The sequence below is a fragment of the Methanocorpusculum petauri genome, assembly GCF_026891975.1.
GTDB classification, from domain to species: domain Archaea; phylum Halobacteriota; class Methanomicrobia; order Methanomicrobiales; family Methanocorpusculaceae; genus Methanocorpusculum; species Methanocorpusculum petauri.
This window is the reverse complement of record NZ_JAPTGB010000019.1, coordinates 1-42,852: the sequence shown is the minus strand read 5'-3', so window position 1 is coordinate 42,852 and position 42,852 is coordinate 1. Positions and strand designations below refer to the sequence as shown.

Here is a 42,852-nt window from a genome sequence, read left to right as displayed (position 1 = left end):
TTTGTCTTGTTTTCTTATTGTGACGATTATCTGGCGAGCGTAAGCTGTCGGTTCGGTAATGATTTTTTCATGTGGTTCTCCAGAAAGTACGGTAAGGAGTCAAACGATCCGATCACGAATACGCGTGTGGTAGTTTGTGTGCCGGTTCATCCAATATGATTGTGAGATTTTTCCTGAAAAATTCTCCAGAATGGATGATCATTCCTGTACTTCTGTGTGGGTCTTTATCATAATTGTTAAAAAACATCATAAGTCTTGGTTACTGACATGACATTTTCTTTACGAGCAGGTAGAATATGGGTGATATGTGTGATGCGGTGGGTTCTTTTTTATGTGTAATTTTTTTGATCTTTTGGATTAGTAGGATTCAATGTTTTTGTGGATGGTAGGATTCAATCTCTGCAAACTTAGATTGTATTACTTTATGTGTGGAATCATTTTATTTTTTGTAATCTGATTTGATGGTCTTCGTTGATTGATGAAATTTATCGAAGGAATAATTCGAAAGAATTCGGCGTATTTTTGGATGAGATTTGGTAGGATATTTAATGTGAGATTTTTTGGATGGGGGTTTACTGGATTTTTTATTTGATATTTTTCAGAGATCTGTAATTTTCCTAAATTTTGTGTGTGGTGGATTGAATCCTCATTTAGGAGGAATTACACTTGAAAAACATGAAAATAATGGCAGTTCTCGCCGTTCTGCTCGCAGCAGCGCTCTTTATCGGAGCAGCATCTGCAGCATACACATCAGTGGTGAATGAGGATGTCGTCGTAATTGGCGACACAATCTCTCTTACCGGTGTGTCAGGTGCAGGTACACTGTACCCGGTCGACACTGCGAACAAAATTATTGCGGGAACGAATCTCACCGTAGCAGCAGATAATTCTGTAGATCTTACGAAGGCAGATGCTGGCACGTATATCTACAGTGCCACCACCCAATCCATTGGAGATTCACTGACACCCGCAGCTGCTACCCCCAGAATCTACACAGTATCTGTTCAGGTAGCAACAGACGCAGTATCACAGATCCTGAATGGATCGGCAACAGATGTTCCATTTATAGTTACAATCTCCAACGCAACTACTACCGTTGCCGTTAAGGGATTAGAACTTGAATTCTCTGATGGTCAGACTGTGCCAGTATCAGTTACCAATGTTGCAAGTGCAGGTAAAATTTCGGCATTAGGTTCAATTACTCCGACAGCAACGGGAACAATTACTGTTTCTGCAGTAGCAAGTGGAAGTGGCAAAACCGTAGCCACCACGACACTGACAAGTGTCGATGCACGCACGATTAAAACTGGTGAAACAGCATTCGTATATGAGTATATCTTTACCGTCACTGGTGACTCAACTCTGACTCTGTCAACCCAGAACTCCGGAGTCGTCAACACCATCACCGGTAAGAACGGTATCTTTAACCTCCTTGAATCCGCAGTTGGCGGACACTATGGTGAGTATAACTCTACCACCGGTATCAAAGTCAACATCTGGTATCCGGAACTCTCCCTGCTTGCATACCTTGGAGACTCCACTGACTCTGTCGACGGCAAAACCGTTGGTAAGTTAGACGATGTCTCCTTCTACGTGGAAGCACCGAAAGTTGCAACCTCACTCAATCCGAACGCAGAAATTACCATCTGGTTCACGACCCCGGTCTCAGGTAAGACCAGTGTCTATGGTACCACTGATTTCGCCGCAGGAACAGGGCAGAATACTATCCTTACTGATGCAAAACAGCTGATTGGTACTGCAAATGCAACCGCTGACGCAGCTGCAGGAACCTACACTGCATATGCAGAGTTCCAGACCCCGAAGGCCTTCAAGGACTACGCAAAGAAGTCCAACACGATCTCCTTCACCGTTCAGAGCTCTTCACTCACCATCACGGCAGCAAAGGACTCCGTCGTCCGCAGCAACCCGTTCACGGTCACAATCAGTGGTGACGCCAAGACACAGTACAAGGTCTACATCACTAACCCCGAAGATGACTCCAAGAAGAACCCGACGCTCCAGCCAGGACAGTCCGGCTTCAAGAGCAGTATCACCAACGGTGGCATCTTTGAAACCGATGCAAGCGGAAAGAGAACCATCCAGTTCAACACCGCAGCAGAGACCGAAGACAAGACCTTTACCATCAGAGTTGAAAGAGATAGCGACGACTCTGACTGGGACGAAGTCAAAGTCAAAGTCGAAAAAGGTGCAGTAACTATCTCCGCAGAGGGTGACGGTTCCTACTACATCGGTGCAGAAATCAAACTTACCGGAACCAACACTGACAGCAGCAACATCTATCTCTTCATCACCGGTCCGAACCTGAAGACCAACGGTGAGCAGGTAAAACAGCTGCCCGAGCACATTGATGCATTTGTTTCCCGCACCGCAGATGTTGCCGTTAAGACTGACAACACCTGGGAATACAAGTGGAACACCGCAAACTGTGGTCTTGACACTGGTGCATACACCATCTACGCAACCAGCCAGCTTACCAACGGTAAAGCATCTGACGCATATGTCGTAGGAACAAATGTGCAGGCAGTCAAACTCTCCGACTCCGAGTATGCAACCATCTCTGTCAACCTGAAGCAGCCGTTCCTGTCCGCAATCCCGTCTGGAACTGTCGTTGCAAAGGGTGACAAGATCTACATCCGCGGAACCGCAGAAGGCGAGCCGAACACGCTCCAGCTCTACATCTTTGGTCCGAACAAGTATCAGAGAGAGTCCATTACCGTTGAAGACGATGGAACCTACGAAAAGAAACTTGAGATTGGATCCGAGTGGTCTTCCAACCAGTACTTCGTTGTCATCGAACACCCGATGTATAACGGCCAGATCGATGTAAAGCAGGTCTACTACACTAAGGATAATGTTGTAGCCGAGACGAAGGAAGAGTCGTCCTATACAACCCTTGAGATTGAGAACTTCGGTAACAAGACTACTACTGGTCTGCAGGCATCCTTCATCGTAGAAGGTACCAACAAACTCCAGGGTTCTAATGCAGCAGATGCACTCACCAAGATGATTGACTCTGCCAACATTGATGATATCTACACGAAGCTGACGTTCACCGTCGCTGAGCCGTGGATCAACATCAAGAACCCGGGAGACCAGGCAACTGGATCCAAGTTCACCATCACCGGTACGACCAACCTTGCCGTTGACGACCAGATCCTTGTTGAAGTAGTGTCTTCTTCCTTCAATGCAATTGACAAGACCTCTACCTCCACCACCTCCGGTGTCTCTCAGACCACGAAGGTTGTTGCAGGCGAAGGTACAGAAAACACCTGGTCTGTCGACGTTGACACGACCAACTGGAAGCTTGACGAGTACACCATCAAGGTATCCGGTATCGAAGTCGATGTCTCTACGACCACGAACTTCAACCTCGTTGAGAAGCTTCCGGACACTCCGAAGCCGACCGAGACCGGTGCAACCGTTGTTCCGACCACTGCAACCGCAACTGCAACCGCAACCCCGTCAACTCCGGGCTTCGGTGCATTCATTGCACTCGCAGGACTTGGTGCAGTAGCACTCCTCGTACTCCGCAGAAACTAACTGCGTGCAACAAAAAGAGATGAGTAACGATCAGGAGAAATCCTGAGACAAAACAACTCTCTCTTTTCAGAAAAAAATATCACAAGCTCTTTTCAAAAAATTTCAAACACAAACACACACGCAAGAAAAAAACCATTCCGCACAAAAAAGAAAAAATTATTTCGCCAGCAAATGATTTGCCACCTTAATAAATAAACACTCCCCCGTCCCCAGCTCATAAAACGTATCCGCCTTCTTATCGATCTTCGCATCTGCACGCCAGAACTTACACTCTTTACCCATACATCTCTCCTGAGTCAAAGGACAAATCACTCCCACGAAATCACCTTTTCTGAAAATATTGAACCACAAAAATAAATCACTTTCGTTTCACAAAACAAAAAAGAAAAAAATTAGAAACTGATCATTGATGCCGTGATCATCGTCCCGACACCATCATCCGTGAACAACTCCAGAAGCAGATTATGCTCCGCATTCCCGTTCACCACATGTGCACCCTCAACACCATGACGAACTGCATTCACACTCGCCTCAAGCTTCGGGATCATCCCGCCCGAGATCGTCCCGTCCGCCATCAGTGCATCCACATTCTTCAGCGTCAGCCGGTGGAACACCTGCGTCCGCTCCTTATCCATCACACCATCCACATCCGTCAGAGAGATCAACTTAAACGCCTTCAGCGCCACCGCAATCTCTCCCGCCATCGTATCCGCATTAATATTCAGATCATTTCCCTTCCGATCAATTGCCAGCGGCGACACCACCGGAATATATCCCGCATCCAGAAGTGTCTCCAGAAGTTTCGAATTGATCTCGCGAATCTCCCCGACAAACCCGAGATCAACCTCCTCCTCGCGATCACCGATCATCACCTTCTTCAGCGGCATCTTCTCCGCAATCACAAGACCACCGTCATTACCGGAAACACCCACGCCATGAGCCCCGTTCTTCGCAATCAGACTCACAATCGCACTGCTGATCTTACCTGCAAGAACCATCTGGGCAATCTCCAGCGTCTCCGCATCCGTCACCCGCAGGCCACCGATAAACTTCGGCTCCTTCCCAAGGGCCTGCATCTTCTGCGTAATTTCCGGGCCGCCGCCGTGCACAAGCACAACACGCATCCCCACGTAGTGCAAAAGCACCGCATCCTCGATCACCGTATTCATAATCTTCGGATCAACCATCGCATGGCCGCCGAGCTTAATCACAATCGTCCTGCCGTGGAACTTCCGGATATACGGAAGCGCCTCCATTAACACATTTTCGCGATTCATGTTGTATACTTCCCGTTAATCTCCACATATTTTTCCGTCAGATCACAGCCCCACGCAACTGCCTCCTTCTTACCGGACTCAAGCGTTATGGTAAACACCACATGTTTACCCACCATCGCGGCCTTCGCCTTTTCGAGATCTGCCGCGATCTCTCCCTTTCGCACGAGCGGTGTCTCGCTCTCTCCCTCACCAATCGAAAGCGACAGCTCATCAATAGCGAACTCAACACCTGAATATCCGGCTGCACAGACAACTCTGCCCCAGTTCGGATCTTCACCGTACACCGCACTCTTCACCAGCGGTGACGTGATTACTGCCTTGGCAATTTTTTCCGCATCCTTCTCACGGCGTGCCCCTTTCACCCGGACCTCAAGCATTTTCGTTGCCCCTTCACCGTCTGCGGCAATCTGTTTCGCAAGAGAAATGCAGCACTCTTCAAGTGCTGCCGCAAACTCCTTCTTTGGCACGTGACCGGCTTCGCCCGTCGCCGTACAAAAGAGGGAATCGTTCGTACTCTCGTCACCGTCCACAACCACGCGGTTCAGACTCCGCTGCACCGCGGTCTTCAATGTGTCATGCAGACGCTCGGCTGAAACCTCTGCATCGGTGTACACGAAAGAAAGCATAGTGCCCATGTTCGGCGCAATCATGCCGGACCCTTTGCAGATACCGGCAACGGTGAATCCCTCTCTCTGCACCAGGGCATGTTTTTGTACTGTATCAGTCGTCATGATGGCGGCAGCCGCCGCCATCTCCGCCTCACCGGAGTGGGCAAGCTTTCCCGCAACATCGCCGCTCTGGCGGCGGATGAGATCAAGATCAAGGTATCTTCCGATAACGCCGGTACTCGCAACACCCGTTTCCCTCTCGGGAATGTCGAGTGCCTCTGCACCAATTGACGCCATTGTTTTTGCATCCTCGTATCCGCGTTTGCCGGTGTAGGCATTGGCGCATCCGCTGTTCACGATGATGCCGGCAAGCTTCCCGCGTCTGGTACGCTCCGCCATGAGGTTTACAACCGGTGCCCGGACTTTGTTGCTGGTAAAAACAGCTGCTCCGGTTCCGGATGCTTTGATAAGTGCAAGGCCGTATTTTCCTTCTTTTACGCCCCATGCGGTGACGCCTTCAACAGCACAGATACTCTGCATATGAATTCCTGTCTATTATATTTGTTCTGTGTATCTTGAATGTTCTTACGGGAACATTCCAGGCATGCGAAGTCCATCCGTCTCACTAAATCCGCACATGATGTTCATGTTCTGGATTGCCTGACCTGCGGCACCTTTGACGAGGTTGTCGATTGCGGAGACGGCAACAAGCCGTGTGCCGTCGGCTTCGAGTTCGAAGTTGATGTCGCAGAAGTTGGAACCGCGAACACCGCCGAGTTTTGCGGTCTGGAGACGAATGAAGGGTTCATCCTTGTAGAAGGTCTCATACCGTTTTTTCACTTCCTCCAGATTCACCGGTTCGTTGAAGAGGATGTGGGCGGTGGTAATAATTCCCCGGATTGCCGGAAGCAGATGGGGGGTGAAATAAATCTTCGCGGAGGATCCGAGGAATGCTGCTTCCTGTTTCATTTCGGGAAGGTGGCGGTGTGCGGTGATTTTGTACGGGGCGATGTTTTCATCGACGTTGGGGTAATGGGTTGTCTCGGAGACGGAGTCGCCGGCACCGGAGACACCGCTCTTTGAGTCGTAGATGATTGTCGTGGCGAGGTCAGCTACCGGAGCTGCTGCGAGGGTTGCACCGGTCGGGAAACACCCGGGGTTTGCGACGAAGTCCGCACCACGGACTTCGTCACGGTGAAGCTCGGGGATCCCGTACGGGGCTTTGAAGTATGCGGTGTGTTTGACGCCGTAGGTTTTTTCGTAGATGTCCTGCGGAAGCCGGTAGTCGGCGGAAAGGTCAACGGTTCTGATACCGCGTTCACGAAGCTGAAGTGCATACTGCATTGCTGCGGTGTGCGGGACGGCAAGGAAGGCGACGTCTGCATCGATGTCGTTGACGTCAGGATTGGTGTAGTCAAGGTCGATGAGATTTTTTAAGTGTATGTGGTCTTTGGTTACGGGTGTTCCGGCAAGTTTGCGGGAGGTGGCACAGACGATGTTTGCTTGTGAGTGGGTAAGAAGCAGTCTGATGAGGTCTCCTCCGGCATAACCGGATGCGCCGACAATCGCGATATCCATAACTACAGTATGGGTTGTGGAAGAGATTAAATTCTGTTATGAGATGAAAAAAAGTGAGTTATTCGGGTTCCCAGCCGGAGTCATAGATACTTTCAGGTTCTTCCTGTGATTTGGTCTCGGTTTTTGGTTCAGCGGCAGTGGGTTGTTCGGGTTTTTTGGGGTCAAGGAGTTTTTCTGCGAGGATTTCAAATTCGTTTTTTCGCTCCAGCTGGGTGATGAGCTCCTGCGGAAGTGCAGCGATTCCATAACGGGCACCGGCGAATGCTCCACAGAGGAGGGTGAGGGTGTCGGCGTTGCCGCCGCAGGCTGATGCGTAAGCGAGCAGTTCTTCGGGAATGTCGTAGCGTTTACAGAGGAATATTGCGAGGGGGAGGGTATGGTAAACTGAGGAGGAGTTGCCGATTGCTGCAAGGGCATCGTCGATCGGCATGCCGGTTCCTTCGATGCGGATGGCGTTGTTGAGCCGGGCAGCCAGATCTTGGTCCATGTTCTGTGCGGCGGTGAGGAGGGCCTGATATGCGGCGGCGGTGTTTTCGGTTTCGATGAGGGTATTGAGGAGGAGAGCGAAGCCGAGGGTTGCGGCGTAGACTCCGGGGTGGGTGTGGGTAATGCTGCAGGCTTCGAGGAGTTTGGGTGCCATTTCTTTGCGATCTTTGTAGGCGAGGGCGAAGGGAACGGCAAGGGAGATGCATCCGGCGCTGTCGGAGTATACGCCGGAGCCGATGAGGTCGTCGGTTGTTTTCATACGTTTGCATGCGGCGTAGGTGGTTCCGTCAGGGTAGCGGAATTTGTTGAGGTTGTAGGTGCGGAGGAGTTCTTTTGCGTAGGTTTCGGGGTCCCAGCTTGCTTCGGCAAGGAGACGGGAGGCAATGAGTATGAGCTGGGAGTCGTCGGTGTACTGGCCCGGGAGCAGGTCATGGTTGGGGTGGCCTTTGTATGCACGTTTGAATCCGAGGGTGACTCCGATGAACCGGCTTACGGTGGTTTCACCGGGCATGCCAAGGGCATCGCCGAGTACTGCGCCGAGGAGGCATCCCTTGTATTTATTCAGCATATACTATGTTATGGGAGGGAAGTGGGTTAATTGTTATGGTGATGTTGGTTGGGTGAGGTGTTGTGTATGATGTTTGATTTTTCCGGGTTTTGGTTTGGTAGGATTCAATGTTTGTTTGCGGGGAAGGATTCAATTTCTGATATTTTGATATGTTGTACTTTGTTTGCGGAATTCTATTTGATTTTGTTATTCTCCGGAGTCTGATTCGTTGATTGATGAAGTGTTTTCGAAGGAATATTTGGTATATTTTTTGAATGGATTTGGTAGGAAGTTTAATGTGAATTTTTTTGGAGAGGGGATTTCGGGATTTTTTGGTTGGCTATCTTCTCTGTTTTGCGAATATTTGTAATTTTGATCCTGTGGGATTGAATCCTTATTTAGGAGGAATTACACTTGAAAAACACAAAGATTATGGCCGTATTGGCTGTTCTCCTCGTCGCAGCACTCTTTATCGGTGCAGCATCTGCAGCAGAGAGAGCTGTTGCTACTGGTGAGACAGCCTATATCGGTGAAAATATCACCATTACTGGTGCCGCAGGGCCATGGATTGCTCTGGCAGGATCTGGTAGTACTAGTCCAGTTGCTACGAATGTAACTGGTGGAAGTTATATCTCACTTACAAGTATAAGTGTAGCTACATATGATGTCCTGAAATCGGATGATGGCAGTGCTTGGAATAAGGACAGCACTCTGACCGTCACCGTTGCAGATCTGCCCACCGTATCCATCACACCGGCAGAGATCTACGTTAACACTGAGCTCTCAGCAACCCTCAACGCAGTTCTTCCGAATGGTGTATCTGAAGTTAGCGTGTCGTATAATGGTGTAGAGACTACTCTCACTACCACCACCGCAACCGTAATTGGCAAAGCAGTGGCCGGTCAGACAGATATCACACTTACGAAAGTAAACGGCATTGCCTCCTTTGCAACTGCACCAGATGTAGCTACAATCACCGTATCGTCAACATCAGATGCTGACATTGACAACTTTACCGCAGCCCCGGACGCAACAGAAATCGCAACGGGTTCTTCGGTAACAATTGACATCAACGCAACCAAGCAACTCACGACCCCCGTCTGGCTTTCGTGGGGTGACGGAACCACTGAGCAGCTTGACTTCGCGAGCAGCGTCAATGTGTCCATGTCCCACACCTATGCTCTTGCAGACACCTACCCGGTTATTGTCATGAACGGTCCAACTCCGGGTCAGTCTACTCGTCTGAAGACCGTCTCAACGATCACCGTTACAGGAACTGCTGGCGAAATCGTTGTTGACATGCCGATTACAGCAGCCCAGGGCTCTACTGTAGAGATTACTTTCACTTCAATGGGTGTTGTTCAGCCGGCAAACGTCACGGTCAAATTTGGTGATGGACAGACTAAGACTGCATCCTTCAGCTCAATTCAGGGTGGATTCGAAGCAGTTGTAGAGAACATCTACGCCACAGTAGGTACCTACACCGTCAGCTACACAATTAACGGAGTAGAAACCGAAGCTGGTGAAATCACCATCACTCCGGCCGAGTACAGATACATCCAGGGCACTGGCCAAGATGTCTTCGTCTATGAACACATTGATGTTAACACCGTCGTATCAGGTGCCAGCAAACTTACCAAATACTCCGATGGAGCAATTCCATCCGCAGTAAACGTCATTGCAGGTACCGCAGGTAAATTCTACCTCACTGAAGAAGTTGTCAACGGACAGTATGGTAAATACGTCATTGATGGAAATTACGATGCATCTGGATTCGTGTACGTCTGGTATCCGGAACTCTCCCTTCAGGCAGAACTGACTACTGGTGCCAACGGTGCAACCTCCGGTGACTCCATTGATGGCAAAAATGTCAACAAAGACACTGTTGTCTCCTTCCTGATCAACGCACCGAAAGTCGGTCCGGCATTCTACAATAATGCAGCACAGACAGGTGCCACAGCCAAGATTGTCTTCACAACTCCGGCATCAGGTAAGACCACAACCTTCGGTACTGGCACCTATGCACTGCCATTCGGTACCGTGACCCTTACCTCTGCCCAGACCATGGCTGGTTACACTCAGGCGGGAGAAGACGCAACTGCCGGAACCTGGACTGCTCAGGCAGAATACACGTCCCCGCAGGCATTCTCTGACTACGCAAAGAAATCCAACACGATCTCTTTCACGCTCCAGAGCAGCACCCTGACTATTACCGCATCAAAAGACTCTGTCGTTCGCAGCAACCCGTTCACGGTCACTATCGGCGGCAAGTCCCAGACCGAGTATGCAGTCTACATCGAATCCCCGGCAACCAATGAGGTCAACCCGACCCTGCAGCCTGCCCAGAGTGGATTCCAGAGCTCATACAACGCACCCGCTCCCGAAAAATACTACAGTATCGTCAACGGAGAAATCTACTACGCCGGCTACTCCGACGCAATCGGTGGAGTCTTCAAAACTGATGCAAGCGGTAAGAGAACCATCCAGTTCAACACCGCAGCAAACACCGAAGACAAAACCTACACCATCAAAGTCTCCGGCCTGACCACCAACGACGCCGGGGCCATCATCTTCGACAGCGGTGACTACGACAAAGTCAAGGTCAAAGTTGAAAAAGGTGCAGTAACCATCTCCGCATCCGGTGACGGAAGCTACTACCTCGGTGACGAAATCAAACTGAGCGGAACCAACAGCGACAGCAAACTTGTGTTCCTGTTCATTACTGGTAAAAACCTCGGCTCTGCCGATGGCAACGTCCTCAAATCACTGCCGACACTGAAACAGGCAGCACTTGCAACCAACCCGGTCGTCGTCAATACCGACAACACCTGGGAATACAAATGGGACACCAGCAGAATCTCCGTTGACCCTGGAGCATACACCATCTACGCAACCAGCAGACTCACCAACGGAAAAGCATCCACTCCATTCAACGTTGATGGAAAAGAAAGCGAAATGTACGGATCCAAGATTGAAGGAGAAGATGGACTCTGGGCAGTCAAACTCTCTGACTCCGAGTATGCAACCATCTCCGTCAACCTGAAGAAACCGTTCCTCTCTGCAGTCCCGTCCGGAACTGTTGTCGCAAAAGGTGACAGCTTCTATGTCCGCGGAACCGCAGAAGGCAACCCGAACAGCCTTAAGATTTACATCTTCGGCAACAACTTCTTCGAAGATTACTCCGTAAGTGTCGAAGACGACGGTAACTACGAAAAGAAGATCGATATCCCCGAAGGCATGTCCTCCGGTCAGTACTTCGTCGTCATCCAGCACCCCATGATGAATGCAATGTTTGATGCAGATCTCGCACAGGACGAGGATGGATACGAGTACTTCTACATCCCGAATGTAAAGCTCGCTGCAACCAGCAGCCAGTCCTCCTTCTACGTAACTGGATCTGACAGACTTCCGGGAGACCAGGCAGCCGATGCACTCACCAAGATGATCGACTCCCCGAACATTGATGATATCTACACCAAGCTGACTTTCAATGTCGCTGATGCATGGATCAGAATCGCCAACCCGGGAGACAAAGCAGCAGGTTCCAAGTTCACCATCTCTGGTACAACCAACCTTGCAATCGATGATCAGGTCCTCGTAGAAGTTTCATCCTCCTCCTTTGAGGCAACTGAAAAGACACAGGACCTCGGTAACAGCGGTGTGACTCAGACCACGAAGGTTGTTGCTGGTGAATCCGGTGACAACGTCTGGAGCATCGAAGTTGACACGACCAACTGGAAGCTTGATGAATACTCCATCAAGGCACAGGGTATCGAAGTCGATGCAACCACCACGACCAACTTTAACCTTCTCGAGAAGCTTCCGGACACCCCGAAGCCGACCGAGACTGGTACTCAGGCAACCACCACTGCAACCGCAACTGCAACGACTACTCCGACCCAGACTCCGGGCTTCGGCGCATTCGTGGCACTCGCAGGACTTGGTGCAGTAGCACTCCTCGTACTCCGCAGAAACTAACTGCGTGCAACAAAAAGAGATGAGTAACGATCAGGAGAAATCCTGAGAAACACCACTCTCTCTTTTCCCAGGAAAAAAATCCCGGCTCTTTTCCAAACACATTCTCACGCAGCACAACGAACACGTGAACGTTCGCACCACTATCTATCCGATCAATAGTCACGACACAATGAAATCGTGTGCCGTCTGAACCGGTTATGTTCTATGGGATCACAAGACAAAGACCCGCACTCCCACAGAAGAAAAAAAACGGAAAGAATTACACACCCCATCTCACGACAAAAACATCGCAAGAAGCGGCAGCGTAACCACACTCACCAGCGTCGTAATAAACACACCCTGGGCCGCAATATCCGGATGCACCCGATGTTCTGACGCAAGCATCACCGTATTCGTCGCCGCCGGCATACCCGCCGTCACCACCACCACTCCCAGAATCAGTGGATTTTCAATAAACGGCGAAAAGATCACATACACCAGAGCAGGCAGAATCAGCAACCGGATACCCGCAACAAAATACTGCCGCACATTCCCGAAGATCTTCGACAGATCCAGCTGTGCAAGGAACCCTCCCGTCACCACCAACGACAACGGCGTCGTCACACTATCCAAAAGCGCCAAAGACCCGTTAATCGGATCAGGAATCGTCGTTGACGTCAGAAACAGCGCAAGGCCAACAAACGTTGAAAAAAACGCCGCATTCAACAACAGCTTCGGCTGAAAAACCGGACGCCCCTCGCCGCCTCCGTGAGCAGTCAGCAGCCAGATGCCCAGCGAATACGCCAGAATCGTAAACGGAATATTAAAGATCGCCGCATAAAAAATCGCATCAGGGCCGAAGATCATCTTCAGCACCGGGAACCCCATAAACATCGAGTTCGAAAACACCAGCATAAACCGGAACACCCCGTACTCCTCATGCCTCGCACGCAACAAAACCGGTGCAAACCACGCAACGACCAGCGAAACTGCATAATACCCAAGCGCCGCCACAAGCAGCAACTCACCATTTTGCAAAAGCTCCGACGTAAACGGAATCTGCATCGAATAAATGATCATTGCCGGAATACAGATATGCAGCAAAAACTTCGAAAGCGACACAACCGACGTCTCATTAAAAATTCCAACACGTCTACAGAAAAATCCCACCCCGATAAGGAGGAACAGAATTAAAATCTGGTTTAAGGCGATAAAATAATCCACAGCCCAAGACCTCCTTACTATCGTGTACATATAAAACCGAACCGATAGTTAAACTATCGGACCCGACCATAATATGGTATGGACGAAATCGTCGAACAAGGATTTGACCGCCTCCAGACACTCATCAGCGAAACCAAACAAAAACAGGATGATGCATCCCGCGAATTCTGTAGCCGGAACGCAGCACTTCTCTCGCGGATGATTGACGCAGTAGCCCCCATCGCCCAAGAGATCGGATCAGAGTTCCTCCTCAAAGCAAAACAGGACACCAAAGGCGAACTCTACGACCAGAAATACTACGAAGAAAAAATGATCATCCTCGGAAAAACCGACGCCCCGCTGGAGTACCGGCCCGACGATCCCAAGAAAAAAGTCACCCAGCAGTTCTCTGTCCTCTCCGAAAAAGGCGCATTATACGAACTCATGTTCTCCAACGACGGATTCGTTGTCGACACCTACGCATCCCCGCTTACCCCGGAGGACGCCCTTGAGTTCTACGGCTACGACATCATCTACATGCTCTACTCCGCAATGAGAGACTATTATCTCGCAGAAGAAGAAGTACTCGCAGCTCTCGATCTTGCGCTCGGATACATCCAGAAAAAGACCCGGAACTAACTTTTTTTACTATAAAAAAATCACAAAAACAGTGGGCCCGATGAGATTCGAACTCATGACCTCCCGGTTATCAGCCGGGCGCACCACCTAGCTATGCTACGGGCCCCTTTCGAGTGTTACCCTAATACATATGCTCTATCCATATAAATAAATTGTGAATTGCTAAGGGGAACAGGCTTAACTCTTTATCCTGCCAAACGTATGGAATAATATATTGTGGCAGGATACAGAATGGCAGAAGAGAGGAACAAACAATATCTCCTGGGAAATGATGCAATCGCCCACGGATGTCTGGAAGCCGGAGTAGACTTTGTATCCGGCTATCCGGGAACCCCCTCGTCCGAGGTCGTTGACACACTTCGCCGGGTCAAAGACCCCTGGTACTATCTTGAATGGTCAGTCAACGAAAAAGTTGCATTCGAAAACGCAATCGGTGCAAGCTGGTGTGGACTGCGCTCAATTGTAACGATGAAGCATGTCGGCCTCAACGTCGCAGCAGACCCGCTGATGACTTCCTCTTACACTGGAGTGAAAGGAGGATTTGTCATCCTCTCCGCAGACGATCCCTTCGCTCACAGCTCGCAGAACGAACAGGATTCGCGGATGTATGCAAAGTTTGCCCAGATCCCCTGTCTTGACCCAAAAGATGTCCAGCAGGCTCACGACATGATGGCCGGTGCCTGGAATCTTTCGGAGAAGTTCTCTCTTCCGGTACTGTTCCGGCCAACAACCCGTATCTGCCACTCAAAGAGCGATGTGGCGCTCGGCGAGAGGTCACCCTCACCAAGAAAAGGAGAATTTATCCGCGATCCGAAACAGTACGTGGTCATTCCTGCCCACACCCGTCCGCTTCATGCAGTTCTCACGAAGAAACAGCCGGAGATTTCGGCGTATCTGGTTGAAGCCGGATACAACTCTGCAGAAATCCGGGGAACACGGGCCGTGATCGCCGGAGGAATTTCCGTTTCCTATGTAGAAGAAATTCTGCCGGAGGATGTTTCCCTGATCCGTATCGGTGCGTATCCGATCGATCAAAAATGGCTTGCGGATGTTGTGGCAAAGCACACGGAGGTTCTGGTTGTTGAGGAACTGATGCCGGTGATCGAGGAAGCGGTTCGTCAGGCAGCAACTACGACAATTGTTCATGGAAAACTTGACGGATACCTGCCGCACGAGGGGGAGTTCTCCTCGGCTCTTGTTGCAAAGGCACTGGTGAAAGCCGGATTCCTCACGGCAAATCCCTTCCCGGTTGAACCGGTCCCGGAGGCTGTTGCGGTAAGACCACCGATCCTCTGTCCGGGATGTCTTCACCGTTCCGTGTTTTATGCGATGAAGAAGGTGTTCCGCGATGGAGTGTTCCCGAGTGACATTGGTTGTTACACACTGGGTCTGCAGATGGGCGCGGTTGATACAACGATCTGTATGGGCGCATCGGTTACAGTTGGTTCGGGCATTGCCCATGCCTGTCCGGGGACAGATGTTGTCTCAACGATCGGTGACTCGACGTTCCTGCACACAGGGGTAAACGGGCTGATCAATGCGGTGTATAATAATGCGAACCAGACGATTATCATTCTGGACAACCGCATTACGGCGATGACCGGCCATCAGCCGAACCCGAACACGGGCGTGACGGCAACCGGTGTGGAGTCTCCAAAGATTTCTCTGGAAGAACTTGCGCGTGCCTGCGGGGTTTCATTTGTGGAGTCGGTGGACCCATATGATCTGACGGATCTTCTGGAGACGCTGAAGGCTGCAAAGGAGAAGCCGGGTGTGAAAGTGATTATTGCAAAGCAGCCGTGCGTGATTATGAACAAGCGCAACGGCGTGAAGCGAAGCCGGTATGTGGTGGATGCAGACACTTGTGTAAAGTGCGGAGCATGCATCCGGTACGGGTGTCCGGCTCTGGAGATCCGTGAGGATGGTACGTCGGTGACTACGGCGCTGTGTACGGGATGCGGTGTCTGTGCTGATATCTGTCCTGCGGGTGCGATTCATCGCGGAGGTGCGAGGCAATGAAGAAGAGTTATGATGTGCTGATTGTTGGTATTGGTGGTCAGGGTACGATTCTTGCCTCGAATGTGCTGGGTGATGCGTGTGTGATTGAAGGGCGTCATGTCCGCGGTGCGGAAACGCACGGGATGTCGCAGCGCGGCGGGTCGGTGGAGACGCACATACGTATTGACGGGAAATTCGGGTCTTTGATTGCGCCCGGTTCTGCAGATCTTCTGATTGCGTTTGATGTGCTTGAGGCGCTCCGGTATCGGCATTTCCTGAAGGAGGAGGGGGTGATGGTGGTGAATCGTGAGATGGTTGTACCAACGTCGGTATTTTCGGCAAAACTTCCGGTGCCGCGGATGGAGGATGTTGTGGCCGAGCTGAAGTCCGGTAAGGCAACGGTGATTCTTGTGGATGCAACGGAGATTGCGACAAAGGCGGGCAGTCCTCTTGCGGCAAATATTGTGCTGCTTGGTGCTGCGTCTCACCAGCTTCCGTTGTCGGTGTCGTCTCTTGCTGAGGCGGTGCGGCGGAATGTTCCGCAGAAGACGGTTGCACTGAATGAGCAGGCATTTGCAATGGGCCGTGAGGTCCGTTTCTGATCTTTTTTTGATTTCTTTTTTTGATTTTTTGGTTTGGTAGGATTCAATGTCTGTGTGTCCGGTAGGATTCAATTTCTGATTTTTTGATATGTTGTACTTTGTTTGCGGAATTCGATTTGATTTTGTTATTCTCCGGAGTGTGATTCGTTGATTGATGAAGTGTTTTCGAAGGAATATTTGGTATATTTTTTGAATGGATTTGGTAGGAAGTTTAATGTGAATTTTTTTGGAGAGGGGATTTCGGGATTTTTTGGTTGGCTATCTTCTCTGTTTTGCGAATATTTGTAATTTTGATCCTGTGGGATTGAATCCTTATTTAGGAGGAATTACACTTGAAAAACACAAAGATTATGGCCGCGTTGGCGATTTTTCTTGCAGTTGCACTCTTTATTGGTGCTGCATCCGCAACGGTTGTTAACGTTTCCACTACCACCACAATTCCGAGTAGTGAGGTCATTAATACAGCTGGGACTTACACGCTGAACTATACAGCATCCCAGGATCCAACTGGCAATATGTCAGTAGGTACCGTTGCCTCACTTCCATCGGGAGTCATGTTCTCGTATGCAGGGAACTCCCTGACTACAGATAGTAGTGGTAATGTCACGATTGGATCGACTCAGGAAAATGGTATCTATGAAGGTACATACAATTTCCCAGCAGTAAAATATGTAATTAATGTTACAACGGAACCTGCCAAGCAGTCGGGTGAATTCGCATATGATCCTGCCCTTAATGCAATGGTTTGGACTGTTACAAAAGGATCTGGTTTTGCACCACAGTTCCCAAACCAGCAGTATCCAGCTGTAGACACTGAGTTTAAGACCGCTGACGGAAAAGTTGCAACAACCAAAGGTGCAACCCCGATCCAGATTCCGGAGGCAGGATTGTACAACTACACTACTACTGACAATACTCAGACCTTCTACTTCCAGGTCGCACTGAGTAGTGGACCAACTCCGACCCCAGGTGCTGACAGAAATGTTGCAAAGGGTAAAGATGCCTTTGTTTTTGAGCACATTACGGTCAACAACACCGTGACCTCAGGCAAACTGATCAAGTTCACCGACGGACAGATGCCCGCAGTTGTCAACCAGATTTCCTCTGATGCAAACGGTGTGTTCTATCTGACTGAGGATGTCGTTGGCAACAACTACGGTGTGTACTACCTTACCGACGGATGGGATCCAGAAGCACCATACATCAACATCTGGTATCCGGAACTCTCCATTCAGGCAGAACTGACCACGAACACTGCAACCGGTGCAACTGCTGGTGATTCTATTGACGGTAAAAACGTCAACAAAGACACTGTTGTCTCTTTCCTGATCAACGCACCAAAAGTTGGTCCGGCATACTACAATGAAACTGCAGGTACTGGTGCAACTGCAAAGATTGTGTTCACCACCCCTGTTTCCGGTAAGACCACGCAGTTCGGTAAGGTAGACTACAACAACAAACTCCTGACTGCATCCCAGACTAACGCCGGCTGGACCGCAGCAGGCGATAATGCAGCTGCAGGAACCTACACTGCACAGGCAGAGTACACGTCTCCGCAGTGCTTCGCAGACTACGCAAAGAAATCCAACACGATCTCTTTCACCCTGCAGAGCAGCACCCTGACCATCACGGCAGCCAAGGACTCCGTTGTCCGCAGCAACCCGTTCACAGTCACCATCAGCGGTAAAGCACAGACCGTCTACGCAGTGTTCATTGAAGACTACAAGACCACCACCGACAAGATCCCGACCCTCCAGTCTGGACAGAGCGGATATCAGTCTGGCTCCGATATGAAAACAACTGACGGTCAGATCGCAGGTGCAAACTTCAAGACGGATGCAAGCGGTAAACGCACCATCCAGTTCAACACTGCAGAAAACACCGAAGACAAGACCTACACCATCAAAGTGCAGGGCTACGACAAAGACGGTAAACTTGACGCTGGCGACTACGACAAAGTCAAAGTCAAAGTTGAGAAAGGTGCATTAACTATCTCCGCATCCGGTGACGGTTCCTACTACATCGGTGACGAAATCAAACTCACCGGAACCAACACCGATAGTGACCTTGTCTTCCTGTTCCTGACCGGACAGAACCTCAATGCAAATGGTATCGTTCTCAAAGACCTTCCGAAGAAGATAGATGCACGCCTTTCCGAGAACCCGGTAGCTGTCAAGACTGACGACACCTGGGAGTACAAGTGGGATACCTCCAAGATCGCACTAGACACTGGTGCATACACCATCTATGCAACCAGCAGACTCACCAACGGTAAAGCATCAGATGCATCAGACAGCACTTCGAAGTACGCAACTAACGGTAAAGCAGTCAAGCTGTCCGACTCCGAGTATGCAACCGTTTCCGTGAACCTGAAGCAGCCGTTCCTGTCCGCAGTTCCGTCCGGAACCATCATCGCACAGGGCGACAAACTCTACGTCCGCGGAACCGCAGAAGGCAAACCAAACAACCTGATGCTCTACATCTTCGGCCCGAACTTCTTCGAAGACCACTCCATCACTGTCGAAGACGATGGAACCTACGAGAAGAAGATCGACATCAGCAACTCGATGTCCTCCAACCAGTACTTCGTCGTTGTTCAGCACCCGATGTACAACAACAACTTCGACGCAATGCTTGTTGACGAGTCTGACGACTACAAGTACTTCCAGATTGTGAACTCCACCACCGGCGGTTCCCAGCAGGGTTCCTTCGTTGTGTGGGGAGACAACAAACTTCAGGGATCCCAGGCAGCAGATGCGCTGACCAAGATGATCGATGATGCAAACATCGATGATATCTACACCAAGCTCACGTTCACCGTTGCAGCACCGTGGATCAGAATCAACAGCCCGGGAGACCAGGCAGCAGGATCCAAGTTCACCATTTCCGGTACTACTAACCTTGCAGTCGATGATCAGATCCTTGTTGAAGTGATGTCTTCATCCTTCACTGCAGTTGACAAGACCTCCACCTCTACCACCTCCGGTGTCTCTCAAACCACTAAGGTTGTTGCAGGTGAAGGTTCTGACAACACGTGGTCCGTCGATGTCGACACCACCAACTGGAAACTTGACCAGTACACCATTAAGGTGAACGGTATCGAAGTTGACGTCACCACCACGACTGACTTCAACCTTGTCGAGAAGCTTCCGGACACCCCGAAGCCGACCGAGACCGGTGCTCCGGCAACCACCACTGCAACCACAACTGCAACCACTGCACCGACCCAGACTCCGGGCTTCGGCGCATTCATTGCACTCGCAGGACTTGGTGCAGTAGCACTCCTCGTACTCCGCAGAAACTAACTGCGTGAAACAAAAAAGAGATGAGTAACGATCAGGAGAAATCCTGAAACAAAACAACTCTCTCTTTTCAGAAAAAAAATCACCAGCTCTTTTCCAAACACATTCTCACGCAGCACAACAAACACGTGAACATTCGCAACAAACCTGCCTGACACAACCGTAAATCCCGGTCGGTATCTCTCATTCAAACAACTCAAAGAAAAAATCCCGAACCTATCCGACCCCTCCCCACTCCAAAAACAATAGCAGACCTACATTCCATCTTCAGCAGGAATATTGGAAAGCCCGCTATCATCACACATCCAAACCAAACATCGCATATCCCACACATTTTATCTCTCCTTTCATTACCCGCATCAACAAAGTACAGCAGCACATCCTAACAGGATTAAAAATAATCCGTGAAAAATCACAACAGAAAAAACAAAAAAAATATGGAAAATCGGAACAAGCCGATTTACATAATCTTGCCGAGCAGGCGGATAGAGTTCGTCATATCCGGTCCAAGCGGGGAACCGAAGATGATCTGCGTAACACCTGCTTTCGTCAGGTCTTCGCACTTCTGGCGGATAACATCTGGAGTACCGCAGATAGTGAATGCTGCGATCTCTTTCTCCGTAACAAGTCCGCCGACTGCACCGAAGTCAAAGCGTGCAAGTGCGTCCTTAATCTTTGCAACATTTGCAAGGTCAAGACCGTGGCGCTGGAGCAGCGGCTCAGGAGAACCTGCTGCAATGAAAGCTGCAACAATCTTTGCTGCCTTCTCTGCCTTCTTCTGGTCCTTGTCAATGGACAGAGCAGTGTATGCACCAACATCAAAGTTCTTCTTGCCAACCTTCTCGGTTGCTGCCTTAATAATTGGGATAGCAACATCGAAGTCCTTCGGGTTGGACGCATTAATAAGTGCTCCGTCTCCCTTCAGACCTGCGAGCTCAAGGACCTTCGGACCCTGTGCACCAACATAGACCGGAATGCCCTTCTTACCTGGGAGAGTAACACCCGTCAGCTTTGCACCATCATAGTCAAAGAACTGCAGACCCGACTTCTTCACTTCTGCACCACTGCAGAGTGCGCGAATCTGATCAATTGCCTCACCGAGTCTTGCAACCGGCTTTACCGGATCAATTGCGAGCTTCGGAAGAGTAGACAGGTCACCTGGGCCAATACCAAGAACTGCACGGCCATCGGAGATCTCATTCAGCGTGCAGGCAAAGGATGCCATTCCAGCCGGAGTATCCGTAAAGGAGTTCATGATACCCGGACCCATCTTCAGGGTCGTAGTTGCCTGGGCAACTGCGGTCAGAACCGGATAGCAGTGGCGGTTGTTGTAGTGGTTAGTGATCCATGCGTAGTCAATGTCCTTGCTCTCTGCAAGCTTACAGTAGTTAACTACCTGCTTAACATTAACGTTTCCCGGAACAAACTCAATTCCATAAGTCAAAGTTCTTTACACCTCAATTCTAAGTTAATCCCCTCTGCATAAATAGATTCTGCTTTGAAAATAATCATTCCGGCAAAATCCGGAGGATTTCACCATCGGCGCCTAAATGAAGGAAAAATCAGGGATTTTTGTATGCGCTTTTCAAATAATTGACAGCATCAGGGAAAACACCCGCATCTTATAAAAGAATATATGTTTATAAAAGGAATAATAGAAGCAGAATGCATTCTTCCGGGGATGCGGGTGAACCACAATGAGAGCATTACTCATCGGACTTGGCGGAGCAGGCTGCCGTATCGTCGATACGCTCAACCAGCATGACGAGCGAAGCGGTGTCCGGAGTGTGCGATCCTTTGTGTTTGATGCAGACCAGAAAACCATCTCCGAGATGCAGACCATCCCGCAGGAAGACCGGTTCGTTCTCACCCCGGTCGATCCGATCAAAGAACACAACAATCGGGGAACCGACTTTGAAGTAGGAAACCTCGCAAGCTGTTTTCAGCGTGACGGCATCGAAGAGATTGACGCAGTATTTGTCTGCGCAGGTCTCGGCGGAAGAATGGCCGAGCTGGTGCCGACCATCGTGTCCCAGCTCAACGACGCCTTCCCCGATCCGGTCTTTACCATCCTTACACTTCCCGGGAGAAATGAAGGAGTAAAAGTTTCCGCCCGGGCATCCGAAACACTTGAGGATATCCGGAAAGTTTCCCAGGCAACGATCCTCTTTGACAACGAAACATGGTTCAAACGTACTGAGGATGAAGACAGCATCAAAAATGTAGTAGAGGCAAAACACAAAGCCACCATCTACGAAATGTTCCCGGTACTGAATGAAATGCTTGCACGCCGTGTCGGTCTCCTGCTTCGGGCCGGAGAGTTCAACCACAAAGGCGTTGAAGCCGCGGAAGTGGTTCTGGATGCAGGAGAGGTACTCAACACTCTCAAACAGATGGACCTCGTTGCAATCGGCTATGCAACCGAAAAACTTCCAACCACCTGGACCAACAATATGATGAAACGGATCCGGGTGGAAAAATATCTGCTGGAAGAGAATCAGGCGCGAACTTCCCGGATTGTGGAGCTGGCAAAACAGGCGGTGTACCGGGAAGTCTCCGTCCCCTGTGATCTCACATCCTCGGAAAAAGCACTGGTGCTGATCGCAGGCCCGTCCGATGAACTGTCCATGAAGGGATTCCAGACGGTCCGCAAATGGATTGACCGCAGCATTAAGGGCCTTGAAATGCGGGCCGGAGATTATCCGGTCAAATCAACCCAGTATGTCGGCGTGATCATTGTTCTTGCCGGTCTGGAAAATGTACCGCGGGTGAAGGAGTTGGACGAAATTCGAACCATTTACGAAAACGAACAGAGCAAAGAGTACGAAGAGGAAGAAAAAACCGAGACGGTCCCAACCGTTCAGGTTGCAAACGACGAGATTCTGTTCGAGGACGAGATGGTGATGCCGATCGGAATTACCGGTACCTCAGTTCCGGAAGAGGAGCAAGAGGAAATTTTTGAACTGGATGATATTTCCGAACCCAGGGGAAGAGGAGGAGATATATTTCCGGAAGAGCCGCAGACCATGCAAACCCCTTCCTCTCTCTCAGATGACGTGTTTGAAGAGGAGTTGGTGATGTATGGTGCTCCTCCCCCGCAGGGGGAGGAGGATGTGTTTGAGGACGGCATTGTTGTTTCGTCCCAACCGCAGTATATTCAGCCTCCCATTCCCGCAGAAGATGATGATGTATTTGAGGATGTGGTCCGGAGAGTTGTTCCACCGCCGCCGCCCCAGCAGCAGTACATGTATCCTCCGCAGTATGCACCGCAGTACATTCAGCAACCGCAGACCGCTACCATTTTTGATGAGACTCAGAGTGGGACACGACCGGTAATCCCCAAGGAAAAACCCAGACCAAAAGAGATGCCGAAGATCACCCTTGCCGGATCGAAGAAACAGCCGCAGATGACCGGCAGTACGATTATGATGCCGAAACGGCAGCAAAAAGTGGACAATGTACTCGCGGGTATGGCAGATGTTGGCGGCAAGGATAAACCGAAAGACTCAGACAGTGTTCTTTCCGGCAAAGCAAATGTGGGCGGAACCGGACGGCCAAAGGAAACGATGGGGCCGGGTGTTCTGGAAGGAAAGGTGACCGTTGGGTATCAGAGACCAAAAGAAACCGAGGGCGGTGTCCGCATGTCCGGCGGTCAACGTCCGAAAGAAACCATGACTCCGGGTGTTTTGGAGGGATCGGTAAGCATTGGTACTCAGCGACCGAAGGAAACGGATGGACATATTCGTATGTCCGGTACACAGCGTCCAAAAGAAACTGACGGGCATATCAGAATGTCCGGAGGTCAGCGGCCGAAGGAGACAGATGGCCACATTCGGATGGGGGGAACACAACGACCGAAAGAGGTGGACGGGGTTGTGCGCGGTGGGTCAGTACAGCGGCCAAAAGAAATCGGCGAGTCTGCAAAGGTGCGCGATGCCCAGAAACCACGTGAGGTGAACAAAAGCATCCGGGTAACGTCAATTCCATTGCCGAAAAATCCTGCGGTCAGAGAGATCGCAAAAAAGAGTGAGAAGGACAAGTGGCTCTGAGAGCTGCTTATATTTTTGATTGCACTACACCGTAACTGTCCTGATAGTTGCCGTTGTAAGCGTTTTCCACGTTACCAAGGATTGGGTGGATGAGCATCTGTACGATGCGTGTTCCTTTTGCAACCGGAATATCCTCCTGCCCCATGTTTACCATACAGAGCGTAAGATTTCCCCGAAATCCCGGGTCAATGTATCCTGCACCAAGCAGGACGCCTTTCCGACCAAATGAGGAGCGACCGCGAAGAGTTGCGGCGAGATCGGCAGGGAGACTGACAAACTCCATAGTTGCCACAAGAGAGAGTTCTCCCGCTTTCATGATAGTGTCTTCGGCGGCCCGGAGATCGTAAGATGCAGGTTGAAGAGATTCTTCGGCAAACGGTGTTATGCCAAGTGTTCCATCAGCGATTCGTGCACGAATTGCAGAGGAGGAGAGCAACATATCTCTTGTGTTGGTTTCTGCAGCAATTGTACTTTGTGCTCCGGTCTGCCGGACACATACGATAGGGTATAAAAGGGATAAAGAGAGATGAATATATCAGTTGGATCTGTAGGGTAGTGGATATCCTTCCGGGCTTCGAACCCGGAGAACTGGGTTCGATCCCCAGCAGGTCCGTAATTTTTTTGTTAAAAAATGTTAGAAGGATCCTCTTCTGCCACGGTTGCCGGATTTTCCTTTTCCTTTCATCAGGACGACGACAACGATGATGATGATCACTACAATGACTCCTCCGACAAGTGCGACGGGGAAGTTCTGGGAAATCGGTATTGTTACTGTGTTAGTCTGACCGGCTGTTATGGACCATGAGAGGCTTGTACTTGTATAGCCATCTTTCGAGACACTGATCAGGACGGTTTTGCCGGGCCCCATGTCTTTGGTGAACTTTCCGGTTGCATCGGTGATGCCGGTAACGAGGTTGTCAATGTAGATCGCGGCTCCGGTGACCGGGTTGTTTCCGTCAACAACGAGAATGGTCAGGGGTACGGTTGCGTAGGAGAGTTTTACGATGACATCTGAGGAGTCTTCCGTAAAGGTCACTTTTTCTTTGTAAGAAACGTAGTTGGTTTTGGTGACTTCCAGTGTGTAGGTTCCTGCAGTGATGTCTTTGAGGGTGGCTCTTCCGTACTCATCGGTGGTGCCTACCGTTTTTCCGTCAAGAATGATGGTAGCGAGGGAAACAGGTTTCATGTCATTGTCGGCATCATAAACGAGAATTCTTGGGGAGAAGTAGGACTTGGAGAGTGTGATGGTAAGAGAGGTCTGATCAGTCTCAATGTACTGGGAAGAGGAGTAGGTTTCGTAGGAATCTGCTGTTACCTGAATGTTGTGATACACACCTTTTTCCATAGAGACGTGGAGAATTCCCGCACTGTTGGTGGTTCCCATTCTGAGTCCGTCAATGGAGATGGCGGCACCTGCGACCGGTGTTGATTTGTCGGGATTAAGAACTTTGATCTGAACCAGATTTGATTTCTGGAGATAGACGGTGTACTCTTTTTCCATCGAGTTGACGTTGATGGAGAATTTCTGGTCGTCAAATCCATCCTTGGTGACGGTTACACTATAGGTGGACTTGTATTCGACTGAGGCGAATTTTGCGATGCCATCAACGGTGGTGTACAGGGTCTGTTCCAGGCTTGTTCCGCTTTTGACAATGACGACCTTTGCATCTTTGACGGGGTCGTGGGATGCGCTGTTGTCATAGACGTTGATGGTAAGGCTTGTGGCTTCTGCTGCAGCTATTCCACAGAATAGCAGGGATGCCAGCAGAAGGATAGCAACCAGGTGTTTTATTGACATAGATATATTCAGTTTAGGGGGTGATCGGGTATTATTTATTCGGTCGGGTGGATAGAACAGGTGTACGTGATCTTTGGCCATACTATTATAGTAGGTAGAGGTTGTTTGTATGCTTTGTTGTGAGGGTATGTGTTTCTGATCTTTTTTTGATTTTTTGGTTTGGTAGGATTCAATGTCTGTGTGTCCAGTAGGATTCAATTTCTGATTTTTTGATATGTTGTACTTTGTTTGCGGAATTCGATTTGATTTTGTTATTCTCCGGAGTGTGATTCGTTGATTGATGAAGTGTTTTCGAAGGAATATTTGGTATATTTTTTGAATGGATTTGGTAGGAAGTTTAATGTGAATTTTTTTGGAGAGGTGATTTCGGGATTTTTTGGTTGGCTATCTTCTCTATTTTGTGAATATTTGTAATTTTGATCGTGTGAGATTGAATCCTTATTTAGGAGGAATTACACTTGAAAAACATGAAAATAATGGCAGTTCTCGCCGTATTGCTCATTTCAGCGCTGTTTATGGGCGCTGCATCTGCAGCAGGACCTACTCAGGGCGATAAGGCTGTTAATATCACCTATCTTAATGGTAGTATTGATACACCAATCCCAGAGGGTGGCCTGACTGTCACTGTTGGTGAGAAGGTTACCTTCAATGTGACGAAGAACGCCTCATATGCTGTTGACGTTGACTGGACTAAGATCACGCTCAACTATACCACTACAGAGGGTTACTGGGATGAGGGAAAGTTCATTAAGAGTACATTTACTGGTCCATCCATCGCTCCATTCACCTTCAGTGAAGTAGGAACATATTGGATTGCCGCAGTGAACTCCACTGGTCCGGTGTTTAACTCATCCATTGTGAAAGTTATCGTCAAGGATGTTCCGGCAGCAAAGGCTTACGGCCCTGTCTTCGTCAACCAGGAGATCAATTCATCGACGTTTGGACAGAGTGGGCCTATCACGCTCTATAAACTGAGCGGCGACGCAACTCCGGCAGTTCTTGACACAATTGATGTAACAGATACGCCCACGCGTCTGTACCCCGAACAGGTCGGCAGCAATACGGGTGTCTGGTACATTGGAACACCATCCAATACAGGAGACTATGTTGCAATCTGGTATCCGGAAATCTCTCTCAAAGCAGAGCTGACCACCGGTGCTGACGGTAAAACCTCCGGTGACTCCATTGACGGCAAAACCATCAACAAGAACACCGAAGTCTCCTTCATCATCGAAGCACCCAAACTCGGCGACGCAAATGTCGGCGGTGCAGGAAAAGATGGTGTTGCTCAGGCAAAGATCATCTTCACGACCCCTGTCGGCGGTAAGACCACAACCTTTGGTAACGGCGAGTTCGTCGGCCTCAACATGAGTGCTGTTCAGAACATTGCACTCGGCAAGGGTGTTGCCGCAGGTCAGAACACCGCAGCAGGAACCTGGATGGCTCAGGCAGAATTTACCAGCCCCAAGTCATTCTCCGACTACGCAGAAAAATCCAACTCTGTCACCTTCACCCTGCAGAGCACCACCCTGACCATCACCGCTGCAAAGGACTCCGTCGTCCGCAGCAACCCGTTCACCGTAACGATTCAGGGTGACAGCAAGACCAACTACTCTGTCTACATCGACTCTCCGGCAACCAACGAGGTCAACCCGACACTCCAGCCCGGACAGAGCGGATTCCAGAGTAAGTTCGCACCGACTGGGTTGACGTTTGACACTAACTACAAGATCGATAATGGTTCTATCTACTACAGCACGTATTCAGATGCAATCGGTGGAGTCTTCCAGACTGATGCAAGCGGAAAGAGAACCGTCCAGTTCAACACCGCAGACAACACCGAAGACAAGACCTACACGATCAAAGTCTCAGGATTTGATGAAACTGAAGAAGAATGGGATTCTTCCAACTATGACAAAGTAAAGGTCAAAGTCGAGAAGGGAGCAGTTACCATCGCCGCATCCGGTGACGGTTCCTACTACATCGGTGACGAAATCAAACTCACCGGAACCAACACCGACAGTGACACCATCTTCCTGTTCGTAACCGGACAGAACCTCAAACAGAACGGTGTTATCCTCAAGGCACTCCCAGAAATGCGTGAAGCATATACCGCAGCGAGCGGTGACACTGTAGCCGTCAAGACCGACGACACGTGGGAATACAAGTGGGACACCACCAGAATTGGCGTTGACACTGGCGCATACACTATCTATGCAACCAGCAGACTCACCAACGGTAAGTCCTCTGACCCGATCGTGACGACCAGTCCTCTTGGAACAGCTTGGGACAAGTCCTTTGGTGTTGGAAAGACTGATGACAAGATCGCAGTCAAACTCTCCGACTCCGAGTATGCAACCATCTCTGTTAACCTGAAACAGCCGTTCCTCTCCGCAATCCCGTCCAGCACGGTCATTGCACAGGGCGACAAACTCTACATTACCGGAACAGCACAAGGAAAACCCAGCACCCTGAATATGTTCATCTTCGGCCCGAACTACTTCGCGGATGAATCCATCACCGTGAATGACGATGGATCCTACGAGAAGAAATTCGATATTCCGTCGGATCTTTCCTCGAACCAGTACTTCGTCGTCGTTCAGCACCCGATGTACAACGGTTTCTTCGATGTAAAACTGAAGGACTCTGAAGATGGAAAATACACGTACTTCTATATTGACAACGCAACCACCGGTAACCTTGCAGGGACCCAGGGTTCCTTCATCGTAAAGGGACAGAACAAACTCCAGGGTTCCCAGGCAGCAGATGCGCTGACCAAGATGATCGATGATGCAAACATCGACGATATCTACACGAAGCTCACCTTCACTGTTGCAGCACCGTGGATCAGAATCAACAACCCGGGAGACCAGGCAATGGGATCCAAATTCACGATCACCGGTACCACCAACCTTGCCGTTGACGACCAGATCCTTGTTGAAGTGATGTCCTCATCCTTCACCGCAGTTGACAAGACCTCCACCTCCACCACCTCCGGTGTCTCTCAGGCAACGAAGGTTGTTGCAGGTGAGGGAACTGACAACACCTGGTCTATCGAAGTTGACTCCACCAACTGGAAGCTTGACGAGTACACCATCAAGGTCAACGGTATCGAAGTCGATGTCTCTACGACCACGAACTTCAACCTCGTTGAGAAAGTTGTGACTCCGACTCCGACCGCAACTTCCACCGGTGTTACGCCGACCACCACTGCAACCGCAACTGCAACCGCAACCCCGTCAACTCCGGGATTCGGCGCATTCATTGCACTCGCAGGACTTGGTGCAGTAGCACTTCTCGTACTCCGCCGCAACTAAGCAGCGTGCAACAAAAAAGAGATGAGTAACGATCAGGAGAAATCCTGAGAAACATCACTCTCTCTTTTCAGAAAAAAATCATCAGCTCTTTTCAAAAAACTTCCAATCAAAAAAGGGAAAGAAAAAAATTTCAAAAAAAAATCTGCCCGCTCACTCACGGCAGAACCGCATAAACCGATCCCGGATCTCCGCCGGAGACAACGAAATATTCGGTGACGCAGAATTACCGGGCGAAAGAAGCACGTGCACAAACTGCGTTCCCCGCTCCAAAGCGGTCCGCAGTTCCTCCGCAGAACACACCCGCTCAACCGAACCAATCCCCGCCCCGAGAGCAAGGAACCCCAGATCCGCCGTCGCATACGCAGGACTCATCTGATTCCCCGTACTCCCGAACGTCCCGTTATCCAGGGCCACAATCATCAGATTTTGACAACCCGTCGCTGCAACAACCGGCAGCACCGCAGAACCTAAGAGACTCCCGTCCCCGTCGATCACCAGCACCCGCTTCTTCGGCATCGCAACCGCACAACCGAGACCGATCGCCGACGCCTGCATATAACTCCCCAGCATGTAGAAGTTCCCCGCCCGATCCTTCGAGGCAAACAACTCCTTCGACGGAACACCGATATTGGAAACAATAACCGTATCCGCATCCGCAAACTCCGCAACCACCCGGATCGCATCCAGCCGTTTCATCTCAGGATTCCCATACCCCGGAAGCCTCAGCGTCCGCGCCGGAACTTCCCGCGGCGGATACGCAATCTCAACCGGCTCCTGCGGCTCCCAGCATGACGGCTTGATCAGCGCAACGTACGGCGTGCACTTCTCATATGCCCCTGCAATCACCTCACCAAGCCCTTCCAGATCCTCACCCGTCGAAAAGATCCGGTACGGAATCTCATACACATCCAGAAGATTCGGCAGTGGCGCATTGAACGGAATCTGCGCACATATCGCCTCGTTGCACACGCCCCGCCAGCTTGCAAGAATCGGCAGCGGCAGAGAGTACACCCGTGACAACGACATCAGCGCATTCAGCATATTCCCCAAACCCGAACTTTGAATCGACATCACCGGTTTCCTGCCCCCGAGATACGCACCCGCACAAATTCCCACGCCGTCCTCCTCGCGGGCCAGATCCATCACCGGAAACTTTGTCGGCAACAGAGCCGTCAGCCGCTTGTTCTTATCACACGGGAGCGATGCAACAAGATCAATACCCTGCTCCGCGAGAACGTGGAGAACAATCTCTTCGTTCATACCTCCGGCACCTCATCAGCATTCACCGTTGCCGTCACCGGAACCGGAAAGACACCGAGTTCCTCGCGGACCCGTGCGTACCCGCCGCCGGTGATGTTCAGCGTAATTGTATCCCTGTGGTCAACTGCTCCGCAGTTGACCGCAGAGATCAATGCAGCGGTTGCAACCGCTGCTGCCGGATCCAGATCGATACCATTCTCTGCATCGGAGAACAGACGGCCCGCGTCCCTCGCGTCCGCATTGCTGACGGCATACATATCGCCGCCGCAGTACATCATCGCCTCAAACACACCGCCCGGCATACTGTAGGGCGGCGCCCGGTTCGTCAGAACCGGCGCCGATACCTGCGCAATCGCCTCTGCCGCATCCGGCATATCCCGTTCCAGCAGCAGAGCCCGTCGCTCCTTCCAAGCATTTACCATCGGAGTAAATGGCAGATTCTGTGCAAGATGCAGACGAGGCACCGCACTGCCGAACCGGCCGTCGGACGCAAGCCGCATCGCCGCCTCCCAGGCCGCAATACCGCCGGTACCAGAACCCACCGCCTGGAAATAATGATCCGGCATGCGACCAATCGTCACCGCCGCATCCAGCATCACGGTCCCCATACCATCACGGCGGGCGACATTCTTTGCTCCGCCTTCCGGTACATGTCCCGGCCGTTCCGTGATCCGGTTTGCAACCGCAATTGCATCCGTGTAATCCCCCCGGACCGTGATCAGTTTGATCGCGTCCGGCTGTTTGGGCTCCGTCACCGTCCAGAGACTCTTGGCCGACGACGCCGGCACAACAATAATGACCGGTGTCCCGAACTCGACCGCCATCTGGGCAAACGCCCGGCCGGTGTTACCGGCGGATGCAACGACCATCGTTCCCCCGCCGTTCTCGGCGAGACGAACGGTGGTCGGCAGTGCCTCAAGCTCCTTGAACGAACCCGTCGCAACAAAACAGTCCCGTTCGGGATAGTAACCCGTAAACGTCACCCAGAGATTCGGCAGACCAAGCTCACGGCAGAGTGACTCGCTGCGGAAGGTCACCGGACGGGCTCGGGTGGGAAGCGTCCCGTGTACCGGCAGCCAGTCGATGTACCGGAAAATACCCGGCAGTTCCGGGCGGACGGTCAGCTGTTTGGCCGCGTACTCCGTCCGGATAAGACCGGCATGTTCCTTACAGGAAAGTGTGTACTGTTCCGGCAGCGTCTCCCCGCCCGCAACACACCGGAGGGTATAGTCGCCCATCAGAGAACACCTCCCAGTTTCCAGTTGCCGGCTCGTATTCTGCTGCGGAGCAGCAGAGCCGCAAGTTCTCCCCGTACCCGATCGGACTGCCGCAGCACAATCGGAATGTCTCCGGAGATGGTGCGAAGCGTACCGGTCTCTGCCGAAAAGACATGGTCAGGGCAGACCGCAACACAGGTCAGACAGCCCATACAGGATTTCGTAATCGTCAGATCAGGCCGTATCGCCTCGCGGGGACAGAGATCGCGGCACCGGATGCAGTCCGGTGTTTTGCAGTTGTCCGGTACGGCATGGATACGTGCATCTCCGCTCCACGCATCAGCATAGGTTGCGGTATCAAACGCAGTCCGGTTCGCGACATTGGCAACCGGCAGAGGGATGTGCTCATCAAGAACGGACAGCGCCGCAATCGCGGCGCTGTCCGTTACGGGAATCGCGGTGGCAACCGAGGTGAGGCACTCACATCCGGCGATCATTTTGAATCCGCCCATGAGATTCGGATCCATCTCCCGCATGTCAGCAGCGAGGGAAAGATTGGGTTTTGCCGCAGAGGTCCGCGTGCCGGTACCGAGGATGATACCCGGCGCACCGTTGACAAGCGCCGCAGTTCCGGGAGTGTGATACCGGAGTTCCGGATCATTTTCCAGTGGATTGATCTCGCCGCAGCCGGAGAATGTTGCTTCACGCATGTTTCCCTGCATCGGCAGAACGGAAAAGATCGTAGAGACTTCTTCCTCTCCCGGGTTTACGAAGGCCATGTAATTTTTGAAAGCGCCGCGGGTGACGATCATCTTTGCCGAGGACATGTCTGCAAGTGTGATCGGTTTGGTGATTGTTCCCGTATCGGTTTCGATCACCGCCTCTACGGATTTTCCTGCAACGAGATCCGCAAACAGATGGCCGCCGCCGTATCCGGGACGGTCTGACTGTGCGGTGCCGTAGACTATGGCGTCCACATGGCCGTTACTCTCATTTGGGCACGGGCCGATATGTGCAGGAACACCGTTCAGCGTGAGTGAGTGTGCATGGGTAAACGAACCTGCCGGGGCTGCCTGAAAGGCAAGGACTGCTGCGGTGCCGGACATAACACCAAATGTTCCGCAGGTGACGACATCGACATCCCCGGGTGTTATCGTTTCTCCGGCACGGATATGTTTCTTGAACTCGGATGCGGTCCAGACAACTGCCGTGCCTTCGGAAATTTTTGTATTGATATTTTCGATGGATTTCATAGGATCACGATTCCCTCTACTCTCACATGGAGTCCGTAGGATTTCTGCATGATCATGTTGACAATGCCGGTATGCGTCCGGTGCATCATACAGACACCGGGGAGAAACGGCATCCGGAACCCGAACTCCGGTGTCTTTCGGACAACGTTTGCGATTCCTTCAAAGCCTATCATATGATAGTGTCTGAGATCAATGACATCGCTGTTTCCCCGTGCAAATGCGGGACCGACGACGTGACCGGTGATGAGACCGGAGACCGGGTCGGCCTCAAGGACTTTGATCACATGCTGAACGGGACAGCCCGCACCGGTGGGTCTTCCGGCGACGATGTCACCGCGAGTGATGCCAAGCGTTTCGACGAGGTCGGGCCGGAAGGGCAGGACGATCTTTCGTGCCGAGGGTTCCCCGGGGAATGCAGTGATGATGAAGTCGTACGGTGCGCCGGTTACATCCACGCCGGTATATGCGGCCTCAAGGCCGCAGGAACCGCAGGCGGCTTTCGCCGCCTGTGGTTCCTGCGGCATGGAGTAATACGGGCACTCTTCCACATCTTTGGCGCCCGCCGTCACTGCGGCGGTAAATGCATCGCAGCTGTCCATACCACAGGCACCACAGTTTTTTCCGGGCGGAGTCCAGATCATCTATTCACCCCGGTAGAGGTTGTCGGGTGCGGCAAGCGGTCGGATAACGCCGAAGTGTTCCTGCCAGCCGGTTTCTTTTTTGCCGATGCAGACGGTACAGACACCGAGCGGTGGAACGCCGCGCAGGGTGTCTTTTTCACTTTCCGCAGGTTTCATCTGTTCGATGACCTGCATGAGGTAGCGCATGCCGGTTCCCTGGATGGCGTTGGTTTCGATGATGTCTATCCCGGGAGCTACCTGACGGATTCCTTCGCGGAAGACTTCCTTCTCGGCCTGGGATACGAGATCGATTTTGGTGACAACGGCAACGTCGGCGAGGGCGATCATGGGTGCCATTTTGAGAGGTGCATGGGTACCGGAGACGGCGGAAAGGACGCAGATTCCGAGAGAGTTAACGGTGTACGGGGTGCACCGCAGACAAAGTCCGGCACTTTCGTAGAGGAGGTATTCGGCGCCGAGTCCGTCAGCCCAGAGGAGGGCGTCGCGGATGACCATGATACCCATGTGGTCGGGACACATGTCGCCGGAGTAGACTTTTTTGGTTGGGATGCCGAACTCCGCGGCAAGTTCTTCGTCTTCCCATGCCTGTACGACGTCGATTTTGAGGTAGGCAATTTTTGCAGGGCCGAGGTTCCGGATGATCTGTTTGACAACTGCGGTCTTGCCGGCACTCGGCGGTCCGGCGATTGCGATGAGCCGGACGTTCATGCTTCGATTCTCCGGGCACTGAGGAGTTCGCCGGAGCGGATGCGTTCCCGCAGTTTCATCATGTCGGCGTCCATCTTTGCTATCTGGGTGAGTGCGTCCCGTTCTTTGTTGCCCGGTGTGAGAATTTTTTCGACGGCGCCGCCTTTCATGACGATCCGTTTTTCGGTGAGGAGGGCGACGTAGGGGTCGTGGGTGACGAAGATGATTGCTTTGTGTTTTTCCCGCAGGATTTCGATGACGCGGTCTTTGAAGATGCCGGCGTTTTCGACTTCGTCGAGCAGAATGATCGGGGTGTCGGAGATGCTGACGGCGTCGGCGACGAAGAGGCTGCGGGTCTGACCACCGGAGAGGGAACTCATGCGCATGCATCCTGCTATTTTTTCGCCGGTGAACTGGTTGGCGAGATCGATTGCGTCGTTGACGATGCCGGTGTTTTCCATTTTGCGGGAACGGAGATGCATGGCGAGAAATTCTTCGACGGTGAGGTCGGCGAGGCATTTGGTGTTCTGGGTGATCATGGCGATGGGTTTTTTGGCGGGGTCGCGGACGAGGTCTTCGGCGGGTTCTGATCCGTTGACGAGGATTTTTCGTCTGGTGATGGTGTCGCCCTGTGCGAAGACTTCGATGTCGTTGATGAATGCGGTTTTGCCGGAACCGGTCGGTCCGACGATGGAGATGGTGTCTCCCGGGTGAATGGTGATTTCGGTGAAGTTTTCGGGTTCTCCGGTACGGGTGGTTCCGGGGAGTATGGTGAGGGTTTGTATGGAAGGAGAGGTGTTTTGTGTCATCTCTTTCTGATAGGCTGTATGGGGTTATAATTATTATCTGATATTGTGTGTTTTAAGATACATTAGGATTGTTCGTTGAGTAAAATGGTGTTGTTTAGTATATCTATTGCTGCGTATCGGATATGGGGCAGTGGTGCAGGATGATATTGTACAAAAGAGAGGCGGGGGTTCGTACAAGGGAACAAAAGAGCTGGTGATTTTTTTCTGAAAAGAGAGAGTTGTTTTGTCTCAGGATTTCTCCTGATCGTTACTCATCTCTTTTTTGTTGCACGCAGTTAGTTTCTGCGGAGTACGAGGAGTGCTACTGCGCCGAGTCCTGCGAGTGCCACGAATGCGCCGAAGCCCGGAGTCTGGGTCGGTGCAGTGGTTGCAGTTGCGGTTGCAGTGGTGGTTGCCGGAGCACCGGTCTCGGTCGGCTTCGGGGTGTCCGGAAGCTTCTCGACAAGGTTGAAGTTGGTCGTGGTGGTTACATCGACTTCGATACCCTGTACCTTGATCGTGTACTCATCAAGCTTCCAATTGGTCGTGTCAACTTCGACAGACCAGGTGTTGTCAGTACCCTCGCCTGCAACGACCTTCGTGGTCTGAGAGACACCGGAGGTGGTGGAGGTGGAGGTCTTGTCAACTGCGGAGAAGGATGAGGACATCACTTCAACGAGAATCTGGTCGTCAACTGCAAGGTTGGTGGTACCGGAAATGGTGAACTTGGATCCGGTTGCCTTGTCCCCTGGGTTAGTGATCTTAATCCACGGCTCAGCGACGGTGAACGTCAGTTTCGTGTAGATATCATCAATGTTGGCAGAGTCAATCATCTTGGTGAGTGCATCTGCTGCCTGGGATCCTTGGAGCTTGTTTGCGCTGCCCCAGACGATGAAGGACTGTGCGTCGCCACCAGTGGTGGTGTTGCGGGTCTTGAATGCCCACTGATCAGTGGAGTCAGTGGTGAAAGTTGTGCCCGGGTTGGTAGTGTCAACAAGGTATGCATCGAACTCATTGTTGTACATCGGGTGCTGAACAACGACGAAGTACTGGTTCGAGGACATGGTAGATGAGATATCAATCTTCTTTTCGTATGAGCCATCATCCTCTACGGTGATAGTGTACGGGTCGAAGAAGTTCGGGCCGAAGATGTAGAGTTTCAGGTTGCTCGGGTCGCCTTCTGCGGTTCCACGGATGTAGATCTTGTCACCCTTTGCGACAATGGTTCCGGACGGAACTGCGGACAGGAACGGCTGCTTGAGGTTGATGGAAACGGTTGCGTACTCAGAGTCAGAGAGTTTGACTGCGGTGTATGAGTTAACAATGACATCTCCATTCTTAATTACGACATCTTCAGGGGAGGAAGACTTTCCGTTGGTGATCTTGCTGGTTGCATAGATAGTGTATGCTCCTGTGTCAAGGGCAATTCTGGAAGTATCCCACTTGTATTCCCAGGTGTCATCGGTCTTAACGGATACATACTGACCTGCACCGAATTTTGCTGCTGTCTTGGTCGGCAGATCTTTGAGGACGATACCGTTCTCATTGAGGTTCTGACCGGTCAGGAACAGGAAGATGTAGTCGCTGTCGGTGTTGGTTCCGGTGAGTTTAATTTCGTCACCGATGTAGTAGGAACCGTCACCAGATGCGGAGATGGTTACTGCTCCTTTCTCAACTTTGACTTTGACACTGTCATAGTCCATGCCTTTGACTTCAGCAACACCGGCAAATTCAGCCTGTGTTTTTGTCAGCTGGGTTTCATAGACTTTGATGGTGTAGGTTTTATCTTCAGTGTCGGCTGCAGTGTTGTACTGGACAGTACGCTTGCCGGATGCATCGGTTTCAAAGTAGCCCCATGTATCTGCAAGGCCAGTGCCGTCAAAGATTGGCTGCCCACCAATTGTTGCAATTGACATTGCTGCAGTAATCATACCGGACTGGGCGGACTGCAGAGTCGGATTCGCATCATTTGCGTCTGCTCCGTCAAGATAGATGAAGTAGACCATTTTGCTGTCACCCTGAATCGAGACGGTGAATGGGTTGCTACGGACGACGGAGTCCTTTGCAGCAGTCAGTACAAGGGAGGTGCTCTGCAGGGTGAAACTGATGGTGTTGGTCTTCTTGGCATTGTCGCTGAATCCCTTTGGTGAGGTAAACTCTGCCTGAGCAGTCCAGGTTCCTGCAACTGCGTCTTCACCGGCTGTAACACCAGTGCCTTTTGCAACTGTCTGAACTTTGCTCAGTCCAATGTTCTTGAAGTCAACTGGATCGCCAAGGGTATCATAACCAAATGCTGTGGTCTTACCACTGGCAGGGGTGGTGAAAACGATCTTTACGGTTGCAATGTTTGCCGGACCAACGTTCGGTGCTTCAATGAGGAAAGAGACCTGTGTGTTCTTGTTGATGGTCTTGCCATCGACAGAGTCACCGGAAGTTACACCTTTGCTACCAGTGGTCAGTTCTGCTTTAAGCGAGATTTCTGGGTACCAGATGGTGATGTAATCAGTTGGGAGGGTGCTACCACTAATTTCAGAACCATACCATGCACCGTAGTGACCGTTAACTGCTGCTTCAAGGAGGTCATATATACCGGTTGAAGATTCCATGGTTGCAATCAGAGTTGGTGTAGAGTCAGAAGAGTAGAAGTACAGTTTTTTTACGGGATTTCCAGTGTTACCTGTTGCATCCAGTACTTTTACTGTCTGGTACACGAACGTTGCGTTGTGGTCTACAGTGTTAACCTCAGCAGTTGGTGCAATGACTGATGCAACCGCATAGCCAGATTCAAGGACTTCACCTGCAGCTGATTTGATCGTGTAGGATACTTTGTAGGTACCTGCTGCTTCATATGTGTGATCAATGGTCAGGATGTCACTGTAATCAGTGGTCTTGTCGGGATTGACTGTCTTAGTTACAGCTGCGGAATTGTCACCGAAGGTTACTGTAACTATACTTCCATTGTAGCCAAACTGGCTAACATTGAAGTTGAAGACAGTTCCCTTTGCGGTTGATTCCGGAGTGTCAATGATGAATCCCTTTTCCGGCAGCATGAATACTGTAAAGTTGTATCCAGCATTATTGGAATAAGTACCCTGTTTAGTTGCTTTAGTAATCGTAATCTGACTGTTTTCATCAGTTACAATATCATTGGCACCACTCAGTACGAATGTGACGCCATTTCCAATAGCAGCAGTACTGTTGATCAGGATGAAAGTACCCTCACCAATCTCTGGTGCATTGGCTGCATCCTTCTCTACATTTACCACGCTTTGTGCAGAAACTGCTCCCATACAGAGCACTGCAACGAGGAAAACGGCGAGAATTGCCATTATTTTCATGTTTTTCAAGTGTAATTCCTCCTAAATGAGGATTCAATCCACCACACACAAAATTTAGGAAAATTACAGATCTCTGAAAAATATCAAATAAAAAATCCAGTAAACCCCCATCCAAAAAATATCACATTAAATATCCTACCAAATCCCACACAAAAATACCGTGAATCCTCGCGAATTTTACACAGAACAAACTTCACCGATCAACGAAACAACACTGGCACACCCATACAAACAAAACAAAAATAACGAAGAAAGTACAACAAACCAAACTCACACAAATTGAATCCTTCCCCGCAAACAAATATTGAATCCTACCAAATGAAACCCAAACAAAAAACCAACAACCCAAAGTACAATATATACCTGAATTTATATACAATAATATTAGAATGTTTGAACAGCGAATATTTGAAACCGACTTCAAAACCGCACTCTCTGAAGAACTCGATCGTCGCGGCATGACAGTCCGCCAGCTCTCCGAAGCAACGGGAATTCCACCTGTAACTCTCTACAAAATATCCTCCGGTGAACGCGACCCCCGTTTATCCACCGTCAAAAAAATCGTCAACGTCTTCTCCCCGCACCACGGAAAATTCATCGCCCTCATTGCAGCAAAATTCCTGCTTGACGAGATCGAAGGAACAAAAATTGATGTCGGCGGGATCGAATACCGCATCAAAGGCTACACTGCCAACTCACTTGATGACTGTATCCTTGCCGCAGTTCGGGCGCGATACGACGGTGCTGCAGGAATCATCTGTGCCCCCATTCTTGCCTCCCTAATCGAACGGCTCGTGGATGTACCCGTCGCAATCATGAAACCGGAGATAGGCGCAGTTTTTACTGCTGTCGACTCCATTACAAAAAGATTGTAGCCTTATGATTACATAATGTAAATTGTTGATTACATTCATATAGATAGAGAACTAACGATTCTTTCATATGAGAGCAAACGCTCGCACAGCGATCTTCGGAACGCTTGTATGCATACTATTGATATTTTCCTGTGCAGGAAATGTCACAGCCGCGGAAACCACAACAAGCGGTCAGGTAATTGTAACAGGATACAGCTTGGATCCCAAAGTCTTCTACCCCGGAGATGAAGGAATTCTTACCGTTACTCTGAAAAATGTCGGATCCACTCCGGTCAACGTCGGCATGCCGGCACTTCTGGGTGGCCAGTTCCAGTTCCTTAACAGCAAACAGATGGTTCCGGTCGGACTTCTCGGCGCCGGCGGCGAAACATCCGTGAGCCTGCAGATCAAACCAACCGGCTCCACCACGGTCGGCATGGCATATCCCTACTTCTCCGTTGACTACACCGTTGAAGGTGGGGGTAGTGTCACCAACCCGGTTCGTGTACAGATCCCCATCGAGATTGATGATTCAGACCTGAGCATCCAGCTCATCGAAAAACCGAACATGATCTCACAGGGGAGCATGGGCAAATACAAACTCCGGATTGGAAACCCGCGAGCCTATCAGATCACCGGCCTCACTGTCTCCATTAGTGGTGAAGGAATCACCAGCAAACAGGACGGATACTTCCTCGGAACAGTCACAGCTAACAACTATACCGATATTGAAATTGATATCGCCACCAATGGCGACACCACCCTTATCGTGACGTCTGACTACCGTAACGGCAAGAACGTTCACTCCAGCACCGTTGAAATTCCGGTCTATGTTACCGGCAGCAGCAGTGTCATCATTTCCGATCTTGTCGCAACCAAGTATGAAAACAAGTACAAAGTTACCGGAACCGTTTATAATCCTGGTCTGCGTGACATCTCCTCCGTCGTCGTCGTAGCCGGACCCCCTGCAATCCCGGAAGGGTCCTATCAGGCAGCACTCGGAGTCATTGAAGGCAACGACAACGGGGAGTTTGAACTTACCTTCTCTGTCAGCGGCAACCCGACAACCGTCCCAATCATCGTAACCTATCAGGATGAGCTGAACATGTACCATCAGGAACAGAACGTCGTCAACATCATCGACTACGATCCAGCCCCTACTGAAGAACCGCCGGTACAAAGTACCCCTGTTCTCGTACCCGCCTTTGCGATTGTAGGACTGGTGGCCCTTGGTATTGTTCTTCGAGCCAGGAAATAATCATCATCCATGAATCTACTCATATTTTTTCAGCTTGCGCTCCGCAATCTCCGGCTGAATAAATTCAGATCCATCCTGGCGATTCTTGGAATTACGATTGGTATTATAGCCATTGCAACGACCGGCATGTCCGGAGCAATTCTGGAGAACTCACAGTTCCAATCGATGAATGAGATCGGTGAGTCCATCTATCTTCAGGTGAACTACACCTATCTTTGGAACCAGTATGAAGAGTCCACCAATTATTACGGCATAGGGGGTGGGATGATGGTTGCGTCTGTGACGGTGTCTGACAGCGGAGGATATGTTCAACCGAAGATGGAAGGAATTACCGATAAACAGATACGGGAACTGAGTAAGATTACGGCACCGTATCCGGTGATTCCTTACAAGACAACCATGTCCACCTTCGAAATTGTGGAGGATGAATACTCGGACAAAAAACGACCGCAGAAGGACCCCAACGATTTCTGGAGCAGTTATGTCACGGTTTACGGTATTGAGAATGAGTATCTCCCGTCAATGTTTGTGCTGGAGTCTGGAAAATTTCCGAAGGTCAAGAGCGAGGTTTTAGTCGGTTCCAAGTTTGCGAAGAAGAATGAAGTAACCGTTGGTGATGAACTGATCTTCAAAGTGTACAAGAGCGGTCAACAGAAGAGCGTGAAGGTGAAGATCAGCGGTATCATGAAAAATACTGGTGAGGGTCTGGTTATCTCATCCGACAATAGTGTTGTCGGAAGTGACAGCTGGTTTAAGTCGAACTTTAACACCTATTCCATGCTGACGAAGGGATACGAGTCAGCCGTTGTGGTGGTAAAGGATGTCAGTGCTGCGCCGGAGATGCAGGAGAGGATTGACGGATATCTGAATGAAAAGGGCAGTCGTGTGGATATCACTAACTCAAGTGCTGCAACACAGCCGGTAAAAGATATTATTGCTTCGTCGTCGAAGGAGATGATGTCGATGGGCGCCATTGCACTGCTGGTTGCGGCAGTGGGTATCTTCAATGTGATGCTGATGTCAGTTACCCAGCGAACACATGAGATTGGTATTCTGCGGAGTATTGGTACCAAGAAACGTCAGGTTCTGACGATGTTCCTCTGTGAGGCAGGCATTATGTCGATTGTCGGTTCTCTCATCGGCGGTGTACTGAGTCTGGTCTTTGCCTTGTTCAAGGCCCGTGATATGATTGCGGAGAGTGCGACAACATTGAATCCGAATGCTGCCTTGATGCAGCAGATGGGGATTCCTGTTGATCAGGTCCAGGTAAGCCTTGCAGATGTACTGAATTATACGTTTTCAGCGAATGTGCTGATGTATATTCCTTTGGGAATTGTGATCGGTATGACGGTTGGTCTGTTGTCCGCATTGTATCCTGCATGGCGTGCGGCAAACATGGATCCGATCAATGCGCTGAACGAACAATAATTTTTTTTCTTTTTTGATGTTGTGTGTGCAATCCTGCATGCTGCGGAACATTTCGTAATGGTTTGATTCCGGGCAGTTTGGAAAGTAGAGATATACTTTCAGCACCAATGTAATGGAATCTTTGGATGGTGAGATGATTGATTAAGAGCGAACGGTCTCTTGTTGTGTTGACCTGTTTTTTTGTGGTAAGTTTGATCGTTTCCAATATTATTGCGGCGAAGGTTGTCTGTATTGGATGGATTGAGATTCCTGCTGCGGTAATTGCGTATCCGATTACGTTTTTGTGTACGGATGTGATCAGTGAGTTATGGGGAAGAGAGGAGGCACGCCGGACGGTGCATCTGGGTTTTATTGTGCAGATCTTTTCGCTGATTCTGATCTATATTGCAATTTATCTGCCGCCGGCAGATTATATGCTTGAGTTCCAGGGTTCGTTTGCGGAGACGCTTGGTACGAGTGCCCGGTTTGTTCTGGCATCTCTTGTTGCGTATGGTGTTGCCCAGACGCTGGATGTGCATGTGTTTCACTGGTTACGTGGACGGTTCGAGCCGAAGTGGATGCGAAATAACGGGAGTACGATGATAAGTCAGTTGTTTGATACGATGATCTTTATCACTATCGGGTTCTGGGGAGTGGTGCCGAATCTGGGGTGGATGATGGTTAGTCAGTATGTGGTGAAGTGGGTGTTTGCTCTTGCGGATACGCCGGTGTTCTATTACCTGACGCGGGGTCATGGTGAACGGGCTGCGGAGGGGCATGAGTAATATTTCTTTTTTGTGAGGGGAGAGGGTCGGTGTATTTTTTCGGGACGTTTTTTTTGGACGGACTAGTCTATCTGTACTTTGCTACTTGTGTCGTTTTTTAATGTGGGGGGAGATGGTTCGCATGCCACGATTCTGTATTGTACACTAAGCTGCAGGTGACTATCTTGGTTGTACACGAACGTCGTTTTGTCCAGAACAGTGATTGTTTTTGTCGGGGTGGTGCCAACATTCTTCGCGTCCTATCAGGTTCGTGTTTGGAAAAGAGCTTGTGATATTTTTTCTGAAAAGAGAGAGTGATGTTTCTCAGGATTTCTCCTGATCGTTACTCTTCTCTTTTTTGTTGCACGCAGTTAGTTTCTGCGGAGTACGAGGAGTGCTACTGCGCCGAGTCCTGCGAGTGCAATGAATGCGCCGAAGCCCGGAGTTGACGGGGTTGCGGTTG

At 50.5% G+C, this 42,852-nt stretch carries 29 protein-coding genes and 2 tRNA genes; 13 read left to right on the top strand and 18 right to left on the bottom strand.

Annotation, left to right across the window (positions count from 1 at the left end; translation table 11 throughout):
• The first annotated feature begins 675 nt into the window (after positions 1-675).
• Entirely contained in the window at positions 676-3,561 is a 2,886-nt protein-coding gene (locus O0S10_RS08615) for an MEMAR_RS02690 family S-layer glycoprotein (protein ID WP_268925471.1), read from the top strand.
• A gap of 156 nt (positions 3,562-3,717) precedes the next feature.
• On the opposite strand, the gene O0S10_RS08610 is transcribed toward O0S10_RS08615, so the two are convergent.
• The 5 genes from O0S10_RS08610 to O0S10_RS08590 form a co-directional block, all read right to left on the bottom strand.
• A complete protein-coding gene (locus O0S10_RS08610; protein WP_268925468.1) occupies positions 3,718-3,843 on the bottom strand; it encodes a hypothetical protein in 126 nt (41 codons plus the stop codon).
• Between the two features lie 110 nt (positions 3,844-3,953).
• Positions 3,954-4,838, bottom strand: coding sequence for an acetylglutamate kinase (argB, locus tag O0S10_RS08605; protein ID WP_268925467.1), 885 nt, complete (start codon positions 4,836-4,838; stop codon positions 3,954-3,956).
• Positions 4,835-5,986: a bifunctional ornithine acetyltransferase/N-acetylglutamate synthase gene (gene argJ / locus O0S10_RS08600; RefSeq protein WP_268925466.1), complete on the bottom strand. Its 1,152-nt coding sequence runs from the start codon at positions 5,984-5,986 to the stop codon at positions 4,835-4,837. The genes argB and argJ overlap by 4 nt, the downstream gene beginning before the upstream one ends.
• A 45-nt stretch (positions 5,987-6,031) precedes the next feature.
• Positions 6,032-7,024 (bottom strand): N-acetyl-gamma-glutamyl-phosphate reductase, encoded by a 993-nt coding sequence (gene argC / locus O0S10_RS08595; RefSeq protein WP_268925465.1) that lies wholly within the window; start codon positions 7,022-7,024, stop codon positions 6,032-6,034.
• Between the two features lie 58 nt (positions 7,025-7,082).
• Entirely contained in the window at positions 7,083-8,078 is a 996-nt protein-coding gene (locus tag O0S10_RS08590) for an ADP-ribosylglycohydrolase family protein (protein ID WP_268925464.1), read from the bottom strand.
• Positions 8,079-8,471: 393 nt separating this feature from the next.
• Here O0S10_RS08590 and O0S10_RS08585 point away from each other — a divergent pair, with 393 nt between their 5' ends.
• Positions 8,472-12,035, top strand: coding sequence for an MEMAR_RS02690 family S-layer glycoprotein (locus tag O0S10_RS08585; RefSeq protein WP_268925463.1), 3,564 nt, complete (start codon positions 8,472-8,474; stop codon positions 12,033-12,035).
• Positions 12,036-12,308: 273 nt separating this feature from the next.
• On the opposite strand, the gene O0S10_RS08580 is transcribed toward O0S10_RS08585, so the two are convergent.
• A complete protein-coding gene (locus O0S10_RS08580) occupies positions 12,309-13,238 on the bottom strand; it encodes an AEC family transporter (protein ID WP_268925462.1) in 930 nt (309 codons plus the stop codon).
• A 78-nt stretch (positions 13,239-13,316) separates the two neighbouring features.
• On the opposite strand from O0S10_RS08580, the gene O0S10_RS08575 reads away from it, so the two are divergent.
• Entirely contained in the window at positions 13,317-13,856 is a 540-nt protein-coding gene (locus tag O0S10_RS08575) for a hypothetical protein (protein WP_268925461.1), read from the top strand.
• Between the two features lie 32 nt (positions 13,857-13,888).
• On the opposite strand, the gene O0S10_RS08570 is transcribed toward O0S10_RS08575, so the two are convergent.
• A tRNA-Ile gene (locus O0S10_RS08570) sits at positions 13,889-13,962 on the bottom strand.
• A 125-nt stretch (positions 13,963-14,087) separates the two neighbouring features.
• Here O0S10_RS08570 and iorA point away from each other — a divergent pair.
• From iorA to O0S10_RS08555, 3 genes are all read left to right on the top strand, one after another.
• Entirely contained in the window at positions 14,088-15,875 is a 1,788-nt protein-coding gene (gene iorA, locus O0S10_RS08565) for an indolepyruvate ferredoxin oxidoreductase subunit alpha (protein WP_268925460.1), read from the top strand.
• Positions 15,872-16,456, top strand: a complete 585-nt coding sequence (locus O0S10_RS08560; RefSeq protein ID WP_268925459.1) for an indolepyruvate oxidoreductase subunit beta — start codon at positions 15,872-15,874, stop codon at positions 16,454-16,456. Before iorA ends, O0S10_RS08560 begins: the two co-directional genes overlap by 4 nt.
• A 332-nt stretch (positions 16,457-16,788) precedes the next feature.
• Positions 16,789-19,761, top strand: a complete 2,973-nt coding sequence (locus O0S10_RS08555) for an MEMAR_RS02690 family S-layer glycoprotein (protein ID WP_268925458.1) — start codon at positions 16,789-16,791, stop codon at positions 19,759-19,761.
• 457 nt (positions 19,762-20,218) lie between these two features.
• Here the strand turns inward: O0S10_RS08555 and O0S10_RS08550 are convergent, their stop codons facing one another.
• Positions 20,219-21,202, bottom strand: a complete 984-nt coding sequence (locus O0S10_RS08550) for a 5,10-methylenetetrahydromethanopterin reductase (RefSeq protein ID WP_268925457.1) — start codon at positions 21,200-21,202, stop codon at positions 20,219-20,221.
• Between the two features lie 253 nt (positions 21,203-21,455).
• Between O0S10_RS08550 and O0S10_RS08545 the strand changes: the two genes are divergently transcribed.
• Complete coding sequence (locus O0S10_RS08545) at positions 21,456-23,807, top strand: tubulin/FtsZ family protein (RefSeq protein WP_268925456.1); 2,352 nt, start codon at positions 21,456-21,458, stop codon at positions 23,805-23,807.
• A 7-nt stretch (positions 23,808-23,814) separates the two neighbouring features.
• On the opposite strand, the gene dcd is transcribed toward O0S10_RS08545, so the two are convergent.
• The gene (dcd, locus tag O0S10_RS08540; protein ID WP_268925455.1) at positions 23,815-24,246 is read right to left on the bottom strand and encodes a dCTP deaminase; all 432 of its coding nucleotides are present in this window, start codon (positions 24,244-24,246) and stop codon (positions 23,815-23,817) included.
• Positions 24,247-24,348: 102 nt separating this feature from the next.
• Here dcd and O0S10_RS08535 point away from each other — a divergent pair.
• Positions 24,349-24,420: transfer RNA gene (locus O0S10_RS08535), tRNA-Arg, on the top strand.
• 21 nt (positions 24,421-24,441) lie between these two features.
• Here O0S10_RS08535 and O0S10_RS08530 read toward each other — a convergent pair.
• Positions 24,442-25,605, bottom strand: a complete 1,164-nt coding sequence (locus O0S10_RS08530) for a PEGA domain-containing protein (RefSeq protein ID WP_268925454.1) — start codon at positions 25,603-25,605, stop codon at positions 24,442-24,444.
• 467 nt (positions 25,606-26,072) lie between these two features.
• Between O0S10_RS08530 and O0S10_RS08525 the strand changes: the two genes are divergently transcribed.
• Positions 26,073-28,922, top strand: a complete 2,850-nt coding sequence (locus tag O0S10_RS08525) for an MEMAR_RS02690 family S-layer glycoprotein (protein ID WP_268925470.1) — start codon at positions 26,073-26,075, stop codon at positions 28,920-28,922.
• Positions 28,923-29,072: 150 nt separating this feature from the next.
• Here O0S10_RS08525 and comE read toward each other — a convergent pair whose 3' ends face one another.
• The 7 genes from comE to O0S10_RS08490 form a co-directional block, all read right to left on the bottom strand.
• Complete coding sequence (gene comE, locus O0S10_RS08520) at positions 29,073-30,182, bottom strand: sulfopyruvate decarboxylase subunit beta (RefSeq protein ID WP_268925453.1); 1,110 nt, start codon at positions 30,180-30,182, stop codon at positions 29,073-29,075.
• Positions 30,179-31,420, bottom strand: coding sequence for a cysteate synthase (locus O0S10_RS08515; protein WP_268925452.1), 1,242 nt, complete (start codon positions 31,418-31,420; stop codon positions 30,179-30,181). Before O0S10_RS08515 ends, comE begins: the two co-directional genes overlap by 4 nt.
• Positions 31,420-32,652 carry a methanogenesis marker 16 metalloprotein gene (locus O0S10_RS08510; protein ID WP_268925451.1) on the bottom strand — a complete coding sequence of 411 codons (1,233 nt, stop codon included), beginning with the start codon at positions 32,650-32,652 and terminating at the stop codon, positions 31,420-31,422. Before O0S10_RS08510 ends, O0S10_RS08515 begins: the two co-directional genes overlap by 1 nt.
• Positions 32,649-33,293 (bottom strand): (Fe-S)-binding protein, encoded by a 645-nt coding sequence (locus O0S10_RS08505; protein WP_268925450.1) that lies wholly within the window; start codon positions 33,291-33,293, stop codon positions 32,649-32,651. The genes O0S10_RS08510 and O0S10_RS08505 overlap by 4 nt, the downstream gene beginning before the upstream one ends.
• Positions 33,294-34,001, bottom strand: a complete 708-nt coding sequence (locus O0S10_RS08500) for a GTP-binding protein (protein ID WP_268925449.1) — start codon at positions 33,999-34,001, stop codon at positions 33,294-33,296.
• Positions 33,998-34,789, bottom strand: a complete 792-nt coding sequence (locus O0S10_RS08495) for an ATP-binding cassette domain-containing protein (protein WP_268925448.1) — start codon at positions 34,787-34,789, stop codon at positions 33,998-34,000. Before O0S10_RS08495 ends, O0S10_RS08500 begins: the two co-directional genes overlap by 4 nt.
• 275 nt (positions 34,790-35,064) lie before the next feature.
• Complete coding sequence (locus O0S10_RS08490) at positions 35,065-38,106, bottom strand: MEMAR_RS02690 family S-layer glycoprotein (protein WP_268925469.1); 3,042 nt, start codon at positions 38,104-38,106, stop codon at positions 35,065-35,067.
• Positions 38,107-38,495: 389 nt separating this feature from the next.
• Between O0S10_RS08490 and O0S10_RS08485 the strand changes: the two genes are divergently transcribed.
• The 4 genes from O0S10_RS08485 to O0S10_RS08470 all read left to right on the top strand — a co-directional run bounded on the left by O0S10_RS08485 (position 38,496) and on the right by O0S10_RS08470 (position 42,410).
• Positions 38,496-38,981 carry a helix-turn-helix domain-containing protein gene (locus tag O0S10_RS08485; protein ID WP_268925447.1) on the top strand — a complete coding sequence of 162 codons (486 nt, stop codon included), beginning with the start codon at positions 38,496-38,498 and terminating at the stop codon, positions 38,979-38,981.
• Positions 38,982-39,177: 196 nt separating this feature from the next.
• Positions 39,178-40,218 (top strand): COG1361 family protein, encoded by a 1,041-nt coding sequence (locus tag O0S10_RS08480; RefSeq protein ID WP_268925446.1) that lies wholly within the window; start codon positions 39,178-39,180, stop codon positions 40,216-40,218.
• A 9-nt stretch (positions 40,219-40,227) separates the two neighbouring features.
• Positions 40,228-41,646: an ABC transporter permease gene (locus O0S10_RS08475; protein WP_268925445.1), complete on the top strand. Its 1,419-nt coding sequence runs from the start codon at positions 40,228-40,230 to the stop codon at positions 41,644-41,646.
• Between the two features lie 137 nt (positions 41,647-41,783).
• The gene (locus O0S10_RS08470) at positions 41,784-42,410 is read left to right on the top strand and encodes a queuosine precursor transporter (RefSeq protein ID WP_268925444.1); all 627 of its coding nucleotides are present in this window, start codon (positions 41,784-41,786) and stop codon (positions 42,408-42,410) included.
• A 350-nt stretch (positions 42,411-42,760) separates the two neighbouring features.
• On the opposite strand, the gene O0S10_RS10580 is transcribed toward O0S10_RS08470, so the two are convergent.
• The coding region (locus tag O0S10_RS10580) for a PGF-CTERM sorting domain-containing protein (protein WP_425438313.1) at positions 42,761-42,852 on the bottom strand (92 nt) is incomplete at its 5' end.

Bases quoted from the DNA above. Each gene is read 5' to 3' on its own strand.
- O0S10_RS08615 (WP_268925471.1), top strand. From the start codon at position 676: ATGAAAATAATGGCAGTTCTCGCCGTTCTGCTCGCAGCAGCGCTCTTT.
- O0S10_RS08610 (WP_268925468.1), bottom strand. From the start codon at position 3,843: ATGGGTAAAGAGTGTAAGTTCTGGCGTGCAGATGCGAAGATCGATAAG.
- argB (WP_268925467.1), bottom strand. From the start codon at position 4,838: ATGAATCGCGAAAATGTGTTAATGGAGGCGCTTCCGTATATCCGGAAG.
- argJ (WP_268925466.1), bottom strand. From the start codon at position 5,986: ATGCAGAGTATCTGTGCTGTTGAAGGCGTCACCGCATGGGGCGTAAAA.
- argC (WP_268925465.1), bottom strand. From the start codon at position 7,024: ATGGATATCGCGATTGTCGGCGCATCCGGTTATGCCGGAGGAGACCTC.
- O0S10_RS08590 (WP_268925464.1), bottom strand. From the start codon at position 8,078: ATGCTGAATAAATACAAGGGATGCCTCCTCGGCGCAGTACTCGGCGAT.
- O0S10_RS08575 (WP_268925461.1), top strand. From the start codon at position 13,317: ATGGACGAAATCGTCGAACAAGGATTTGACCGCCTCCAGACACTCATC.
- iorA (WP_268925460.1), top strand. From the start codon at position 14,088: ATGGCAGAAGAGAGGAACAAACAATATCTCCTGGGAAATGATGCAATC.
- O0S10_RS08560 (WP_268925459.1), top strand. From the start codon at position 15,872: ATGAAGAAGAGTTATGATGTGCTGATTGTTGGTATTGGTGGTCAGGGT.
- O0S10_RS08545 (WP_268925456.1), top strand. From the start codon at position 21,456: ATGAGAGCATTACTCATCGGACTTGGCGGAGCAGGCTGCCGTATCGTC.
- dcd (WP_268925455.1), bottom strand. From the start codon at position 24,246: ATGTTGCTCTCCTCCTCTGCAATTCGTGCACGAATCGCTGATGGAACA.
- O0S10_RS08530 (WP_268925454.1), bottom strand. From the start codon at position 25,605: ATGTCAATAAAACACCTGGTTGCTATCCTTCTGCTGGCATCCCTGCTA.
- O0S10_RS08525 (WP_268925470.1), top strand. From the start codon at position 26,073: ATGAAAATAATGGCAGTTCTCGCCGTATTGCTCATTTCAGCGCTGTTT.
- comE (WP_268925453.1), bottom strand. From the start codon at position 30,182: ATGAACGAAGAGATTGTTCTCCACGTTCTCGCGGAGCAGGGTATTGAT.
- O0S10_RS08515 (WP_268925452.1), bottom strand. From the start codon at position 31,420: ATGGGCGACTATACCCTCCGGTGTGTTGCGGGCGGGGAGACGCTGCCG.
- O0S10_RS08510 (WP_268925451.1), bottom strand. From the start codon at position 32,652: ATGAAATCCATCGAAAATATCAATACAAAAATTTCCGAAGGCACGGCA.
- O0S10_RS08505 (WP_268925450.1), bottom strand. From the start codon at position 33,293: ATGATCTGGACTCCGCCCGGAAAAAACTGTGGTGCCTGTGGTATGGAC.
- O0S10_RS08500 (WP_268925449.1), bottom strand. From the start codon at position 34,001: ATGAACGTCCGGCTCATCGCAATCGCCGGACCGCCGAGTGCCGGCAAG.
- O0S10_RS08495 (WP_268925448.1), bottom strand. From the start codon at position 34,789: ATGACACAAAACACCTCTCCTTCCATACAAACCCTCACCATACTCCCC.
- O0S10_RS08490 (WP_268925469.1), bottom strand. From the start codon at position 38,106: ATGAAAATAATGGCAATTCTCGCCGTTTTCCTCGTTGCAGTGCTCTGT.
- O0S10_RS08485 (WP_268925447.1), top strand. From the start codon at position 38,496: ATGTTTGAACAGCGAATATTTGAAACCGACTTCAAAACCGCACTCTCT.
- O0S10_RS08475 (WP_268925445.1), top strand. From the start codon at position 40,228: ATGAATCTACTCATATTTTTTCAGCTTGCGCTCCGCAATCTCCGGCTG.